46 protein-coding genes and 2 pseudogenes (1 of these 48 only partly in view) are annotated in these 57671 nt (G+C 36.4%); 26 read left to right on the top strand and 22 right to left on the bottom strand.

Annotation, left to right across the window (positions count from 1 at the left end; all coding sequences use genetic code 11):
• The first annotated feature begins 414 nt into the window (after positions 1–414).
• Positions 415–843 (top strand): hypothetical protein, encoded by a 429-nt coding sequence (locus JM83_RS11480; RefSeq protein WP_144962213.1) that lies wholly within the window; start codon positions 415–417, stop codon positions 841–843.
• A gap of 135 nt (positions 844–978) precedes the next feature.
• On the opposite strand, the gene JM83_RS11475 is transcribed toward JM83_RS11480, so the two are convergent.
• Positions 979–2448: a potassium/proton antiporter gene (locus JM83_RS11475; protein ID WP_144962211.1), complete on the bottom strand. Its 1470-nt coding sequence runs from the start codon at positions 2446–2448 to the stop codon at positions 979–981.
• A 541-nt stretch (positions 2449–2989) separates the two neighbouring features.
• On the bottom strand, positions 2990–3940 hold the full coding sequence (locus JM83_RS11470) for a Fic family protein (RefSeq protein WP_144962209.1): 951 nt from the start codon (positions 3938–3940) through the stop codon (positions 2990–2992).
• 530 nt (positions 3941–4470) lie between these two features.
• On the opposite strand from JM83_RS11470, the gene JM83_RS11465 reads away from it, so the two are divergent.
• Positions 4471–10812: a LamG-like jellyroll fold domain-containing protein gene (locus JM83_RS11465; protein WP_144962207.1), complete on the top strand. Its 6342-nt coding sequence runs from the start codon at positions 4471–4473 to the stop codon at positions 10810–10812.
• Between the two features lie 22 nt (positions 10813–10834).
• Here JM83_RS11465 and rsmG read toward each other — a convergent pair whose 3' ends face one another.
• Entirely contained in the window at positions 10835–11464 is a 630-nt protein-coding gene (gene rsmG / locus JM83_RS11460; protein WP_144962204.1) for a 16S rRNA (guanine(527)-N(7))-methyltransferase RsmG, read from the bottom strand.
• 107 nt (positions 11465–11571) lie between these two features.
• Here rsmG and JM83_RS11455 point away from each other — a divergent pair, with 107 nt between their 5' ends.
• Both JM83_RS11455 and JM83_RS11450 read left to right on the top strand, forming a co-directional pair.
• Complete coding sequence (locus JM83_RS11455) at positions 11572–12675, top strand: fatty acid desaturase family protein (protein WP_144962202.1); 1104 nt, start codon at positions 11572–11574, stop codon at positions 12673–12675.
• Positions 12676–12695: 20 nt separating this feature from the next.
• Positions 12696–13883, top strand: a complete 1188-nt coding sequence (locus JM83_RS11450) for a pyridoxal phosphate-dependent aminotransferase (protein ID WP_144962200.1) — start codon at positions 12696–12698, stop codon at positions 13881–13883.
• A 238-nt stretch (positions 13884–14121) separates the two neighbouring features.
• Here JM83_RS11450 and JM83_RS11445 read toward each other — a convergent pair whose 3' ends face one another.
• Entirely contained in the window at positions 14122–15618 is a 1497-nt protein-coding gene (locus tag JM83_RS11445; protein ID WP_144962198.1) for a TrkH family potassium uptake protein, read from the bottom strand.
• Positions 15618–16967: a Trk system potassium transporter TrkA gene (trkA, locus tag JM83_RS11440; protein WP_144962196.1), complete on the bottom strand. Its 1350-nt coding sequence runs from the start codon at positions 16965–16967 to the stop codon at positions 15618–15620. The genes JM83_RS11445 and trkA overlap by 1 nt, the downstream gene beginning before the upstream one ends.
• Before the next feature lie 134 nt (positions 16968–17101).
• Here trkA and ubiE point away from each other — a divergent pair, with 134 nt between their 5' ends.
• Both ubiE and JM83_RS11430 read left to right on the top strand, forming a co-directional pair.
• A complete protein-coding gene (gene ubiE / locus JM83_RS11435; RefSeq protein WP_144962194.1) occupies positions 17102–17830 on the top strand; it encodes a bifunctional demethylmenaquinone methyltransferase/2-methoxy-6-polyprenyl-1,4-benzoquinol methylase UbiE in 729 nt (242 codons plus the stop codon).
• 4 nt (positions 17831–17834) lie between these two features.
• Positions 17835–18542, top strand: a complete 708-nt coding sequence (locus tag JM83_RS11430) for a porin family protein (protein ID WP_144962192.1) — start codon at positions 17835–17837, stop codon at positions 18540–18542.
• Here JM83_RS11430 and JM83_RS11425 read toward each other — a convergent pair.
• Positions 18536–19270: a TrmH family RNA methyltransferase gene (locus tag JM83_RS11425; RefSeq protein WP_144962191.1), complete on the bottom strand. Its 735-nt coding sequence runs from the start codon at positions 19268–19270 to the stop codon at positions 18536–18538. The two genes, JM83_RS11430 and JM83_RS11425, sit on opposite strands and share 7 nt — an antisense overlap.
• 37 nt (positions 19271–19307) lie before the next feature.
• Here JM83_RS11425 and JM83_RS11420 point away from each other — a divergent pair, with 37 nt between their 5' ends.
• The 9 genes from JM83_RS11420 (at position 19308) to JM83_RS11380 (ending at position 30224) form a co-directional block, all read left to right on the top strand.
• Complete coding sequence (locus JM83_RS11420) at positions 19308–21872, top strand: POTRA domain-containing protein (protein ID WP_144962189.1); 2565 nt, start codon at positions 19308–19310, stop codon at positions 21870–21872.
• A gap of 48 nt (positions 21873–21920) precedes the next feature.
• Positions 21921–22988: a class II fructose-bisphosphate aldolase gene (gene fbaA, locus JM83_RS11415; protein ID WP_144962187.1), complete on the top strand. Its 1068-nt coding sequence runs from the start codon at positions 21921–21923 to the stop codon at positions 22986–22988.
• A 55-nt stretch (positions 22989–23043) separates the two neighbouring features.
• Entirely contained in the window at positions 23044–23901 is an 858-nt protein-coding gene (gene accD / locus JM83_RS11410; protein ID WP_144962186.1) for an acetyl-CoA carboxylase, carboxyltransferase subunit beta, read from the top strand.
• 136 nt (positions 23902–24037) lie between these two features.
• Positions 24038–24307 carry a 30S ribosomal protein S15 gene (rpsO, locus tag JM83_RS11405; protein WP_144962184.1) on the top strand — a complete coding sequence of 90 codons (270 nt, stop codon included), beginning with the start codon at positions 24038–24040 and terminating at the stop codon, positions 24305–24307.
• Positions 24308–24528: 221 nt separating this feature from the next.
• Positions 24529–26781 (top strand): polyribonucleotide nucleotidyltransferase, encoded by a 2253-nt coding sequence (locus JM83_RS11400; RefSeq protein ID WP_144962182.1) that lies wholly within the window; start codon positions 24529–24531, stop codon positions 26779–26781.
• A gap of 294 nt (positions 26782–27075) precedes the next feature.
• Positions 27076–27939 (top strand): RNA polymerase sigma factor RpoD/SigA, encoded by an 864-nt coding sequence (locus JM83_RS11395; protein ID WP_010230640.1) that lies wholly within the window; start codon positions 27076–27078, stop codon positions 27937–27939.
• A 210-nt stretch (positions 27940–28149) separates the two neighbouring features.
• Complete coding sequence (locus JM83_RS11390; protein ID WP_144962180.1) at positions 28150–28566, top strand: BLUF domain-containing protein; 417 nt, start codon at positions 28150–28152, stop codon at positions 28564–28566.
• A 37-nt stretch (positions 28567–28603) separates the two neighbouring features.
• Positions 28604–29266, top strand: coding sequence for a ribulose-phosphate 3-epimerase (rpe, locus tag JM83_RS11385; RefSeq protein WP_144962178.1), 663 nt, complete (start codon positions 28604–28606; stop codon positions 29264–29266).
• A complete protein-coding gene (locus JM83_RS11380; protein WP_144962176.1) occupies positions 29253–30224 on the top strand; it encodes a YpdA family putative bacillithiol disulfide reductase in 972 nt (323 codons plus the stop codon). The genes rpe and JM83_RS11380 overlap by 14 nt, the downstream gene beginning before the upstream one ends.
• Before the next feature lie 144 nt (positions 30225–30368).
• Here JM83_RS11380 and JM83_RS11375 read toward each other — a convergent pair whose 3' ends face one another.
• Together JM83_RS11375 and tnpA (JM83_RS11370) are read right to left on the bottom strand one after the other, a co-directional pair.
• Positions 30369–30737 carry a hypothetical protein gene (locus tag JM83_RS11375; protein ID WP_144962174.1) on the bottom strand — a complete coding sequence of 123 codons (369 nt, stop codon included), beginning with the start codon at positions 30735–30737 and terminating at the stop codon, positions 30369–30371.
• A 207-nt stretch (positions 30738–30944) separates the two neighbouring features.
• Positions 30945–31379, bottom strand: a pseudogene (tnpA, locus tag JM83_RS11370) (IS200/IS605 family transposase).
• A gap of 722 nt (positions 31380–32101) precedes the next feature.
• On the opposite strand from tnpA (JM83_RS11370), the gene JM83_RS11365 reads away from it, so the two are divergent.
• Positions 32102–33100 (top strand): IS4 family transposase, encoded by a 999-nt coding sequence (locus JM83_RS11365; protein WP_261376448.1) that lies wholly within the window; start codon positions 32102–32104, stop codon positions 33098–33100.
• A gap of 153 nt (positions 33101–33253) precedes the next feature.
• Here JM83_RS11365 and JM83_RS11360 read toward each other — a convergent pair whose 3' ends face one another.
• The 4 genes from JM83_RS11360 to JM83_RS11345 all read right to left on the bottom strand — a co-directional run bounded on the left by JM83_RS11360 (position 33254) and on the right by JM83_RS11345 (position 37199).
• On the bottom strand, positions 33254–33940 hold the full coding sequence (locus JM83_RS11360) for a hypothetical protein (RefSeq protein ID WP_144962172.1): 687 nt from the start codon (positions 33938–33940) through the stop codon (positions 33254–33256).
• Positions 33941–33964: 24 nt separating this feature from the next.
• Positions 33965–34348: a hypothetical protein gene (locus tag JM83_RS11355; protein ID WP_144962170.1), complete on the bottom strand. Its 384-nt coding sequence runs from the start codon at positions 34346–34348 to the stop codon at positions 33965–33967.
• A complete protein-coding gene (locus tag JM83_RS11350) occupies positions 34326–35513 on the bottom strand; it encodes a carboxypeptidase-like regulatory domain-containing protein (protein WP_144962168.1) in 1188 nt (395 codons plus the stop codon). Before JM83_RS11350 ends, JM83_RS11355 begins: the two co-directional genes overlap by 23 nt.
• An 84-nt stretch (positions 35514–35597) precedes the next feature.
• The gene (locus JM83_RS11345; protein WP_144962166.1) at positions 35598–37199 is read right to left on the bottom strand and encodes an ISL3 family transposase; all 1602 of its coding nucleotides are present in this window, start codon (positions 37197–37199) and stop codon (positions 35598–35600) included.
• 74 nt (positions 37200–37273) lie between these two features.
• Between JM83_RS11345 and JM83_RS11340 the strand changes: the two genes are divergently transcribed.
• The 3 genes from JM83_RS11340 (at position 37274) to JM83_RS11330 (ending at position 39722) form a co-directional block, all read left to right on the top strand.
• Positions 37274–37741 carry a helix-turn-helix domain-containing protein gene (locus tag JM83_RS11340; RefSeq protein WP_144958285.1) on the top strand — a complete coding sequence of 156 codons (468 nt, stop codon included), beginning with the start codon at positions 37274–37276 and terminating at the stop codon, positions 37739–37741.
• A gap of 218 nt (positions 37742–37959) precedes the next feature.
• Positions 37960–38400 (top strand): MarR family winged helix-turn-helix transcriptional regulator, encoded by a 441-nt coding sequence (locus JM83_RS11335; protein WP_144962164.1) that lies wholly within the window; start codon positions 37960–37962, stop codon positions 38398–38400.
• Positions 38397–39722 carry a serine hydrolase domain-containing protein gene (locus JM83_RS11330; RefSeq protein ID WP_144962162.1) on the top strand — a complete coding sequence of 442 codons (1326 nt, stop codon included), beginning with the start codon at positions 38397–38399 and terminating at the stop codon, positions 39720–39722. Before JM83_RS11335 ends, JM83_RS11330 begins: the two co-directional genes overlap by 4 nt.
• A 487-nt stretch (positions 39723–40209) precedes the next feature.
• Here the strand turns inward: JM83_RS11330 and tnpA (JM83_RS11325) are convergent, their stop codons facing one another.
• A complete protein-coding gene (gene tnpA / locus JM83_RS11325; RefSeq protein WP_144962160.1) occupies positions 40210–40644 on the bottom strand; it encodes an IS200/IS605 family transposase in 435 nt (144 codons plus the stop codon).
• A gap of 164 nt (positions 40645–40808) precedes the next feature.
• Here tnpA (JM83_RS11325) and JM83_RS11320 point away from each other — a divergent pair, with 164 nt between their 5' ends.
• Positions 40809–41912: a PAS domain-containing sensor histidine kinase gene (locus tag JM83_RS11320; RefSeq protein ID WP_144962158.1), complete on the top strand. Its 1104-nt coding sequence runs from the start codon at positions 40809–40811 to the stop codon at positions 41910–41912.
• 149 nt (positions 41913–42061) lie between these two features.
• Here JM83_RS11320 and JM83_RS19470 read toward each other — a convergent pair whose 3' ends face one another.
• Positions 42062–42187, bottom strand: coding sequence for a hypothetical protein (locus JM83_RS19470; protein WP_261376447.1), 126 nt, complete (start codon positions 42185–42187; stop codon positions 42062–42064).
• A gap of 135 nt (positions 42188–42322) precedes the next feature.
• Between JM83_RS19470 and JM83_RS11315 the strand changes: the two genes are divergently transcribed.
• Positions 42323–43234, top strand: coding sequence for an IS982 family transposase (locus tag JM83_RS11315; RefSeq protein WP_144962157.1), 912 nt, complete (start codon positions 42323–42325; stop codon positions 43232–43234).
• A 79-nt stretch (positions 43235–43313) separates the two neighbouring features.
• Here JM83_RS11315 and JM83_RS11310 read toward each other — a convergent pair whose 3' ends face one another.
• The 6 genes from JM83_RS11310 to JM83_RS11285 form a co-directional block, all read right to left on the bottom strand.
• On the bottom strand, positions 43314–44018 hold the full coding sequence (locus JM83_RS11310; RefSeq protein WP_144962156.1) for a hypothetical protein: 705 nt from the start codon (positions 44016–44018) through the stop codon (positions 43314–43316).
• A 30-nt stretch (positions 44019–44048) separates the two neighbouring features.
• Positions 44049–44525, bottom strand: a complete 477-nt coding sequence (locus JM83_RS11305; RefSeq protein ID WP_261376446.1) for a YihY/virulence factor BrkB family protein — start codon at positions 44523–44525, stop codon at positions 44049–44051.
• A 557-nt stretch (positions 44526–45082) separates the two neighbouring features.
• Positions 45083–46786 carry a NupC/NupG family nucleoside CNT transporter gene (locus JM83_RS11300; RefSeq protein ID WP_144962155.1) on the bottom strand — a complete coding sequence of 568 codons (1704 nt, stop codon included), beginning with the start codon at positions 46784–46786 and terminating at the stop codon, positions 45083–45085.
• A 10-nt stretch (positions 46787–46796) separates the two neighbouring features.
• Positions 46797–47411, bottom strand: coding sequence for a bifunctional nuclease family protein (locus tag JM83_RS11295; RefSeq protein ID WP_144962154.1), 615 nt, complete (start codon positions 47409–47411; stop codon positions 46797–46799).
• An 84-nt stretch (positions 47412–47495) separates the two neighbouring features.
• On the bottom strand, positions 47496–48464 hold the full coding sequence (locus tag JM83_RS11290) for an electron transfer flavoprotein subunit alpha/FixB family protein (RefSeq protein ID WP_144962153.1): 969 nt from the start codon (positions 48462–48464) through the stop codon (positions 47496–47498).
• A gap of 76 nt (positions 48465–48540) precedes the next feature.
• Positions 48541–49287 carry an electron transfer flavoprotein subunit beta/FixA family protein gene (locus JM83_RS11285; protein WP_144962152.1) on the bottom strand — a complete coding sequence of 249 codons (747 nt, stop codon included), beginning with the start codon at positions 49285–49287 and terminating at the stop codon, positions 48541–48543.
• Between the two features lie 172 nt (positions 49288–49459).
• Between JM83_RS11285 and JM83_RS11280 the strand changes: the two genes are divergently transcribed.
• The 4 genes from JM83_RS11280 (at position 49460) to JM83_RS11265 (ending at position 56114) form a co-directional block, all read left to right on the top strand.
• Positions 49460–50437, top strand: a complete 978-nt coding sequence (locus tag JM83_RS11280) for a pyruvate dehydrogenase complex E1 component subunit beta (RefSeq protein WP_144962151.1) — start codon at positions 49460–49462, stop codon at positions 50435–50437.
• Between the two features lie 60 nt (positions 50438–50497).
• The gene (locus JM83_RS11275; RefSeq protein ID WP_144962150.1) at positions 50498–52987 is read left to right on the top strand and encodes a DUF5686 and carboxypeptidase-like regulatory domain-containing protein; all 2490 of its coding nucleotides are present in this window, start codon (positions 50498–50500) and stop codon (positions 52985–52987) included.
• Between the two features lie 66 nt (positions 52988–53053).
• Entirely contained in the window at positions 53054–53566 is a 513-nt protein-coding gene (locus JM83_RS11270; RefSeq protein ID WP_144962149.1) for an inorganic diphosphatase, read from the top strand.
• Positions 53567–53720: 154 nt separating this feature from the next.
• Positions 53721–56114: a sodium-translocating pyrophosphatase gene (locus tag JM83_RS11265; protein WP_144962148.1), complete on the top strand. Its 2394-nt coding sequence runs from the start codon at positions 53721–53723 to the stop codon at positions 56112–56114.
• A 162-nt stretch (positions 56115–56276) separates the two neighbouring features.
• On the opposite strand, the gene JM83_RS11260 is transcribed toward JM83_RS11265, so the two are convergent.
• Positions 56277–56837, bottom strand: a complete 561-nt coding sequence (locus JM83_RS11260) for an IS630 family transposase (RefSeq protein ID WP_144962147.1) — start codon at positions 56835–56837, stop codon at positions 56277–56279.
• 13 nt (positions 56838–56850) lie between these two features.
• Entirely contained in the window at positions 56851–57249 is a 399-nt protein-coding gene (locus JM83_RS11255; protein WP_186434943.1) for a winged helix-turn-helix domain-containing protein, read from the bottom strand.
• 236 nt (positions 57250–57485) lie between these two features.
• On the opposite strand from JM83_RS11255, the pseudogene JM83_RS11250 reads away from it, so the two are divergent.
• A pseudogene (locus tag JM83_RS11250) lies at positions 57486–57671 on the top strand (transposase); its annotated part runs 177 nt beyond the window's last position; the annotation flags it as partial.

Genomic DNA, 57671 nt, shown 5'->3' with positions numbered 1-57671 from the left:
CTATCAGGAAACTTTTTTCGAATATCCGTAAAGTATCCTAACTGAAAAAGGACGCCATTCTGACCTGACCACTCGAAAGTTTCAGAATCTCATTTCAATGTAAATCAATACAATATGGAGACCCTGAAATAAATTACCATTGACGTATTTTTATTTATTTGTGAATCCATGACCCTGAAACCAGTCCAGGGTGACGATGCGGAATTGTCGTCATGCTGAACTTGTTTCAGCATCCCATCAGCTTATATAAAAAACACGTCAATTCCCTACGCTAGATAATTTTTTATCATAGGTCTCAGGGTGATGAAAGAACTATTAGGTCAAAAAACGGATCTACATAAACATTTTTATAATAAATTTAGAAGCAGCCAAAAGTTAAATTTCGTATCCATCTTATAAAGCAAAAATATTAAGATGAAAAAATTAATGATAATTATTTGCTCAATTTTTCTATTTCTTGGTTGTTCCAAAAATGAAATTGGAAATGAAATTTCTTTTGAAATAATAGAAGAAAGTACATTAAGTTATTCGGACGAAAATAAAATCCCTAAGCAGTTTAAAGTTTTTGAAAATGAAAATGAATGGAATGGTTTTATCCTTGAAATTGAGAGAGTAAATCCGATGCAAGCAGAAAATTTAAGAAATCCAACTTTCGATTTTTCTAATAATAACTTAATAATTGTTATCGGTGAATTTTATAATTATTGCTGTAGCAAGATAACAATAAATCGAATTTATAAAAGTGATGGAAAAATCATAGTGAATTTTAAAGAAAGTGGGGCCGGGCCTGCAACCGCATTAAGTCAAGCCTACTTACTCCTCAAAATTCCAAAAGGCGAATAAAAAATTTCTTAAAACCAACTATCCTCGAGACAGGGCCATAGAAATATTTTGCAAGTTTTATTGTGGCCTCTGGGCTAAAAACCGTCCGGAAAGCTGGGGGGATTGTATTTTACCTCAACCGGAACTTTGAATCTCCTATACTTTATTCGTTTTAAGTGTTTTGTAAACTTCATCAAAAATTTTAGGCCTATCAGCAAGCACAATAAGCGTATCTTGTGATTTAATTTTTGTTAAACCGTTTGGGACTATATAGCTATCATCTCTTTTAATCATTGCTATTATAGCATTTTTCGGAAAGCCCAATTCCACAATTTTCTTATCTACAGCAAAGCAGTCTGGAGTTATTAAGAGTTCTTTCATTTCAGCTTTTGGGTTTTCCGCCAATAACAAATCAGTTGCGGTCAATTTCTTTTTTTCTTCTGGTAATCCTACATTCAACCATTTTGCAACAACAGAAAGAGTAGTGCCCTGAATTAATATGGAGGTGACGGAAATAAAAAACACAATGTTAAAGATCATGTTTGCCTTGTCAATTCCGGCCAATAGCGGATAAGTAGCAAACACAATAGGGACAGCACCTCGCAACCCAACCCAAGAAATATAAAACCTTCTTCTCAACTTCATTTTGAAAAACATGAGGCTAATAAACACGCCTATAGGCCGGGCAACCACTATTAAGAATAATGAAATAAGCAGCCCAATTCCTATATATGGAATAATTTGAGAAGGAAAAACAAGTAATCCTAAAGTGAGGAACAGAACAATTTGCATTAACCAAGCCAAACCATCAAACATCTTTAAAATGGTTTTTTTATGTATCAGGTCTTGGTTGCCCAAGTAAACCGCACAAATGTAAATTGCAAGAAACCCGTTACCTCCTACAAAATCTGTAGCAGAAAATGTTATGAACATCAGGGAGATAACCAAAACGGGGTAAAGACCTTCAAAGTCAAGTTTGATTTTGTTTATGATATATTTACTAAGCATACCGAAGGCAATACCTGCAACTCCACCCACAATCATTTGTTGTAAAAACAAGGGGATTATGGAGATAAAACCTTGGTCTTGATGGATCACCAAGGTTAAAAATGCAAGCGTGAGCACATATGCCATGGGATCATTACTTCCGCTTTCCAACTCTAAAGTGGGTCTCAGGTTGGTTTTTAGTGCAAGGCTTTTTGAGCGCAGAATTGAAAATACTGCTGCTGCATCTGTGGATGACACTATAGAACCCAATAACAGGCTTTCATAAATAGTAAAGTCGGTAACAAGCCATACAAATGTGCCAAGAGAAATTGCTGTCAATAAAACGCCTAATGTGGATAATGCTATTCCTTCCCAAAGAATGGGTTTAACAGTTGTCCAGTTGGTATCAAGTCCGCCAGAAAATAAGATAAAATTAAGGGATACTATACCAATAAATTGAGCAAGTTTTGGATCATCAAAAAGGATACCTCCAATGCCATCAGAGCCCGCCAACATTCCTATTGCCAAAAAGAGCAATAAGGTTGGCACGCCAAATTTATAGGAAGTCTTACCGGCAAAAATACTTATAAGAAGTAATAAAGAGCCAACCAGTAAAATATTTTCAATCGTTAAGTTCATTCTTTTTTATGCTCATATATCAACCCGCAAAGATATTATTTCTCGTCTATAAAGTGGGTGAAATGCTGGTGTTGTTTTTCACTTTGAAAATCCACATTCCAACAGCTTATCCCATGTTATTTTAATGTTGATCAGCATTGCAGCCCAACAAAAATTAAATTTTAAAACGGCTCCAATAATAATTTAACTAAAATAAGTTGCAAAGGACTTTCTGAAACTTGATAAGAAACCTTTAAGGTATTCGGAATGAGCTATTTTGCAAGTAATTTTAATGTTTAAAGTGCTTCCTCATTGGTGGTTCTAGCAATGTGCTCTCTGATTTCATTTTCGGTAAGTGCAGGCCCAAATACTATGGTTTAATGAAGCAAAAGAATTTCGGCATCTATTTGTTTGGTCCAATCACAAGCCTACTTTATCGGTCTTGGCAAGTAGCGTGGAATGGGGACGCATTCTTGTCGGCTTAGTTGTTTGTTAATTGGTTTCTAAAATAATACTTTTCACTCGATTGCCCGCTATTTGCGCTTACCGATGTTGTGCCCAGTTAAATTATATATTTAGTTTTATTCTTATCTCCTATTTTTTTAAATAATTTAAGTTCTACTCCTTTTTTAAGATCTCGACTTGCTGTTGCAACAGAGATACCTTTGAAAATTTCCATATAATCCTTTCTAGAAAATTCTCTTTTATTGAATGACACAAAATACTCAAGGCGGTCTTTTTGAGTTAATGTGCGGCTATTGAAGTTTAATAATTCCTCTAAAGACTTATTGATTACTCCAAACATATATTTAATGAATTCCGTTGATTTTCCTGACTTGTCACTATCTGATAGCGCTTTATAGTATTTTTCCTGGTTCTTGCTTATCAATGTTTCAAAGGGTAAATATTCAAATACAGGATATTTTTCCATTAGAATTAAAGTTTGCCATAATCTGCCCATTCTTCCATTTCCATCTAAAAATGGATGAATAAATTCCATTTCATAGTGAAAGACACAGCTTTTAATTAACTCTATTTCTTTCGATGATTTTAAATAGTTAAATAGATCTTTCATCAAAAAGGGAACATTTTCATGAGGAGGAGCATAATGTTCCACTTGTGTACCTTTCATAATACCTACACCTTGTTTTCTATATTTTCCGGCATCTTCAATTAGAGTTTCCATTAAATGTTTATGGCATTCTAAGAATGAATGTTCATTAAATGGTTTATAATTTTCTAAATGTTCATAAATCTTGATTGCATTCAAAACTTCCTTAACGTCTTTCTTTGGACCAATTATTCTTTTGTTTTCAAGCAACGCAGTAATCTGTTCTTCCGTCAATGTGTTGCCCTCTATTTTTAAAGAGGAATGAATTGTCTTTATTCTATTTTCCTTTCTTAGTTTGGGAGAAGGTTTGTTAAGATAATTTGCATTGATAGCTCCAACTTTCTCAGAAATTGAAGTTATCAGTCTTAAAATCTCTGGAGTAATATCGTAAGGCGGTTTCATTTGATAGTATCATTTGATAGTATCAAAGATAAGTTCATTTAATTAAAATTCGAAGGAAAGATCATGATTTTTAATTGGGTACAACAGGTTACACGAATACTCCTAAAAATCAATAAGTATAATAAATCTTTGGGTCATTTCTCTGTTTTTTTATTGTGTTATTTGGCTTGTTAAGACAACCATCTACTTTATCAACTCCTTTTAGATTGTCCGAAAAAATGAGTGAAATGTCATTTACCTCAATTACCGAGAACCGCTTGGCATTAAATAAGCGTCATTTCTTTCATATCTTTTTTTAGATATCCATAAGGAAATGAGAACCAGAAAAAAGCTTTTTTGGAGTTTACTTTATTGAACCCAAAATATCTTTATAAAAAATTAACAAGAAATATCTTACATATTTTTAAAATTGCTTAGTTATAAGTGCCTAAAATGCACTAAATGTGCATTTTATCGAAAATTTATGCCATTTATCAAAACTGTTTATAAACATTCTACGTACATTTGTTAACTGTTATAAACAAAATTATATGGGAAAAATTACTCTCTGGGGTAGAACCTTCTTTCTATTTGTTTTTCTTTTTGGTTCTACTTTCACTCATTTAACGGCAAAGAACAAGACAGCGGTACTTTCTATTACCGGTGTGGAAAATCATGTTTCCTGTTTTAATGGGAATAATGGTTCAATTGATATCACTATTTCTGGCGCAGTTGGAACCTATACCGTAAGCTGGAGTGGAAGTGCATCAACTTCTGAGGATCTTTCAGGGCTTTCGGCTGGAACCTATATAATTACAGTAACCGATTCTGAAAATAATAAGGATTCTCGATCTTTTGTGATTTCACAACCAACTGAACTTACCATGGAGCCCGCGGATTTTACTCCTGTAAGCTGTCTTGGGGCAAGTGACGGAACAATCACTGCCGGTACCGTTACAGGGGGCAACACCAATTATCAGTACTCTATTGATGGAACTACGTTTCAGGCTTCGAACACGTTTTCTGGATTGATAGCTAAAAATTATACCATCACGGTAAAAGATTCCAAAAACTGTATTGCTACCCGAACGATCGAAGTAACACAACCATTTGAACTTACCATGCAGCCCGCAACCTTTACCCCCGTAAGCTGTTTTGGGGCAAGTGACGGAACAATCACTGCCGGTACCGTTACAGGGGGCAACACCAATTATCAGTACTCTATTGATGGAACTACGTTTCAGGCTTCGACCACCTTTTCTGGGTTGGCAGCTAAAGATTACACCATCACGGTAAAAGATTCCAAAAACTGTATTGCTACCCGAACGATCGAAGTAACACAACCAACTGAACTTACCATGCAGCCCGCGGATTTTGCCCCAGTAAGCTGTTTTGGGGCAAGTGATGGAACAATCACTGCCGGCACCGTTGCAGGGGGCAACACCAATTATCAGTACTCTATTGATGGGACTACGTTTCAGGCTTCGAACACCTTTTCTGGGTTGGCAGCTAAAGATTACACCCTCACGGTAAAAGATTCCAAAAACTGTATTGCTACCCAACCAGTAGAAATTACACAGCCAGAATTACTGAATGCGGAAGTATCTTTTACAAATATCACCTGCAATGACCAAAACGATGGAACAATTTCAGTGACCAATTTTACTGGGGGTTACGGAACCTATGAATTTAGCAAGGACAATGGAAATTCTTGGCAGGCATCTTCAGAATTTACTAATCTTTCTGAAGGTTTTTTCAATGTTTTAATGCGCGATAAAGAAAATCCTGCTTGCGTTTTAAACCTTATGACAAATCTTGAAATCACGCGACCTTCTCCTCTCAATGCCGATATTTCAACTGTAAATATTTCCTGCTTTGGCTTGACAGATGGAAGCATTATCATTTCTGACCCATCGGGTGGTTATGGAAACTTTGAATTTAGTCTTGATTCCAACAATTGGCAACAAGCAAGTAATTTCGATAATCTAAGTCCTGGAATTTTTACCGTATATATCAGGGATGCCGGTAACACTTCATGTGTAGTCACTTTATCTTCTACCGTAGAAATTACGCAACCCGAATTACTGGTATTGCCCACCGTTTCAAAAACCGATGTTTTATGTAATGGACAAGCTACAGGGGAAGTAACTGCCACAGCAAGTGGTGGAACTGCCCCCTATACCTATTCTTGGGGATCGCTTGGTGAGGGAGCTACTAAAACCAATTTGCCCGCTGGCACCTATTCAGTAACAGTAACCGACACGAACGGATGTGAAACCGCACCCCAGCAAGTTGTAATCACTGAACCCGATACTTTTATTGATATTATAAATGTTCAAACAACATCGGGTTGTTACCAGCAAAACAATGGAACCGCAACTGTAGAAGCAACTGGTGGAACAGGAGCTTACAACTATTTATGGAGCAACGGGCAAACAGCCCAACAAGCCACAGGATTGGCTCCAGGAGATCATACGGTAACCATCACCGATGAAAATGGTTGCAGCAAAGTCAGGACAATCACGGTATCTACACCAACTCAATTACAAATTACAGGGTTCCTTACCACTGAAACCACCTCTTTTGGTTCGGCGACCGGAACTGCTACCGTGCAGGTAGGTGGAGGAAGCGGGGGATACACTTTTCTATGGTCCAATGGACAAACGGGACAAAGTGCCAATTCACTTCTCGCGGGGAAATATACAGTTACAGTTACTGACACCAATGCTTGTACCGTAACAGACGAAGTAATTGTAGTTGACAGTATTGAAGCTGAGATTGTGCCTACTTCAGTGTGTGAAGCATCTGGTGATATTATCAGGACTTCATATTTTAAAGTGGATGAAACCACGCTTCGAGGCGGGACGGCACCCTATACCTTTGAATGGATATTTGAAGGGGATGGCTCTATGGCAGCAGCCACGGGTATTGGTCCGCATAGACTTACTTATGAAACTATTGGTGACAAACAAACCACGATGATTGTTAGGGACAGTAATGGGCTGGAGTTTCAGCAGACCATTATTCAATACGTAGGCGGATGTTTTTCAGATGATTGTGGTTCAAGTGACTTGGGAATTGATGATTATTATATAGGGGACGCTAACGGAAACCCCATAACATCTTCCAATTGTAGTAACGCAGATTTTAAATTCATCTATATCTATATCCCTACAAATCCTGACAGATATTCACTAAATGTAGAATTGATCTATTCCATAGAAAATATTGAAACTGGGGAGGTCAAGAATTTTAAAGAAGTAGGTTGTTTTTACGAAAAACAGGCAATTCCAGACCGTGCCGAAACATTTCAGATCGAATATACCTGTGGTAATATTGTAAAAATAGAAGGTATTTATCTTACCTTCAGTAACCGAAAGAGGGATAATTGTGGTGAAGGTAATAAACCAAAATGCTATTCCACAAATAACAATGCCACTGTAGATTCTCCTTTATATGCGGTAGCTTTCCCCAATGAACTCCTTTGTAATGGCGCGTCCAACGGGCGTATTAGCGTACGGGCTTCTGGCGGGACTTCACCTTATCAGTACAAATTGATAAATGCCATAGATGGAGCAGTTGTTAGAACCAACCAATCAAGTGAAATTTTTGAAAATCTAGAAGCAGGCATTTATGACGTTATTGTGAGTGATAGTGACAATCCAATAAATACGTTTACGGTAGAAGATGTGGAAATTACCGAACCTACCAATCCACTGACTCTTGAGCCTTCTTCCATTACAAATGCAACTTGTTTTGGCGGGGAAGATGGTAGCGCAACTGTACTGGCTTCAGGCGGAACGCCAAATACCACGGGTGACCCCTATATCTATGTTTGGTCCAATGGCCAAACCTCTCCAACAGCAACCAACCTTGCCGCCAAGGAATATACTGTAAAAGTAATAGACGCTAATGGATGTGAAATCCAGATACCGGTTACAATAGGTCAACCTGAAGAATTGTTGGCAGTAGCCGGTCCGGACCAGGTTTTGGAATGTGGGATAACCTCTATCAACCTAGAGGCTCAATTTAATTATGCATTTGCGGAAGGGGAGGAAGAACTTTTTGGACAATGGACAATAGAAAACGGTCCAGCAGGGGGAAGTTTTGAGGATGATAAAGACCCTACTACTTTGTTTACTGGAAGCCAGGGTACTTATACTTTAAGATGGAGTGTGCCCTGCGGAGCAAGCGATGATGTAAAAATATCCTTTAGCAATTGTAGTACCATCGATTTTGATGGTACTGATGACCATATTGTTTTTGGAGATAATTTTAATTTATCCGGAGACTTTACAATGGAAGCCTGGATCAAACAGGATCCAAGTACAACCGCTGGAATAAAAACCATCGTATCTAAAAGGGATGCCAGTAATTTAGCAGCAGGATTTGACCTTATAATTGATAATAACATTCCAAAATTCAGATGGAACACTTCAAGCTTGGCCTCGAAATATCCAATTGGAACAGACAGGTGGTATCACATTTCTGTGATAAAGGGCGGAACCAACCCCGGATTATATGTAGATGGAATTTTAGTGAGTGAGGGATCTCCCGGCGCCCCCACCAGTTTATCTCAGCCTTTCTTAATTGGAGCCATGTACGATGCAAATGCTCCCTTAGCTCCACAAAATTATTTTCACGGATGGATAGAGGAAGTGAGAATATGGAATACTGCAATTACCACAGAGCAATTGCAATTTATGATGAACCAGAAATTGCAGGAAAATGGAGGAAAAGTGCGTGGTTTTGAAATTCCGTTGAACGTACCTGGTGATTTGACCTGGAGTTCGCTTGAAGGCTACTATCAATTGGAAATATCTGAAAATGGATTAACTCCTGGAAAAATTACAGGAAGCCCGTCTGGAAAATTGATAAATATTACAACTACGCAGCAGCGTACAGCTCCATTACCTTATATTTCCACAAAGGTAGGACAATGGTATGCAGATGCTACCTGGTTAAGGCCACAGGTCTGGGACCCGCCCAACAGTTTGGGAATTGATAGTGAAACTACTATTGACTGGAATATTGCAAGTATCTCGCACAATATAAGTTCAGGAGGAAAAAATATAAAACTTCTTGGATTACTTTCCAATGATGAAAAACTTACCATTGCAAATTCCAATGAGGCCCTTAATGAAAATAATTCAGGACAGTCCCTAACTATTACACATTATCTAAAATTAAATGGAATAATTGATCTTGTGGGAGAATCACAATTGATCCAAACCGATAGTTCAACCCCTGGCCAATCAATAATTAGTACCATTGATGAATCAAGCACAGGTTTTCTGGAAAGGGATCAACAAGGCACCGCCAGTAGTTATAATTACAATTACTGGAGTTCACCGGTAGTTCCCCAAGGAAATTCTTTAAATTCAACATATACCGTTGCCAGTGTTTTGCTTGATGGAACAAATTCCGGATCCCCAAGAAATATCGATTTTGGTCAGGGTGTAACCTATGCAGATGGACCTGCAGCCAGTCCCAGAAAAATAAGTAATTACTGGCTTTTTAAATTTAGAGGGAAAGCTAATGAATATGATGAATATGAACACATAGGAAGCACGGGTACATTAAATGTGGGGGAAGCATATACTATGAAAGGAACTTCTGGAACGGCAGAAATTTCATACCGTCAAAATTATGTTTTTAAAGGAAAACCAAACAATGGAAATATTACTTTGACGATTGGTAAAGATCAGAACTACATGTTAGGGAATCCCTATCCTTCTGCACTAGATGCAAAAAAATTCATATTGGATAATTTAAAAGATAGTGGAGGAACAAATCCTACTGGAAATATTTTTAATGGTGCACTTTATTTTTGGGATCACTTTTCTGGAAAAACCCATATTCTTAGTGAATATATAGGTGGATATGCCACCCGTAATCTTATAGATGGGGTTCCTGCCATATCTTTCGACGATAGGATTAATGCTAATAACGAATCTGGAACAAAAATTCCCGGCCAGTATATTCCTGTAGGTCAAGGCTTCTTTATTAATACCGTTTTAGATGAGGATGTTTCTGGGGGTTATACCGTGGATGGCGGAAATGTGCTTTTTAAAAATAGGCAACGGGTTTTTGAGACTGAAACAACAAATTCCTCTCAATTTTTGAAGCCAGAAAATATTGACAAAAAAGGAAAAGACGAAATTTCCGATTCTAAAATAAGATTGGATTTTAGCTCTCCTATGGGTTATCACCGCCAAATCTTGGTGGGAACCAGTAGTTTTGCAACCAATGGCTTCGACTTGGGTTATGATGCGGCTTTAAATGATTACAATCTCGAAGATTTTTTCTGGTTAATAAATAACAGGGAATATGTAATTCAAGGTGTGTCCAATTTTGATGTAGACCAGGTACTGCCAATAGGGATCTACATTTCTCAAAAAGGAGAATTTAAAATTGAAATAAATAAATTGGAAAATATACCTGGAGAAACCAACATTTATGTAAAAGATATAAAAGAAAATAAATACCATGATCTTAGGGATTCTGAATTTAAAATGGAAATAGAACCTGGAGCTTATTATGAGCGATTCGAAATCGTATTCTTTAAGCCCGAAGATGCTGATGCGGAACCTGAAGAGGAAACACCTACTGATGAAGAAATTGTGGTAGTAACCCCAGAGCCATTGTTAGATGTGCAGATGGATATGGATTATTTAAGCAATAACAAAGAATTGTCAATTTTTAACCCAACTCTATTGCCTATACAACGGGTGGAAATTTATAATTTGCTTGGGCAAAAGGTTCAAGAATACATAGAAATTTCAAATTTAAAAGAAATTCGATTGCCAGTGTACGAAAACGCTACAGGAATCTATATAGTAAAACTTTTTACCATGAATTCCCAGTTTTCCAAAAATATAGTGATCAAATAAAAATAGGGATAGATTTAAAAGTCTATCCCTTATATTTTAATGGAAGATGAACCAGCTTTTTAGTTTCAAAAAAGTCTTCTTCAAAATAATCTGTCAAATTATAAATGCGTGCAGTCGTGTAGATCTTTAATTCTTCAGCTAAGTCTCCACCTTTCAAATATAAAATTCCGTTTTTTAATTCATGATAACTGTTCTTGGCGGTTTTACCTTTTACCCAAGCAACAAAAGAGGGCATAACAGCTACTGCCCTACTCACAATAAAATCGAACTCTCCCTTGACTTCTTCAACCCTGGAATTCGTTGTTTTTACATTCTTCAACTGTAAGCCTTCCACCACTTCATCCACCACCTTTATTTTCTTTCCAATAGAATCTACCAAATGAAATTGAGATTCAGGAAAAAGAATCGCTAAAGGAATCCCGGGAAATCCCCCTCCTGTTCCCACATCCAAAATATTTGCCCCGGAATTAAATTTTTGAACTTTGGCAATTCCCAAAGAATGCAGCACATGCCGAAGGTACAATTCTTCTATATCCTTTCTTGAAACAACATTGATCTTAAGGTTCCAATCCTTGTACAAGGCTTGCATCGCTTGAAATTGATCTAATTGATGAAGAGTTAAATCCGGAAAATATTTTTGTATTAAATCCAAGGTTTTATATTAGGCTGCAAAAGTAATTAAAATTATCACGTTAATTTTCCCTAATTACCGCGTGCTAATTGCAGAATGTTTTACCTTTGGAATCAGAGTTATAAAAAATGGCATTAAATCAAGATCAGATTAGATTTTCTCGAATAGATTCAGGAAAATTCTTTAAAACCCTAAATAAACGTGTAAACGCCTATTTTAAGGACAATAACATCTCCAAAACCGGAAATTGGAAACTGCATTTAAAAACAATTGTAATGTTTTCCTTGTTCCTTGCGCCTTACTTTTTAATTCTAAGTTTGGATATTTCGCAATGGTGGATGCTTGCCCTAACAATTGTAATGGGCGCGGGAATGGCAGGTGTAGGTATGAATGTTATGCATGACGGGAACCATGGATCCTATTCTTCCAAGAAATGGATCAATAATTTTATGGGGGGAACAATTTATGTTCTAGCTGGAAACGTATACAATTGGCAGGTACAACATAATGTACTGCATCATACGTATACCAATATTCATGGCCACGATGAAGATCTTGATGCAGGAAGAATTATACGTTTTTCGGAACATTCGCAATGGCATAAATTCCATAAGTTCCAGCATTATTATTCAGTATTCCTTTATGGCCTATTAACATTTAACTGGGCCCTAACCACAGATTTTAAACAAACCAAAAATTACTTGTCCAGAAAACTTTCTTATGGAAAACTGCCTTCTCCAACAAAGCAATGGAGCATAATTGCAATCACAAAATTAATATACCTTTCTATTTGGATTATAATTCCTATGCTTTTTGTTTCTGTTGCTTGGTGGAAGATCTTGATCGGTTTTTTTGTGATGCACTATACAGCGGGGCTTATCTTAAGTATCGTATTTCAACTTGCACATGTTGTAAATGAAACGGAAATGCCTTTACCGGATAAGGCGGGCACCATGAAAAATACTTGGGCAATCCATCAATTATTCACCACTGTGAATTTTGCTACCAAGAACAAAATGGTTAACTGGTTTACCGGTGGCCTTAACCATCAGGTAGAGCATCATATCTTTCCAAATATAAGCCATATTCATTATTCTAAAATTGCTGAAATTGTAAAGCAAACAGCACGGGAATGTAACTTGCCCTACAATGAATTCCAGACTACACGAGGAGCAATTGCTGCCCACTTTAAATACTTGAAAGAAATGGGCACCAAACCTATTTCAGCCTAAAAAATCTAATTTTCTATTTTATGCAAAAACATTTATCAGACCGTATTAATAATTTAGCAACCTCTCAAACCTTGGCAATGGCTGCCAAAACAAGAGAGCTAAAAGAGGAAGGAAAAGATATAATTGGATTAAGTCTTGGGGAACCAGATTTTAATACGCCGGATTTTATTAAAGATGCCGCTATCCAAGCTATCAACGACAATTATAATTCCTATACACCTGTAGATGGATATGTAGAGTTGAAAGATGCTATTATCACTAAATTCAAGAGGGATAATGGATTGACTTATAATAGATCCCAAATTGTGGTTTCCACTGGAGCCAAGCAATCCTTGGCAAACGCAGCAATGGTTTTGTTAAATCCGGGAGACGAAGTGATATTACCTTGCCCTTACTGGGTAAGTTATGCCGAAATAGTGAAATTAGCAGAGGGTATTCCAGTAGAAGTTCCTACTACAGTAGATAGCAATTTCAAGATTACACCTCAACAGTTAAAGGATGCTATTACTCCAAAAACCAAAATGATTTGGTACAGTTCTCCTTGTAATCCAAGCGGGATGTTATATAGCAAAGCAGAACTAAGGGCTTTAGCCGATGTTTTAGTTGATTTTCCAGATATCATTGTTGTAAGCGATGAAATTTACGAACATATAAATTTTGTTGGTGAACATGCATCGATGGCACAGTTTGATGACATGTATGATCGTGTGGTCACTGTAAATGGTGTTTCTAAAGCTTTTGCCATGACCGGCTGGAGAATAGGTTATATAGGTGCTCCAGAGTGGATTGCGAGGGCTTGTAATAAAATGCAAGGTCAAATTACCAGTGGGGCAAACTGTATCGCCCAACGTGCGGTCATTACAGCATTGGAAGCCCCGGTAAGCAAAATTAAATTTATGATCGATACTTTTAAGGAGCGTCGTAAATTGATAATTTCCTTGCTGGATGCAATTGAAGGTTTTAAAACGACAGAACCAGAAGGAGCTTTTTATGTATTCCCAGATATATCCTTTTTCTTCGGAAAAAAACTAAAAGGGCATCAAATAGATAACGCAACAGATTTTTCAATGTTTTTATTGGAAGAAGCTTTGGTCGCCACAGTAACAGGTGATGCTTTTGGAAGTCCCAATTGCATCAGGTTCTCATATGCTGCAAGCGAAGATCAGATTAAAGAAGCATTAAAGAGAATAAAATTGGCTGTTTCTTAAAAAACATAGAGTATCAGAATAAAAAAAGCTCTCTAGAAATAGAGAGCTTTTTTTTTAAATTTTATGTATATCCGTTTTTTATCTTAGAGTTGTCTCGCCACCCTGAATTCATTTCAGGATCCCCATTTATTGTAGTGGTTTTTATTGATAGGAGATCCTGAAACTCCCGAACGGTCGGGACAGAATGACATCTGCTATCATTTTATGATGTTTTGCGGATATGCAAATAATTTTAATTTTATCTATTTCTCCAGAAAAAAGGAGTTAATAAAATTAAAACGGTAAATAATTCCAGTCTTCCAATAAGCATTAAAAAGGCCGACCACCACTTCCCTGCAGCAGGTAAAATATCATAATTATTAACGGGGCCAAGTCCTCCCAAAGCAGGACCAATATTTCCCAAGGAAGATGCTGCACCTCCAATTGCAGTCATAAAATCCAGACCCATAAAGGCAAATACCAGGGCACCAAATATAAAGGATATCATGTATAAAATAAAAAAACCGAGGATATTGAATACAATTGCCTGTTTTATGGACCTCTTGTTATAACGAATTGGCAATATAGCATTTGGGTGGAGGCTTCGTTTGAATTCTGTAACCCCATTTCTTATCATTATCAAATGGCGCATAACTTTTACCCCACCCGCAGTAGACCCCGCCGACCCACCTAAAAACATTAACCCAAAGAACATTACAGTTAAAAATGGAGTCCATAGTGTATAATCTGCGCTAATAAATCCAGTGGTGGTAACAACAGTAAGTACCTGAAACAAGGAATGCCTAAATGCACTCTCCGCTTCGCCCCACACCATTGGGTGTGTTATAGAAGATATGGAAACATCTGCCTGAAAATAAATAATCAGAGCTGCAACGAGAGTAAATGACATGATAAATATACAATACCATTTAAACTCATCGTCATGCAATACTTTTTGAAATTTTCCCTTGAAACTGAAATAGCTCAAAACGAAATTGGTTCCCGCCAAAAACATAAAAACTATAATAATATACTGAATAATTGGCTGATGATTCCAATAGGCAAGACTGGCATTTTTAGTGGAAAAACCACCAGTGGAAAGGGTGCTCAAAGAATGGTTAACAGCATCAAAGAGAGTCATTCCAGCTACTTTAAGCAATATTGTTTCTGCCAATGTATAAAGAAAGTATATCAACCATAATCTCTTTGCAGTATCTGTAATCCTTGGTTTTAATTTATCGGCACTAGGGCCGGGAGCTTCCGCAGAAAAAAGTTGCATTCCTCCTATTCCCAATAGCGGTAGAATAGCAATTGCCAAAACAATGATTCCCATTCCCCCTATCCAATGAGTAAGACTTCGCCAAAATAAAATTCCTTTTGGGATGGATTCTATATCATTGATAATAGTGGCACCTGTAGTGGTATACCCAGACATTGTTTCGAAGAAGGCATTGGTGAAATCTGGAATCGCTTCAGAAAAAATATATGGCAATGTTCCACTTAAGGCCATAAAAATCCAACCAAAAGTTACTACAACATAACCTTCCCTCTTTTTAATCTCTTTTCTATGCCCACGTGTAAAAAACATGAGAACCGTTCCAACGAACATGGTAAGCAATGAAGCCGAAGAAATTTGTAATGTTATTCCATCTTCATAATACCAACTAACAATTACGGCCAATAGCATAAACCCACCATTGCACAAAAGGAGTAACCCCATAATGTGCGAGATGATCTTAAAGTTCATTTTAGGCATTATAGAAAGAGTTTTTCGACTTTACTTATGGACCTAGGTAAACAGCAAACTACTATTCTATCGCCAGCCCGAATCATAAAATCTCCCAAAGCAATTATTCCTTCTCCATCACGAATAATTCCTCCAATAATTGCTGACCTAGGGAAATCCAGATCTTTTATTTTTGTGTCACACACCTCAGAAGTTGGTTTCACAATAAATTCCAATAATTCCGCATTCATATTATTGAGCTTGGTCATGGCTACGACTTCTCCTTTTCTTATAAACCTAAAAATATTGTTTGCCGCTAAAAGTTTTTTATTGATAAGCGTATCTATTCCTATAGAATGGCTTAATTGAAAATAGTCCATGTTTTCCACCAAAGCGATCGTCTTTTTCACACTTTTCGATTTGGCCACCAGGCAAGACATGATGTTGGTTTCAGAATTACCAGTTACTGCTATAAAGGCATCCATATCGTGGATATTCTCCTCCTCTAAAAGTTCTACATTCCTACCATCACTATTTATAACCAAGGTGCTTGGGAGCTCATCTGCAAGATCGAATGCTTTTTCGCGATCATTTTCGATTAATTTCACCTTGAAATTGTTTTTGCAAAGATCAGAAGCTGTTTTCTTTCCAATTTTACTGCCACCTAGGATCATTACATTTTTAATGGTTTGCTTCACCTTCCCTGTAAGCTTATAAAGCTCGTCTACTCCACTGTGCACCGTAATAAAATAAACTTGGTCCCCTTCCTTAAACTGGGTATCTCCCCTAGGTATAAGCGTATATTGAGTGCCAAACCTCTGAATTGCAATTGGAACAAAGTGAAGTTCAGGAAAAATTTTAGCCGCCTCTTTTACTGTTTTACCAACAAAAGTAGCTGTGCGCGAAAGGTTAAGGCCAATCATTGTTAAAGCGCCATCTTCAAACTCGTAACTGTCATCGAAAGCAGATTGGTTTAACAATAGGGCAATCTCACGTGCTGCAAGTGCCTCAGGTGAAATGAGCTCATCTATCCCAAATTTATCAAATCCTATTTCATCTTTATAATCCAGAAATTCAGTATTGGAAATACGAGCGATAGTTCTTTTTGCTCCAAGTTGTTTTGCCAAGACACAAACCGTAATATTGGTAGCTTCACTGGAAGTTACACCTATTACGAGATCTACATTTTTCACATGCGCTTCTTTAAGAATATGAATGGAGGTAGCATCCCCTTTTAAGGTGCGTATATCCAAATGAGTATCTGCATATACCAAGTTGTTCCTATTGTTATCTATAAGGGTGATGTCTTGAGATTCGTAGGATAGGAGTTTTGCCAGATGAAAGCCGACTTCTCCTGCACCGGCAATAATAATCTTCATGCTTATATTCCAGTTATATGAAAAATCAAAGATAAGTTATTTTATACAACTGCTTTAAGGTCGAATCTTAATAAATATACAATCTTATCAACTCTTTTATAGGATATCCCCTATCTTTGCGCCAAATTTTTTTCATGGATAAAAAAGTAACACCCTACAAAGATTCCAATCTAAACAAGAAAGAGCAAGTTGCTCAAATGTTTGATAAAATATCTGGAAACTACGATGGGCTTAATCGTGTAATATCTTTCGGGATTGACCTTAAGTGGAGAAAAAAAGTTGTTTCCTTGGTTTCTGAAAAAAATCCGAAAAACATTCTGGACATTGCAACAGGAACAGGGGATCTAGCAATAAATCTAGTTGAATCAGGAGCCAAAGAAATTATTGGGCTGGATATTTCTGAAGGAATGTTGGAGGTAGGAAGAAAAAAGATTGGAGCGAAACATCTCTCTGATAAAATTAAAATGGTGAAAGCAGATTCTGAAGCTCTTCCTTTCGAAAACGAAACCTTCGATGCTATTACGGTAGCATTTGGGGTTCGGAATTTTGAAAATTTAGAAAAAGGCCTATCAGAAATTTATCGCGTTTTAAAAACCAACGGAATTTTTGTAATATTGGAAACTTCAGTTCCAACCAAATTTCCCTACAAACAAGGGTATAAATTTTATTCCACTACCCTTTTACCGGTTATTGGAAAATTATTTTCAAAAGACAAAGCAGCATATTCCTATTTAAGCGAAAGTGCGGCAGTTTTTCCTTATGGAGCCAAGTTCAACAATATTTTAAGTAAAACCGGGTTTATAGATATAGAAGATAAGCCTCAAACATTTGGTGTCGCAACCATATACACAGCTTCTAAATAACTATATGAAAAAGATTGTTGCCATTTTAGGGCTTTGTTTGGTCTGTTCTCAAGCGAATGCTCAATTATTTTCAGGAGAAAGTATTTTAAATCAAGAAAACATCGATAATAAACGATGGTCTTGGGGATATTATTTAGGCTTTAATACCTACGATTTTGATTTTGATTATAAAGAATACAACCCGAGTCCTGTGCTAGGAAAAGATTTTAGTATTGAAAAATCCGTTGGGTTTAATGTAGGCTTAGTTGGTAGTTTTAAATTGCACAATAATTTCGACCTGCGGCTAGAACCAGGAGTTAGCTTTAATACTCGAAATTTCCAAGCACTTAAAGCGGATCAAAATACTTTTCGGGAAATCAATTCAACCTATGTTCATATTCCATTATTGGTTAAATTTTCAGCTGATAGACTCAACAATTTTAGGCCTTTTGTATTGGCCGGAGCCTCGACCTCCATTAATTTATCCAGCAATGAAAACAATCCCGATGATAATAGCGTTGGGCAGTTTAGGATGAAAACCAATACATTTTATTATGAAATTGGTGTAGGAATAGATTTTTACCTTTATTACTTTAAATTTTCACCTTCCTTAAGAGGGATCTTTGGTATTAACGATGAACTGGTTAGGGACGAAGATCCAAATAGTCTATACACCGGAAATGTAGAACAAATGAGAACTAGAGGGATCTTTCTAAATTTTACTTTTCAATAATTCTCTTTTCGCCTTATTTCACTTAATAGAACAGCCGTGGCGGTTGCCACATTTAAGCTCTCTGTATTTTTCACATTGCTGAATTGAGGAATATTGATCTTCTTTTCTATTAACTTTTCAATATTATTGGAAATACCGTGGGCCTCATTTCCCAATACAACAATAGCGGCTTTTGGCATATTTGTTACAAATATATTTTCACCTTCCATAAAAGTTCCCACTTTAAAATGTGAATTATTTTCTTCAAGAAATAATGCCAAATCCAAATAATGAACATCCACTCGGGCAATACTCCCCATGGTTGCCTGCACTACTTTAGAATTGTAACAGTCTACAGTATCCAAGGAACACACCAAGGTCTCCACTCCAAACCAATCACAAAGCCGAATTATAGTTCCCAAATTACCAGGATCCCTTACCCCGTCCAAGGCCATAACCAATCCTTTTAATTTTATTTCATTTTCAACTGGTATTCTAAAAACAGCCAGACCAATTTGTGGGGTTACTAAACTGCTTATTTTTTTTAGTTCAACTTCGGAAATTAGGTGCTTTTTTTCCCTAGGAGCATTAAATATATCTTGTGTGGTGTAGAGAAAATGCAATTCGAAATTAGATTCCAAAAGTTCCTCAATTCCCTTTTTTCCTTCAACAACGAAAAGACCCAGTTTGGTTCGATGTTTTTTTTGCTCAAGACTTGTTATTAACTTAATTTGGCTTTTGCTAACCATGCAATTAATGTATTTTTGAATCCCTAATTCAGCTTTATTGAAACGCTATCCCGCAAAAATATCATTATTATTTTTAACCCTGGCATTTATCATTTCCTGTGATGCAGTAAAGAGAGTTCAAAATGACGAATTACTACTTACGGAAAATACCATATTTCTGAATGGTGAAAAAATAAAGGAATCCCGAATTTATAATCAATTATATCAAGAACCTAATGCAAAATTGCTGGGCACCCCGTTAAGGCTTCACTTTTATAATCTCGCAAAGCAAGACCCAGATTCTGCTTTTCAATACTGGCTTCATAAAAAACCACGCAGGATTAAGCGATTAGAGAATATTTATTCTCAAAAACAAGCAAACAGAATCGAAGAGGCGTACATAAATTTAAACAAATGGGTCAAAAAAACGGGGGAAGCACCGGTAATTATAAATGAAGAATTAACGAAAAAATCCAAAAACCGACTACAGGCTTGGTATTTCAATAATGGATGGTTTGATGCCGAAATAGATTACGAGATAAAGCCCCAAGAGAACAAAAGAGGGGAAATAGATTATTATGTAAGCTCTAATAAACCATATATCGTAGATTCCATCAATCAAAGAATTGGTTCGGTAGTAATAGATTCAATATACAATGCTTATTCAGCCAGTTCTTTGATCACCTCGGGGGTTCAATATAAAACATTGGATTTTAATGCTGAAAGGGATCGATTGTCCAGACTGTTCAGAAATAATGGGGTGTATTATTTCGATCAAGAATATATAAGTTTTGAAGCCGATACCGTCGAAACAAATAAAAAGGTAAATGCCACGGTAATAATCAATAACAGGCAAGTTTCCCAAGGAGATACCACAACTCGGGTTCCTTTTAAAATACACACTATTAGCAAAGTAAATGTATTTACAGATTACACTTTTAACAATCGTTACAAACCTGTAACCGATAGCGCATCCTATAAAGGATATAATATTTATAGTTTTGAGGAACTTGAACATAGACCTCGAGCTATTACAGATGCCATTTTTATAAAACCGGGAGAAATCTTTAAGGATACCGATAGAACCCGAACCTATAATAGGATGAGTTCTCTACGAGTTTTTAAATACCCCAATATCGAATACACGCTCGATCCTGCAGATAGCACCAGCACCGATTTGATCGCGAATATTTTTCTGAGTCCGCAGCCAAAATATTCCTTGGGTTTCGATTTTGATATTTCTCAAAGTAATATCCAAGATTTTGGAGTGGGTTTTGGAGGCTCCCTATTAATTCGAAATGTCTTTAAAGGTGCCGAAAATTTTGAAATTTCAGCAAGGGGAAGCGTTGGATCTTCTTCGGATGCTGCAAGAGGGAGCTCTAAGGACCAATTTTTCAATATTTCTGAAATCGGGGCGGATATCAAATTAACCTTTCCTCGAATTTTCATGCCTTTTAATACTGAAAAGTTCATTCCGAAGTACATGTCCCCATTTACATCATTGAGTTTAGGAATTAGCACACAGAACAATATAGGCTTGGACAAACAAAATCTAAACGGCATCCTAAATTACCGATGGGCTCCCTCAAAAAAACTTTCACATAAACTAGACCTTTTAAACATTCAATATGTACGGAATTTAAATACCGACAATTACTTTAATGTATATCGGAACTCCTATAACAATCTAAATGAAATTGTTCAATCTGGGGATGTAGTAACAAATCCAAGTTATATAAATAGCGAAGGAAAATTAATTATCCCTACAGGAGCAGAAGGTTTTATTAGGGATGTCACCATCAATGATCCCAATACTTCTGGAATTTCCGAGGATCAGCGTCAGGTAATAGACAACATTCGGGAAAGAAAAGACAGGTTAACAGAAAACAACTTGATCTTTGCTTCAAATTTCACCTATTTAAGCAACAACAAAGAAAACCTATATGATGATGATTTTTCCCGATTTCGATTTAAAATTGAAACCGCGGGGAATTTTCTTGCCGCATTCTCCAGCCTAACCGGTGCGCAAAAAGATGATCAGGGTAGATATGATGTACTTGGGGTAAATTATTCACAATATGTTAAAACGGAAATTGATTATATAAAATACTGGAACTGGGGAAATAAAAATATTTTTGCCATAAGGGCATTTTCAGGAATAGCAATTCCTTATGGAAATGCAAACAGCATTCCTTTTATTAGAAGTTTTTTTGCAGGTGGCCCAAATGATAACAGGGCCTGGCAAGCTTATGACCTTGGCCCGGGCAGTTCTGGTGGTAGAAACGAATTTAATGAGGCCAATATGAAATTGGCATTTAATGCCGAATACAGATACAATCTTTTTGGTGCCTTGAATAGTGCGTTTTTTATAGACATTGGTAACATTTGGAATGTGTTGGATATTGTGGAAGATCCTGCCGCTACTTTTACTTCACTATCAGATATAAAAGACATCGCTATAGGTTCGGGAGCAGGATTGCGATACGATTTCAACTTTTTCGTCTTGCGATTCGATGTTGGCCTTAAAACTTACGATCCGTCAAGATCCCTAGGTGCTAGATGGTTCAAGGATTACAATTTAGCACATGCGGTTTATAACGTAGGCATCAATTATCCCTTCTAACCAAACTTATTTTCTTATTTTTGTGAATTGTAATTTAAATCAACCAACATGAGTCATAATATAAAAGCAGGAGTTGCAACAGGCAAAGAAGTTCAAGAAATTTTTAAATATGCTAAAAATAAAGGTTTCGCACTTCCGGCCGTTAACGTAATTGGGTCTAGTACCGTAAATGCGGTTTTGGAAACTGCGGCAGAATTAAATTCCCCAGTTATTATTCAGTTCTCAAATGGAGGCGCACAGTTTAATGCTGGAAAAGGACTTTCTAACAAAAATCAGCAGGCTGCCATAGCTGGTGGGGTTGCTGGAGCTTTGCACATTCACGAACTTGCAAAAGTTTATGGCGCTGCCGTGATCTTGCACACAGATCATTGTGCTAAAAAATTGCTTCCTTGGATAGATGGTCTTTTAGATGCCGGGGAGAAATTTTACAAAGAACACGGGAAGCCATTATATAGCTCCCATATGATAGATCTTTCTGAAGAATCATTAGAAGAGAATATCGAGATATGTAAAACGTATCTTGAGCGAATGAGCAAAATGGGAATGACTTTGGAAATCGAACTGGGAATAACTGGCGGTGAAGAAGATGGGGTAGATAATACCGACGTAGATGACTCTAAATTATACACGCAACCAGAAGAAGTAGCATATGCTTTTGAAGAGTTGAGCAAAGTAAGCGACCAATTTACAATTGCCGCGGCTTTTGGAAATGTACATGGAGTTTACAAACCAGGAAACGTAAAACTTACACCAAAGATCCTTAAGAATTCTCAAGAATATTTAAGCAAAAAGCATGGATTGGGAGACAATCATATCGATTTCGTTTTTCACGGAGGAAGTGGTTCCAGTATTGAAGAAATTAGGGAAGCGATTGGATATGGCGTTATTAAAATGAATATCGATACCGACCTTCAATATGCTTATGCCGAAGGAATTCGTGATTATATGGGGGAGAAAAAAGAGTATTTAAAATCCCAAATTGGAAATCCTGACGGTGCAGAAGTTCCCAATAAGAAATATTACGATCCTAGGGTATGGGTACGCTCAGGGGAGATTACATTTAAGAATAGGCTTACCAAGGCATTCGAAGACCTTAATAACATAAATACACTTTAATATAACAGAAACTGAAATAATTAATTATTTCAGTTTTTTAATTATAATATAAATTATGGCTTGGTTTAAAAGAACACAAAAAGGGATTCAAACTGCCACTGAAGACAAGAAGGATGTACCAAAAGGATTATGGTACAAGTCTCCCACCGGGAAGATCATAGATGCAGAACAATTAGAGAAAAATTTTTATGTAAGCCCAGAAGATGGGTATCATGTAAGAATTGGGAGCAAAGAATATTTTAAAATTCTTTTTGATTATAATAAGTTCCAAGAACTGGACAAGAATATAGATTCTAAAGATTCGCTTGGTTTTGTTGATACTAAAAAATATACCGACAGGTTAAAAGCTGCACAAGAAAAAACAGGATTAAAAGATGCTGTAAGAACGGCAGTTGGAATGTCTAAAGGAAAAGAACTGGTAATTGCCTGTATGGACTTTAGTTTTATAGGAGGGTCCATGGGTTCTGTTGTAGGCGAGAAAATTGCCAGGGCTGCAGATCATGCATTAAAAAACAATCTTCCGTTTATGATCATCTCTAAATCTGGAGGTGCCAGAATGATGGAGGCCGCTTTATCCTTGATGCAAATGGCAAAAACATCTGCGAAACTGGCTCAGTTGGCCGATGCCAATATTCCTTATATCTCATTATGTACAGATCCTACTACGGGAGGAACCACTGCATCTTTCGCAATGTTGGGAGATATTAACATTTCTGAACCTGGGGCTCTTATTGGTTTCGCTGGACCAAGGGTTGTAAAAGACACAACGGGGCAAGATCTACCCAAGGATTTTCAGACCGCAGAATTCTTAAAAGATCATGGATTTTTGGACTTTATAACTCCAAGATCTGAGTTAAAAGATAAGGTGAATTTGTATTTGGACTTAATTTTAAATCAGCCGGTTAGGGATTAATACTTGATTATTTCGCAATTTTGTTTAACTGAACAATAAAAGAATCAACATATAAGTATTTTAAGAATAATATAGTATATTTGCGCCTTGACAGAAATACTGTCTATACATAAAAATCATTAAAATTAATATTGGAATGTATTTAACTAAGGAAGAAAAGCAAGAGCTTTTTAAAAAACACGGAAAAAGTGCAACTAACACTGGATCCGCAGAAGGTCAAATCGCATTGTTCACACAACGTATTTCACACCTTTCTGGACATTTAAAAACAAATCGTAAAGATTACAACACTGAGCGATCTCTTGTAAGATTGGTAGGAAAAAGAAGAAATCTGCTTGATTATTTAATGAAGAAAGATATCTTAAGATACCGTGCTATCGTAAAAGAATTAGGATTAAGAAAATAATTTTCAAGGGAGCTTTATGCTCCCTTTTTTATTCATATTAATACAACTTCTCACTGTCTTTAGAATTATTAAAATTTTACTCTTAGCAAAATCGAAGAGTAGTTTTTCATTGGTCACACAACAACCACACAACAACACAACTTGTTCGTCCAGAAAGACGAAGACCATTGTATAACATACAATTTGCATGAATGTAAATTGGAATTGAAAAAAAAAACAATATGATACCAAAAGTTTTTAAAGAGGTTATCGATCTTGGGGACGGTAGGGAAATTTCTATCGAAACCGGAAAATTAGCAAAACAGGCACACGGATCCGTAGTGGTTCAGTCTGGAAAATGCATGATGCTTTGTACCGTCGTTTCCAACTACGAACAAAAGGATCTGGATTTCTTGCCATTAACGGTAGATTACCGTGAAAAATTTGCAGCAGCAGGACGTTACCCAGGTGGCTTCTTTAAAAGGGAAGCACGTCCTAGTGACGGTGAAGTTTTAACAATGCGTTTAGTGGATCGTGTTTTACGCCCATTATTCCCTAAAGATTACCACTCTGAAACTCAGGTGATGATCCAGTTGATGTCCCATGATGAGGATGTGATGCCAGATGCCATGGCAGGTCTTGCCGCCTCTGCGGCAATCCAATTATCTGATTTCCCATTTGAATGTGCTATCTCCGAAGCCAGGGTAGGACGTATTAATGGTGAATTCATTATTAACCCAACAAGAACACAATTAGAAGAATCAGACATCGATATGATGATTGGTGCCTCTGCAGATTCTGTGATGATGGTTGAAGGTGAAATGGATGAGATTTCGGAAGAAGAAATGGCAGATGCCATCAAGTTTGCACACGAGCATATTAAAATACAATGTGCTGCTCAATTAAGATTAGCTGATGCTGTTGGAAGAAAAGAAGTACGTGAGTACCCGGCAGAAAGAGAAGATGAAGATCTTAAGAAGAAGGTTCATGATATGGCTTATGATAAAGTATATGCTATTGCAAAAGCTGGTTCTGCCAAGCACGAACGTAGTGCTGCTTTCAGCCAAATTAAAGAAGATATCAAAGCAACTTTCTCTGAAGAAGAGATGGAAGATTATGGTGGTTTGGTTTCTAAATATTACCGTAGCGCAGAAAAAGCTGCGATTAGGGATTTAACGTTAAATGAAGGACTTCGTCTTGATGGCCGTCAAACTGTGGACATCCGTCCTATCTGGTGTGAGATTGATTATTTACCTTCTGTACACGGATCTGCAATCTTCACACGTGGAGAAACCCAGGCATTGGCAACAGTAACTTTAGGAACTTCCAGAGATTCAAATAAAATAGACATGCCATCTCATGAAGGAGAAGAGAATTTCTACCTTCACTACAACTTCCCTCCTTTTTGTACAGGTGAAGCAAGACCTATTCGTGGAACATCCCGTAGAGAAGTTGGTCACGGTAACTTGGCCCAACGTGGATTAAAAGGAATGGTACCAGATGATTGTCCTTACACGGTACGTGTGGTTTCTGAAGTTTTGGAATCCAACGGTTCTTCTTCTATGGCAACTGTTTGTGCTGGAACAATGGCAATGATGGATGCAGGGATCCAGATGAAAAAGCCGGTTTCTGGGATTGCAATGGGATTAATTTCTGATGCTGAATCTGGAAAATATGCAGTATTATCTGATATTCTTGGGGATGAAGATCACTTGGGTGATATGGATTTTAAAGTAACTGGAACGGCAGATGGTATTACCGCTTGCCAGATGGATATTAAAGTGAAAGGTTTACGTTACGAGATTCTTGTGAGTGCATTAAAGCAAGCAAGAGATGGTCGTTTACACATTCTTGAGAAAATTACTGACACGATCGCTACACCTAGAGAGGATGTGAAGGAATATGCTCCAAAAATGGTTTCCGTTCGTATTAAAAATGAATTTATTGGTGCGTTAATTGGACCAGGAGGAAAAGTAATTCAAGAACTTCAAAAAGAAACTGGAACTACTATCGTTATTAACGAAGATCCAGTAACCGAAGAAGGAATTGTTGAAATCTTGGGAACAGGACAAGAAGGAATTGATGCTGTATTAGCGAAGATTGATTCTATCACGTTTAAGCCAGAAGTAGGATCTGTATATAAAGTAAAAGTAATCAAAATGTTGGATTTTGGTGCTGTTGTAGAATATTTGGATGCACCAGGAAACGAAGTATTATTACACGTATCTGAGCTAGCTTGGGAACGTACCGAAAACGTAAGCGATGTGGTAAACATGGGCGATGTATTTGATGTAAAATACTTTGGCCTAGACAAACGTACACGCAAAGACAAAGTTTCTCGTAAGGCCTTGATGGACAAGCCAGAAGGTTATGTTGCACCCAAGCCAAGGGAAAATAGCGATAGAGGTCGTGATAACCGAGGATCTAGGGACAATCGTGGTTCTCGTGACAACAGAGGTCGCGATGATAGAAAACCTAGAGAAAACAGGGACTAATCTACAATAATTTATAGTTTTAAAGAGGTCGATCTAAAAATCGGCCTCTTTTTTTTGTGCTGATTTTAAAATGATTTGCTTGCGTTAGGGATTGCAGCAAAAAGCCCGCAGCGATCCCGAGGCTTCGGGAGAGCGAGGACTTGGCGCAAAAAGCCCGACCGCGAAATCCATTTTTATGGATTGAGGGGAAACGCCCAAAAAACAATTGGCAAGTCTTTTGTAACATTTTTAGGAATCCTTACGTATAACCTAATACAAGAGCTATTCATAATTAAAAATCCAGGGAGACGATAGATGAGACAACTTAAAATTACGAAGCAGGTAACTAATAGAGAAACCGCTTCGCTAGATAAGTATTTGCAAGAAATTGGTAAAGTAGACCTAATTACTGCTGAAGAAGAGGTGGAATTGGCACAAAAAATTAAAGCAGGCGATGACCGTGCGCTAGAGAAATTAACAAAGGCGAATTTACGTTTTGTTGTTTCGGTAGCAAAACAATATCAAAATCAGGGATTAACACTTCCAGATCTTATAAATGAAGGAAATTTAGGATTGATTAAAGCTGCGAAACGTTTTGATGAAACCCGTGGTTTTAAATTTATCTCCTATGCTGTATGGTGGATTAGGCAATCTATCTTGCAAGCATTGGCAGAGCAATCCCGTATTGTGCGTTTACCCTTGAACAAGATTGGCTCTATTAACAAGATCAATAAAACATTTGCATTTCTCGAACAATCTCATGAGCGCCCACCAAGTGCCGAGGAAATTGCAAAGGAATTGGATATGACCATTAATGACGTAAAGGAATCCATGAAGAATTCTGGTCGCCATGTATCTATGGATGCACCATTGGTGGAAGGAGAAGATTCTAACCTGTATGATGTATTGCGTTCTGGGGAATCCCCAAATCCAGACAGGGAATTATTACATGAATCCCTTAGAACGGAGATAGAACGTGCCTTGGAAACCCTTACTCCGCGTGAAGCAGATGTGATTCGTTTGTATTTTGGACTAGGAGATCAGCACCCAATGACCTTGGAAGAAATAGGGGAAACTTTTGATCTTACACGTGAGCGGGTTAGACAAATAAAAGAAAAAGCGATTAGAAGATTGAAACATACTTCTAGAAGCAAGATCTTGAAAACATACTTGGGATAATATTCCCTTAAAGATGACAACAGTACATCCCGGTACTTTATCGGGATAACTGTTCGTTTTTTGATTGATGAATGACCCCGGAGTGATGACCGGGGTCTTTTCATTTTATGATTTCTAGTAATACTGTATAACTTATACACTAGATTTCCAATTAGGTGGTATTTAAATCCTTTTTATTAATTTACTTTCCTTGACCTAAAAACCCAAATTATGCAATATGCCATTAGCTATGTTAGTAGCGTTAATCCAAGTCTTACAGAAGAAAAGATACAGCAGGTTTTAAATTATAGCAGAAACCGCAATAATGAAAACGGTATTACAGGAATCTTGTTATATTCAGATGGCAACTTTTTCCAGGTTCTCGAAGGCAAAAAGGAATTATTAGAATCACTTTTTTCTAGGGTGAAAACCGATAAAAGACATCAAAATGTCATGGTGATCTTTGAAAAAGAGGTCTCTCTCCCAAAGTTCGATATGTATCAATCAAACTTCATTTCTCTAAATTCTCGATTTCCCTCTGAAAACATAGCATTATATTTCTCCCATATTGATAAACTGAATCCTAAAATTCAAAGTTCTGTACGTTATATTTTAAATAAATTCGCAGAAGGTATCAAATCGATATAATCTTGTTATTTTTGTAGAATAACACCTACAAATACTTATGAAAAATATACATATTGCTCCATCTGTTTTAGCAGCCGATTTTGCCAATTTACAACGGGATGTAGAAATGATAAACACCAGTGAAGCAGATTGGTTTCACATAGATATCATGGATGGAGTGTTTGTTCCAAATATTTCTTTTGGAATGCCCGTTTTGCGTGACATTGCAAAACATGCAAAAAAAACGATCGATGTTCATTTAATGATCGTAGATCCAGATAGATATATTAAAGAATTCGCTTCTCTGGGAGCCAATATCTTAACCGTACATTACGAAGCCTGCAATCATTTACACAGAACCCTTCAAGCTATAAAGGCCGAAGGAATGAAGGCAGGAGTAGCATTAAATCCGCATACCAATGTGGCGCTATTGGAAGATGCTATAAATGATATTGACTTAGTATGTGTTATGAGCGTGAATCCAGGATTTGGGGGACAGAGTTTTATTGAGAACACCTATTCCAAGGTAAAAAAGCTGAAGGAACTAATTAAAAAACACGGTGCAGATACATTAATAGAGATAGACGGGGGGGTTACCAATAAAAATGCGGAAGCATTGGTAAATGCAGGAGCAGATGTTTTAGTAGCGGGAAGCTATGTTTTCAAGGCTTCCAATCAGATAGAAACCATTAAAGGACTTAAGGAAATTGCAAATTCATAAAGAATTAGACATCGTTATAATTGGAGGAGGTCCAATTGGGATCGCCTGCGCGCTGGAAGCAAAGAAACATAGGCTAAGCTATGTTATTTTAGAGAAAGGATGTTTGGTGAATTCTCTTTACCACTACCCTACCAATATGACATTTTTCTCCACTTCAGAAAAATTGGAATTGGACAATATCCCTTTTATAAGCAACAATCCAAAGCCACACAAAGCTGAGGCTTTGGAATATTATAGACGCATTGCCACTTCCAATGGATTAAACATTAATCTATTTGAAAAAGTAAATTCTGTAGAAACTATAGAGAACAAACGTCATAAGATAATTACCACCAAAGCTGAGTATACCGCAAGAAACGTAATTGTAGCCACCGGATTTTATGACATTCCTAATTATTTAAACATACCAGGAGAAGACCTACCAAAAGTCACACATTATTATAACGATCCGCATTTTTACGCCACACAAAAAACAGTTGTAGTTGGAGCAAGTAATTCGGCAGTAGATGCCGCTTTGGAAATTTATCGTAAAGGTGGGGATGTTACCATGGTAATCCGCGATGAAGCAATAGGAGAACGCGTAAAATATTGGGTTCGCCCCGATATTATAAATAGAATTGAAGAGGGCAGTGTTAAGGCGTATTTCTCTTCGGAATTATTGGAAGTTACTGAAAAGGATGTTCTTGTTAATACTCAGAACGGACACGAAAGAATAGAAAACGATTTTGTGGTCTTACTTACCGGCTATCGTCCAAATTTTGATTTTTTGAAGAGTATGGGCATCTGTCTTTCTCAAGATGGCAAAAGGATTCCCACTTATAATCCTAAAACCATGGAAACCAATGTTCCCGGGATATATCTAGCTGGCGTTATTTGTGGAGGGATGGAAACCTATAAATGGTTTATAGAGAATTCCAGGATCCATGCAAAGATGATCGTGGAAGATATTATTAGTTAATCGCGAAACTAGAGCCTGACTAAAGTGCCCGAACTTCGTCAAGTTGAACTTGTTTCAGCTTCTAACACCTTAATTATCGGAAATTAGGGATCCTGAAATAAATTCAGGATGACGTTACTTTGCTTTAGTGTTTATAATGCTGAATTACATTACCACAACCTCTGCATTTCTATGACTATATTTTTTTCTATTGATTAATCTTCCATAAAAAACCAAATCGTTCATTTTATTTTTAAAGGAGTTGTCCAGCCACTTATTTTTAGATTCTGAAACCGGGTACGACAGCACATTTATCACGGGATAATGAGATGTTTTCCCTTCGGTATCTTCTACGCCAATTTCAATCAGTTTTTTAGAAGTATCAAAAGACACGTATTTAGCTGAAAAATTATATTTAATAAGATCTATAAAATCTTCAGATAGCTTTTCACATTCCACGCATTCTTTTAATTGGATGGTGGCTAAATCTTTAATAGAATTTTCGATTTCCGATTTATTAAAATAAGTTGTCATAAGCATTACTTTAGATTAGAATTTATAAAATTAAATCAATCCCTTAGTTGCCGGTATTTTTTATAGAACCTTTAACCTCAAGTTACAAATTTTTCTTAAAAAGCAATGGCTTTGGATTTCTCCAAAGCCATTGCCTAACACTGATTGGTTATTTAACTAGTATCGGCTAAAACCGATGGGTTTGATTTCGCCTGAAGGCGACTAGAGCTACTCAACGATTGTGAAATCCCCACCCTCTTTCTCATCGTTATCTTGATTTGTGATATACTCCATTATAACTTCATCAGTTATATTTCCAGACGCGGCTACAAAATACCCTCTTGCCCAAAGATGCCTGCGCTAAAACAAACGGGAGATTTGCTTGTTCTCCTGCATCAACTTATAAGAACTTTTACCCTTGAGATATTGTACCAGTTTGGATATCGCCAAATGTGGGGGAACGGAAACAAAAAGATGTACATGGTCATTGGAAACATGTCCTTTCAAAATCTCAACATCATTGCTCTTGCATATCTCCCGCAAAAGCTCTCGAACACGCTTTCCAACCTCACCTCCTAAAACTTTTTTCCTATACTGGGTTATCCAAACTATGTGGTACTTACAATCATAAGTGGTATGCGAGGTTTTCCGATGGTTTTGCATACGGCAAATATATAAAACTAAAGTCTTCGCCTAAAGGCGAGGGATTTTCCCCCAGAATGGTACATTAAATTGAATCATTCCTAACCCGTTGTATATTCTACCTATACTGACACTGTCTTTAATTTTTTATAATAAAAGATCGATTTCAGAAAAATTTGACTTGACTTTGCATAGTTTTTTTTATTATAAAGAGTATAACCCAAATATTTAAGTGTGTTACCCAATGTTTTATCGCTTAAAGAATTACTATCTAGAAGATTAAGATTTAGTAATCTTTCAGAAGTTGTATATTCACCTTGGATTAATTTCGCCGAAGCCATAGCCACACGAGCCTGACCTTCTAATTGAATATTTTTTATTGAACTACAAATATCGTAGGCTTTATTTGCAAAAAAAAGGCTGAATCTGCATCTTTTGTCAAGTTTTCATTAAAAGGTTCAATAAAGAGTCTATCTTCTTTTCCTGCTGTGCAAAGCTGTTAAAATTAAAGCAACTCATGGCTACTATATAAGCAATTAGAATATTTTTTTTCATGATATTTAGGATGCTGTTCTTAATGTACAAAATACCAGTGATGCGTTGATTTTTTTAAAAAACTCACAATTAACTGATAATAAAATACTTATATACGTTTTTTGATTTTTTGATTTGAATTGATCTGTAGCTTTGCCCTTTTTTAAGGCAAGCTAATGAATACAGGGAACTATATTTTTGCTTAACTATTGCAGTTTATCAACCGCTACGAGTTTGAAAAGTGCGTTTCTAAATACAATGGAGACCACGGAACAAGAGAGTTCAATTGTTGGAACCCATTTATTCAATTATTTTTTGGTCAGCTAACTTCCCGAAACTCGTTACGTGATATTTGTACTTGCCTGAAAGCCCATCAAAACAAGCTGTACCATCTCGGGATCAAAGAACGAGTTAATCAATCCAGTATATCACGGGCCAATGAACGCAGGGATTGGAGGATATTTGCAGACTTCGGTCAGTATTTGATAGACCAAGTCAGGCCAATGTACGCTGATTTCCCAATTCCCAATATCGATCTTAAAAATGAGGTATTTGCATTGGATTCAACAACAATCTCGTTGAGCTTGAAACTTTTTAGTTGGGCTCCAGGAAAATATTCTCGTGGTGCTATAAAAACGCACACATTATTGGACCTTAGAGCTAGTATTCCCTCTTTTGCAATGATTACCGATGGTAAATATCACGACAGCAACCTATTGGATGTATTGGTTCCTGTAACTGGAGCAATTTACCTGATGGATAAAGCATATATAGATTTCGCTGCGTTGTATCACATGCAGGAAATGGGTGCCTTTTTCGTTTCCAAAGCAAAGACTACGATGGATTATACTTTTATTGAAAATAATTACAACATCGATCTGAGATTTGGACTGAAAAGCGATAAGACGATCCTTTTAGCTGGGAATAAATCAAGTAAACTTTATCCCGACCCGCTACGACTGGTTGAATATTACGATGATCAAAACGATATCCTGCTTACTTTTCTGTCTAATAACCATGAAGTACCAGCTCTAGAAATAGCCAAACTTTACCGTAACAGATGGCAAATAGAGACTTTCTTCAAATGGATAAAACAGAACTTAACCATAAAAAAAAATTATGGGGACAGTCCGAAAACGCAGTCAATATCCACATCTGGGTTGCCATATGCACCTATCTTATTGTGGCGCGTGCGAAACATGAAATGAAAAGCAACCTCTCAATTTATCAAATCGTGCAAATATTAGGAACCTCAGTATTCGATAAAACTCCTTTAAACGAAATCTTAACCGAATATCAAACAAATCAAAATGACAAAGAACAACTGGACTTATTTAACAACTCAAATTAAGGCATGAGTACTATTTTGAAATATTAAATTGCCCATTTTTCACATCCTCCGTGTAGTCTATTATGTCATCCATAATCCGAAAGCCCGCATAAAAAAGATTATGTGACTCTAAGAGAGCCTTGTACATAGTTTTCTCTTTTTTATTTGACAAATAAAAAAGGCAATCAATAGCAATTTTACCAAAAGCACTTTTGTAGTCAGCTAAAACCACAAACTCACTAAAATTCTGAATACTTTTTAGATTTTTATCAAGTCTATATGCTTTAGCATATTCAAATTTTCTAACATTCCACGTTTTCCAAAAATCTGAGTTTGCAGAAAATAAAGAACTCAAAATTTTGATAGTCTCCTCTTGACAGATATTAGCTATAAAAAACTTTTGAAATTTGTATTTACTATCTTTATTGTCAAAAATATCATCAATTAAAATTATTGCCTTGTAGTATAGAATACCTGATATTGACAATAAGTTTAAAGTTTCTTTGTTTTTAACCTGAAAATAATCATTAAATAAATATGGGTAGTATAAATAATAACTTGGATTAGAAGATATAAATTTTTCATTTACAATTTCTTCAATAACTTTTATAGGATAAGATTTTGATTTTAAATAAGAAGATATGGCAAGTTTAATACATTTTATTAATTCGTCTTTCCCTTTTGTTATTTCACAGTAGTTTGGATTAGTTTTTATCATCAAAGTATTAGTTATATAGGTGTGTTATTGCCTATTTAATAAGTCAGGTGGCTTGGGTAAATATTTTTTTAAATCATTTTGATAAACAACATACCAATCTTTAAAAAACGATTTACCTAAGTACTTTGGTGTAAAAAAAGCTTTACCATTTATAATCTCATCAGTACCATAAATAACAAGGTTATACGATTTCAGTTGCTCTTTCATATTTCGTGTATATTCAAATGGATTAAAATCAACAGTTTTAGATAGTTTAAAATTAAAAATGAAATTTGTTAAAGTAGAGTCGCCAATAAATTGCACTAAAGTAGTGTCAATCATTATACTTGGTTTACCTTTTTGAGCAAAAACAAAACTATTAATGATAACTAAAAAAAATAAAAGGCTAATTGTTCTTCTTTTTTTCATAGATATCGTTTAAAATTCTTTTTTCATCATTTGATAAAGAAAGTTTGAAATTATTTCCCCAATCATCTAAATTATCAAACCTTCTAACTGCTTTACTGAAATCTTTAGAAAGATTATAGTTAGTCTTAAAAGGATTCACATTATTTGTTTTAATATGATTTATTACAAGTTTAGCATTTAAAGTATATGTATGGCTTAAATCTTTAAAGCTACCAGTTTTATTGCTCTTTGCTTCAATTGAGGATAAAGCCCATTTGTTGTCATCTGTTAACTTGTATCTAATTATATTATTAAGGTTTTTTAATATGAAAAAAGGCTTACGATTATTGATTTTAGCATTTTTTAGTTCTAGCTTCATAATAGTATTTAACTTTGCTTCATCAACACTGTAATTAATCTCAACAAAGGCTAACGATTTCGTATCAATGTATAATTCCCCTTTTCTTATAAATTTTAGGTCATCTTTATTTTTAGGAAAAAACCGTATTTTATAAATTTCAAGCCCTTGGTACTTAATTTGACCTTCGTATATATATGAATAATTATTGACATTGTTAGGATTTAAAAAATAAGATTGCTGTTTAACAAAATCACCTTTTTCAATTACAGTAAAAACGCCTCCAATGGTATTAAATTCAATTTTAGAATAATTTTTTGTACGTCTTGCATTGGTGATTTTTGTAGAATATACTGAATTTTTATTTTCAATATAACTAATAAAATCAACTTCAACCATTTCAATACCTTTTGAATCTTCTTTCAAAGACTGCCTGTAAAAACCAAATGAATTATGAGGGGCATTAAGATAATTTTTATCAATATTATAAATAGCTTTTAAAATTGTATCTCTTACTTTAAACTTTTTCAAAACAACTTCGTCTAAGATTATTGGAGATTCTTGTAAATAAATTGTATCATTCTTTTTGATATCTGAAAAGATTATCCATTTTGGTTTAAATGACAAATGAGATAGAAATATACTATCTATGTTTTTTTCTTTAGGAATCTCAAAGTAACCATCTTCATTAGTAATTAAACCATTATTATTATATAAAATATGTACAGATTCAATAGGTTTTTTGTTATTTAAATCAAGTACATAGTTTTGTGAAACAACATTTTTTGTTAAAAATAAAAATGAAATAAAAAGTATGTAATTTTTCATGTATTGTTTTAATAAAAGATTAAAGACAAAGAATATGCCATAAAGTAACATATTCTGGCTATTTCGGAGTAATGGGGTTCTTCGTCACTTTTGGTGAACCATACTTTCATGTAATACCATTTTCTTTAGAAGCGGAAAGTTGGCTCTGCCATACATCATTCGTTTGATATTTTTCAATTTATTGACCTGTCCTTCCACCTGCCCATTACTTATGACTGATATTACCACTTGATTTATGGCACTATAATCGTGTTTGACCCCTCGGGCAAAACTCCGTAATTCTGATTCAGGTTGCAGTGCGCGGGTTAACCAACTTTCTAATGGTCCTTCCTCTTTATTTTTGAAGAGGCTTTTAAATTGCACGGCCATTTCTACGGCGGCTTTAATTTCCGGCGCTTTGTTATACAGGAATTTCAGAAAAGCCTGATCCGTCTTTTTTAATCGGTCTTCTGGCTGTAATACCATAAAGGAAATCTTCGAGGTTGACCAGGTTTTTATTGGTGATAATTTTGGCAAAAAAATATTGTCAGAGTCAGGCTTAATAAACTGATTCATATTACTGCAAAATTGGGTATACTTCCCATTAAACCCTTTATCGCGGATATTTTTGTATAAGGTTGGATAGTCCTGTTTCCCGTAAAATTTCGAAAGGTATTCCCTGAACTCATGAAAATTAGTCATAGTTACTTGTAGTACAGGCGCTTGTCGTTTCGGGAATTCGTCATGCTGAATGTACTTCCCGATGGTTCGGGGGCCGGCTTGAAGCATTTTGGCAATTGTTTTTATCCTATATCCTTGCTGATGAAGTTCCTTTGCCTTTTCAAATTTCATTTGTCGCTGTGAGTTTGATGTACATTTAGGTGTTGGCAGTGAACGAGCCTTTTCTTCTTCCAATAGAGGTTCTCTATTGCCCGGACGGCTAAAAGCTATAAAGGCCGCTTTCAAAGTTGTACTGTGCTTGTGAAGTACCCTTTTAAAAGCATCCCTAAGGTTTACATGGAGGTGATATCTGTCAGCTACCTCGATGGCCTCTTTGGTACCTTCTTTAGTTCCCTTCGAATAGGCACTGGCGCGATCCCGTGATACTGTATGAATTTCTGGATGCTTTAGAAGCCACTGCTTCAACGTATCTGCTTCTCTATCCGGTAATAAGTCGACAACCTTCTTACGTTCAAGATCTACAATGATGGTCCCATAGTTCCTTCCTTTCTTAAATGCCCAATCATCCACTCCTATGACTCCAGAAGTAGTAGTTGTCCCTTCTATTTCCAACTGTTGAATTAGGCGCAAGATGGTCGAGGAACTCACCGGGTTACCTGCAATACGACTAATCAATGCCCCTTTGTTTCCACCTACTTCCAGGCCTATGCTACGCAGCACATCAATGGAACGGCATAAGCGCCTTGCATAAGGCAGAATATCCTGGCTAAAGCGTTCTGTAAATATTTTTCGCGGACAGCTTTTATTACGGCAGAAAAACTTTCTTGCCCTGAGCTGTAATTGTACCAATTTTCCTGATATTGGAAGATCTGCTAAACTTCGAACATAATGACTATGAATACGATTGCCATATTTGTTACATAAAGGGCAGCTACTGCGCTTTTGTTTTGGAAGAATAGAGAAAATGATTTTTGTATCAGTATGGAATACAGCAATTTGATTAATTTTTAATTTGCAGGAAAGCATAGTACATAGTTTAAAAACACCCTATTAAATTATACAATTAATGTGTATATTTATATTCTTTTAGAAGAAAAATAATGGCAAAAAACACGTTAGACCCGAAAGAATTAAACCCTCAAGAGATCAAAAATATTCTCAAAAGCAGACAAGAATATAGAGTAGCTCTAAGGTTGCAAATGGTTTACCTGATCCACCAGGGAAAATCCAGCAGAGAGGTGGCCGATATCTATCAGGTAAGCTTTAAACAGGTGCTAAACTGGGTACATAGATTTAAACATCAGGGAATAGAAGGGCTCAAAGACAAAGTGGGGCGTGGTAGAAAAGCTAGCTTAAACAAAAAAGAATTAGATCATATTCGGCAGACTATTTTGAATACCGCTCCATCTGAATATGGGTACACATCCAAGCGATGGACAGGGCCTTTACTTTTAAAATGGATCAATAAAGAATATAAAACCGAATTTACAGCCACAACTATATATAAATTACTTGAAAAGATTGGGCTGGAGTCCCAAAACGGAAAAGGGTATGTCCCACTCGATTAGATCGTGTAAATAATTAATGATTTTTTCACCAAAAGTGACGAAGAACCCAATTTGATCCGAGATATCCCCAAAGAATAAAAAGAGACCAAAAAAAATATAAGTACAGAAAATTGATAAATTGAGCGACTGTTTTTCTGACTTAAAACTTCAAAAGAAATTACATATAAAAATTTATTCATATATTTGATATATCAATAATATTTACATCAATTAGTTATATGAAAAACTTTCAAAATCCAGAAAACACTATTTTCTACCAAATAGAAAAAACCATTAAGCAATATCGAACAATGGCGCAAAACAATTTAAATGAACTCGGCTACTCTATAACTATCAACCAAATTCTACTATTGATTCAAATAGACCAAAGACCTAATACAAGCCAAGTGAAATTAGCAGAACTCTTATTTAAGGATGTTGCTTCTATAACTCGTATGACAGAACTCTTGGTAAAAAGAGAATTCTTACTTCGTGAAGAAAATAAAGAAGACCGAAGAAAAAAAAATTTGAAATTAACTAATAAGGGTAAACAAATTTTGGAATTAGCCCTTCCAATAATAAAGAAAAATAGAGAAACAGCTTCGGAAAACTTAAACGAACAAGAAAAAGAAGACCTTTTAAATACACTAAATAAAATAATTTTAAATACATCAAAATGAAAAACATAATCATTGCATTTCTATGTGTTGGGATTTTATATTCCTGTAAAACAACAGTCAATACAAATTCCAAATATTCAGAAAAAGTAAAAGAAGTAAAAGTGCTTTTAGATAGCACCGAGTTGGGAAAAAATTTTAATGGAACAATTTTAATTGCAGACGGTAAAAACATATTAATCCAAAAAGCCTACGGATTTAATGAATCAAACAAAGAAACTAATGCGCTAAACACAAAATATGATTTGGCTTCAATGGGGAAAATGTTCACGGCAGTTTCAATAATGCAATTAAATGAAAAAGATAAAATTACACTTGACAAAACAATTGGAGAGCTATTACCTGATTACCCAAATGACGAAGCTAAAAGTATTACCATTCAACAATTGTTGACCCATACATCAGGTTTAGGAGATTTTTTCAGTCCTGAATTCGATGAAAACAAAGATTCTATTAAAAATTTAGCAGACTTTTTACCTTTTTTTATAAATGACCCATTAGAATTTAAACCCGGAGAAAGAATGAGATACAGCAATGCAGGTTATATTGTTTTAGGTCTAATCATAGAAAAAATTACAGGTAAAAACTATAGTGCCTATTTGACCAAAAACGTATTCACACCAGCAAATATGCCATCTACAGGACCTTTGTTAAGTTCGGCAGGTGGTGGCAATTCAACCGTCGAAGATTTACAAAAATTCGCACTTGCCTTTCAAAATTCTGAACTTGTAAATAAAGAGTCATTTTCATCAATGATTACGAACAATTTTAACAATAATTACGGATATGGAATGAGTTTGAGAGATTTAAATGGAACCAAAATATATGGACACAATGGCGGAGCACCTGGAATTTCGGGAGAATTAGATATGGTAGTTGGAGAACCTCTAATCATTATTACAATGTCTAACAGAAGTCCTAATGATGGTTGGGCTCAAGTGAGAACGCATATTAGAAAAGTGTTTTTTGGTAACACACCAGAAATAGAACAGTTTTTAAATACAGAACAAGTTATAAAAACCTACAATGAACAAGGTTTTGAGAAGGCGAGTAAAAAACTTACTGAACTTGGTAATAACATTATTGATAGAAATACTTTCGAGTATGCGGAAAAGTATGCAACACAAGGTCAGACTGATAAAGCAATTGACCTTTTAAAACTTATGGTTCAAGCATACCCTGACCAATGGTATCCTTATAGTTTTTTAGCGGACTTTCAGGTACAGGCAGGACAGAATGAGGAAGCAATTAAAAATTACAAAAAAAGTTTAGAACTAAACCCTGAAAATGAGCAAGCACTTGAACAACTAAAAAAATTGGAATAGCGAAAAGGAAAAATTAAAAATGTAAGAATATTTATCTAGAAAAACCGACTCCTCTTTGGAGCTGAAAATTGTAATTAAAGAGAATGATTATTTTTAAAGTAGTTCTGAAAAATACCTTCTAAACGACTGTGAAATTTTATGTAAATCTCCAATTAAAATAAAAATTGAGCTAGTTGGTTTAGGTTGTCAAAACAATATTGCTGGAGTTTTTCCAGTTTACAACATGGGTTCCTATGAAAAGCAATAATCTTCTCTCTCTCTCAAATTTAATATTTAAATTTCTCTTATTTCATTCTTATAAAATTTTAACGTGTTGAATTTTTGATGAAGCTTTGCTTCAGTAGAAATTCAACACAAAAACAACCTGCTCAGCATCCTATTTGTGGTCACCTCTGGAATGCCACCAGCATCACTATGATCGTGGTCAATGAACCACTATGGACTACAAGTCCATAGTTTCGGCTCGTGACTAAAGTCACACATGCGGCTATTTCTCAATTATAAAATTGGTGCCATCCCCATCGTTGGGTTTTCGATGGTGCTCCAAATATTCATTGACCATCTCATCTGTAATATTCCCAGTGCTCCAGCACCCATAGCCTATCCCCCAAAAATGCCTGCCCCAATATCGTTTTTTTAACTCTGGGAATTCCTGCTGTAGCTTTCGTGAACTGCGTCCTTTCATTCGCTTTACAAGAGTGCTCATCGATAGTGATGGGCGATATTCTACATGCATGTGAACGTGGTCTTGTGAAACTACCCCTTTCAATATCAATACATCTTCCGATTCACATATCTCTAGCAACAACGTCCTGCACCGTATTTGAATATCCCCTAGAACATCGTAGCGGTACTTGGTACTCCAAACTATATAGGCAGTTAATCTTGAAACGCTATGGCCATTTGTTCTCTGATCTGGCATAAACCCAAAGATAGGTCTTTTTAGAAGCTAAAGCGAAATGTACTAAAGTGCATAGTTTTAACTACTTTTTGAGACCAATAAATAGGTTGCTCCTCAATGTATTGCCCAAATCAATAATTAAATTAACTTGCTATGTATTAAGTTAAATTATAATTTTCCTACTTATGCCAAGTGCTAGCAACCCGATCAATTCAAATCTAGAAACTGAAATACACTTTAACCTTGAGCAGTTTTTTAATTTAACGCCAAATGTTGTTTGTATTGCAGATTACAATGGAATTTTAAAGAAAGTGAATCCAGCTTTTTCCAATTTGCTTGGATATAGTATGGATGAACTAATCAATAGTCCTGTCAGCAATTTTATTTATAGCGAAGATAAATTAAACACAAGCCGCTTCAGGGATAACCTTAAAGAGAAAAATCCTGTATTAAGTTTTGAGAACAGGTATCTCACAAAAAATGGTGAAATTATATGGCTCTCGTGGACTTCGGTCTCTGAACCTGAAAGCCAGTTAATATATGCCATAGCAAAGGATATCACTCATGTTAAAAAACTGGAAGAGGAGCGAAATTTATTGCTGATAGATCTTGCCAAATTAAATGCCGATCTTAAAAAATTCACTTATTCCACCTCTCATGATCTAAGATCCCCAGTCAACAACCTTCTGTCTATTTTCAACTTGCTGGACCTTTCTAAGATCGATGATGAACAAACCCTGGAATATATAGAATTGCTAAATTCTTCTACTATACAGATGAAGAATACGCTAAATAAATATGTAGATGCCGTTAGTCAGGAGAAAAAAATAAATATCCAGTTGGAAGATTTGAATTTAGAAAACACCCTTAATGTGGTTGTTAATTCGATAAATACCTTGATCCAAAAATCGAATACTAAAATCAATGTAGATTTCTCTGAAGCTCCAGAGGTGAGTTTTAGCTCTTTTTACTTACAGAGTATTCTGCTCAACCTTATATCTAATTCAATTAAATATTCCAATCCTAGAGTATGCCCAGAGATTTCTGTAAAGACAATAAAGGTGAGTAATGGGGTTCAATTGCGGTTTTCAGATAACGGAATTGGTTTTGATATGGAAAAAGTGGGAGGGTCTATCTTTGAACTGCACCAAAGTTTTCATGACAATAGCGATAGCAAAGGAATAGGACTTTATCTGGTTAAAAGCCATCTGGAAAGTTTAGGCGGTAAAATAGCAGTAACCAGTAAAGTGAATATTGGAACTACGTTTATGCTAACTTTTAAAAACTAAATAGAACAGTCCTAAAGTTTATAACCAATACTGTAATAACTCCCCTTCATAATTTAGTAAAAATCCCAAATTGAATTGAACCAATAAAGCCCGCCGAGCAAACTTGAAGAGGAATTCTTGATTTAAAACATTCAAGAGTTAAATCAGCACTATTCCATTATGTGCAACTCAGTGAAATCTTTGTCCACAATTAAGGTGTTGTCCCCATTTACCTTTACCGCCTCAAATGCTATTTCCTCATTATCTATCTGAATTTTGGAGATCTGGAACGGCATTCCAATCAATTTTAATTTAAAACCTGAGTTCGATGTAAGAAGATCATTTATTACTGTGTTTTTTGGGCAATAGAAAAGCGGAAATCTAGTATATTCAAGTATCTAAAAACCAAATATTCAACTAAAATTCCCGCCATGATTTCTAATGATAAAGTTACTGGAATTTTCTTTGACATCGATGAGTTCTGTAAGGTTTGTGAACCTGCTTTTACACAAAAACTTCTGGAGGACGGCAAAAAACGCAGAAAAAGGACCTTCACGATGTCGATGGGCGAGATCCTCACCATTACGGTCATCTTTCAACTCAGTGGACACAGGACCTTCAAACACTTTTATCTTTTTTACGTTCAAAAGCATGTGAAAGCCGAATTTCCTGATACTGTTTCCTATAATCGTTTTACTGAATTGATGCAGGCCAATATGCTACCACTTGTTCTATTTATGAAGACCTGTTGCCTGGGAGAGTGCACGGGGATCTCCTTTATCGATTCCACCCCCGTTAGGGTCTGCAAGAACAAGCGCATTGGTTCCAACAAAGTCTTTGAGGGGATAGCAACCACCGCAAAGTCCACAGTTGGCTGGTTCCACGGTTTCAAGCTCCATATCATTGTGAACGATAAGGGGGAAATCCTGAATTTCGTTATCACCCAGGGAAATGTGGACGACAGGGAACCTCTTAAAGAAGGGAACATATTGAAGGAGGTATTTGGAAGCCTATATGCAGATAAAGGATATATATCAAAGAATCTTGCAGCGATGCTGTTTGATGACGGGCTGCACCTGGTCACCGGGATACGCAATAATATGAAAAACGTACTGATGACAATGAGGGACAAGATATTGCTGGGAAAACGTTCGGTAATAGGGACGATAAACGATCAGCTCAAGAATATTTGCCATGCCGAGCATTCAAGGCACAGAAGCTTTGGGAATTTTATAACCAATCTGGTGGCCAGCCTGATCGCCTACTCCTTCCAAGAGAAAAAACCAGGAATAAAGTTTGAAGAACAACCTCATGTGGGTAGTCAACTTGCATTATTCTGCTAAGTCCTTAGGTCGAACTCAGGTTTAAAGGTTTTATATCCTGTGATAAATGTTCCGGATTTATGCTCCTGACTTCCGCATTTTAACACCCAAAATCAAAAAGTGAGTTTAAGTATTTCTGTTCCCCTGTTAATAGCAGTGTTTTTTTCTTGATATTTTCGCTCTGGGGTGATTTTACTTCCACTTCCATGACATTCTCAGCAATTTCAATTGCTTCGTTCGCACTTATTTTGCCTTTTTTGGCCTTGAGCTGCCGCTCCAGTTCTTTGAATACTTTATAGGCAACAAATGATATACATATATGTGCTTCTATGCGTCTTTGCAATCTATGGTAAATGCACCGGATCTTTAAATCTGTGTTGGCAATCCTAAAGGCATATTCCATTTGCCAAAGGTGTTGGTGATTTTCAATGATTTGATCTTTGGATAGGCCGGTATTGGCCAAGTACCCTTTAAGCCCGTCCCACTTGGCATCCTGTTTGAGCTTCTCATGATCAATAGCCACACTTATCCCTCCTTCTAGTTTCAGGAATTTGTGATAGCCTCTATTATTGATATGGGATTTGGTTGGCTTCCCTCTACGGATATTTTTTTCCAGTCTTCTAAGGCCTTTTTCGCGATTGTAGCGGTCTTTTTTGGCCCGTTCAGAGTAGGCAACAATGAGCTTTAGATCCCCTTTCTTGATGACAGTGCTCTTTCCATGGTTTAAATCAAGGGGCCCTATTTTGTCCTTGACAGCCTGAATATAGGTTTTAGAATTCTTTGAGTTTAATTTACGGACAAACATAAATCAAAGGTAATAATCAAATTAACCCCCTCAACCAGTATCAGTAGGCAACAAAACAATTGATTCCAATGCTTTATGTTTTTTAAGAAAATTGAGTGCGGAAGTCAGGAGAGCACTTGTACCTTGATTGGCACTCCAAATACTCACCAGCACACTTATCGCCAGTCCCCAACCGAATTCTTTTTTAGACTTCTCAATAATGGGTTCTAAAAAATCCTTTATCATTTCAAAGGACTGCTCTGGTAAAATGAGACTCAACTTTGAAATCTGCTCTCGAATTTGATCCGGCTCTAGAACTAAACTATACACTGAGATTGCCGCAATTATAGTGGGAAAAATGGACAAAAAGAAATAGAAAGCAACTCCTGCAGCAACGATCTGAACATTATCGGCTTTCATTTCATGGAAACTACGCTTGATAATATCTATCCATCCTGTCAAAGGAATCTCGTATGGCCATTTAGCATCTTCACCCTGATATTTTCTTATTTTTTGTGATTGATCCATTCTAATAAGATATCTAATTCAGTATTAAAAGATTACTTAAACTAGCGCTGCCCAGTCTATTAATAGGATTTACCTTATAAAAATCGATAAGCAAAGCTTACGGCAATCTCTATTTATTGTGAGATTTTATACCAGTATATTTTCTCGATACTAGAACCAAGACTTTTTTCTACTGGAAGAATAAATTTATAGAGATTAGTAGTTATGTCCATATCAAAATTATAATTTGTAATAGGAATGTCAGGTTGAGCGGAGTCGAAACCGCCTTTTTGAGCTAAAAAGTTCTCGACTGCGCTACCATTGACGTGTTTTTATTTATTTGTGAATCCAAGACCCTGAAACCAGTTCAGGGTGACGATACGGAATTGTCGTCATGCTGAACTTGTTTCAGCATCCCATCAGCTTATATAAAAAACACGTCAATTTCCTACGCTGGATAATTTTTTTATCACGGATCTCGAACAGACAAAACGAGATGTATTAACTGTTTAAAAATCAACAATAAAATTCGTATGTAGTCTTCTGCTGACCTCTATGAGTTTATTTAATTATGCTGCCTACCCTATGATCATCCCAGCGATAGTAGCAGATAAAAGCGAAGCGATAGTTCCTCCCAAAAGAGCTTTCATTCCAAATTCTGAAAGCACTTTTCGCTGCCCTGGCGCTAGAGAACCAATCCCCCCTATTTGGATTCCAATGGATGCAAAATTGGCAAATCCACAAAGCATATACGTAGCCATGATCACCGATTTTTCGTAATTAAGACTAAGTGCATTCATTGGGTTCTTAAGATCTGCTAATTGAATATAGCCTACAAATTCACTGGCCACGAGCTTAATTCCAAGCAATTGCCCCATAAGCATCATATCTTCCTTTGCGACCCCAATAAGCCACATTAAAGGTGCAAATACAGTCCCAAGAATAGATTCTAACGAGAACTTATCATAAGGAGTATGGTCTGCCATTAAAGTGTTAAGTGAAGTAATACCGCCAAGCCATCCAAGCAAGTAATTGATCATTGCGATAAATGCGATAAATACCAACAACATCGCTGCAACATTGGCCGCCAATTTTAAACCTTCTGTGGTGCCATTAGCAATGGCATCCAATATATTTGATCCAATTTTTTCTGAAGAAACCTCAACATTCGTATTAATGGCTTCCACTTGTGGATATAATATTTTAGAAATTACAATGGCTCCCGGCGCTGCCATTACAGAGGCTGCGAGTAAATGCTTAGCAAATTGAAGCCTGAGTTCTGGATCGTCACCTCCAAGAAAGCCTATGTACGCAGCAAGCACACCCCCGGCAACCGTAGCCATTCCCCCTATCATGACCAGCAGCATTTCAGAACGGTTCATGCGTTCCAAATAGGCTTTTATCATCAAAGGGGCTTCTGTTTGTCCCAAAAAAATATTTCCGGCAACACTTAAACTTTCAGCTCCAGAAATTCCCATGATCCTCGTTAAAACCTTAGCCATTCCTTTTACCACAATTTGAATAATCCCAAGGTAAAACAATACAGAAGTTAATGCCGAAAAAAAGATAATAGTAGGCAATACCTGAAATAAAAATATGAATCCAAAACTGTCTACATCCATCATTCCACCAAGTAAAAACTCACTTCCTGCTCTTGTAAAGTCCAGAATCAGCACGAAAATTCCCCCAACAAATTCGAATATATTTTTTACAAATGTGATTTTTAGAACCCCAATAGCCAATAATAACTGGGCAGCTAATCCTATTGCCACTGTTTTCCAGTTAATGGCTCTTCGACTGCTACTGAACAAGAAAGCAATTAGCAATAAGGAAACCATCCCTAAAACACCTCTAGCGACACTATTAAAAGAGATTCCCGCACTAGGAATCATCTGTTTATCTGTATTTACAGGGATTACCTCTTCTATCAACAAAGGGGTTTCACTAAATGTATAGGTATTTGAATTATCTGATAACTGTAGGGATTCTTGAGTTAATTCTGCTATTCTGAATTTTTTTATGGAATCTCCTGTAGGTTGATTGTAAAAAAACACCAAAAGATTGTTCTGATATAGATAATCTCCCTGAGCTTTTACCCCTTCTTCAGAATTAATGGTAAAACGACCATCTTCCAAGGTCATTTTATCTTCTGTATTGAATCCAGACAGGGCTTGAGTTGTATCTTTTGCCGACTGAAAAGTCCAAGATTTAGAAATTGTTTGGGAATGGGCGGTAATAATTCCGAATAAAACAAAGAACAGGCAACACCAGTATTTCTTCATAAATAACTACTTATTTTCTTTTGGAAATCTCGTCCCTAATTCTTGCTGCCTTTTCATAATCTTCATTTTTAACTGCTTGAGTGAGCAGATCTTCAAGTTCTACCAAAGACACTTTCTTATAATCTGTCCCCTCGGGTTCAATATTTTCTGCAAGTATATCATCTACCTGCGCTTGCTCCTTTGCGGTAGATGGAGTTAAGGATCCGGATTCTCCTTTCAAAAATATTCCTGCTTTATCCAGGATGTTCTTGTATGTAAAAATAGGTGCGTTAAAGCGCAGAGCCAAGGCAATAGCATCGCTCGTACGGGCATCTATCACTTCTTCCACTTTCTCCCTTTCGCAAATTAAGCTCGAATAAAACACCCCATCCACCAATTTGTGAATGATCACTTGTTTAATAGTGATGGCATATCTGTCGCAAAAATTCTTGAATAGATCGTGAGTAAGAGGGCGCGGAGGTTTAATTTCCTTTTCTAGCGCAATGGCTATAGACTGTGCCTCAAAGGCTCCAATAACGATTGGGAGTTTTCTGTCCCCGCCCACTTCACTTAAAATAAGTGCGTAGGCGCCGTTTTGGGTTTGACTATAAGATATTCCTTTTATATTAAGGCGTATTAGGCTCATATACCAATAATTAAAAAGGGCTTTCTAAATAAGGACACAATACCAGATTTAGAAAGCCCTTTCAATGCTCGCAAGTTAAATAAATTATGCGTTTTTAGCTTTAAATTCTTTTAGTTTTTCATTTAACTTCGGTACAATTTCAAAGGCATCACCAACAACTCCGTAATCTGCTGCCTTAAAAAATGGCGCTTCTGGATCATTATTGATAACAACTTTTACTTTAGAAGCGTTAATCCCTGCCAAATGTTGGATGGCACCGGAAATTCCAATTGCTATATATAAGTTTGATGCAACAGGCTTCCCTGTTTGCCCAACATGCTCACTATGAGGCCTCCAGCCCATATCGCTCACCGGCTTTGAACATGCTGTTGCTGCTCCTAAAGTTTCCGCCAAATCTTCTATCATTCCCCAGTTCTCCGGACCTTTAAGTCCGCGCCCACCAGAAACAACGATCTCGGCATCTGCAATAGTTACTTTATCTTTTGCTTTATCTACATTGGTAACATTTACCGAAAAATCCTCCTCAGATAGGTTGGGAGAAAAATCTTCAGCCGTTGCTGCCCCTTGCGCTTCTTTTAAACCGAAGGCATTTTTAGAAACTCCAACTACCTTAATATCTGTAGTTATATTTGTAAAGCTGAAAGCTTTATTTGTAAAGGCTGTTCTTTTAACAACAAATGAACTAGCACTTTCTGGAAGAGAAACTACGTTAGAAGCGTATCCGGCATTTAAATGCACTGCCAATAGCGGCGCCAAATATTTACTATTTGCGCTCTGACTAACAACTACAACCTTTGAAACTTCTTTATCTACTGCCTGCTTCAATGCATCGGCATAAGCTTCAGCATTAAAATCTTGTAATTTTGAATTATTGATCTTCAAAACCTTATCTACTCCGTAAGTGCCAAGTTCTGAAACATCTTCAGCATTAAATACGACTCCTGTTACCGTAGTACCAAGCATTTGGGCAACTCCTTTTGCATAAGAAGCTACTTCCAATGATGCTTTTTTAAACTTTCCCTCTTCTGATTCTATATAAACTAAAACTGACATGTTTTTTATTTTTATTTGATGTGGATATTAAATTCTATGCGCCATTTTGGCTTTTTTTGAAGCCTCCCATAAGTAATTAAATCACTTTAGCTTCTGTATGAAGTAATTGGATCAATTCATCCAAATTATCCGGATCTATCAATTTCACAGCACCTTTAGGAGCCGGTTTTTCGAATTTCTCAATTTTAGTTTGGACTGTGACATCCACAGGTTCGACCACATTCAATGGTTTTTTTCTAGCCATCATAATTCCCCTCATATTGGGAATCCTAAGGTCACTTTCCTCAACCAAACCTTTTTGTGCACCAATAATCAATGGTAATTTAGCGGTAACAGTTTCTTTCCCACCGTCTATTTCCCTAACTACTTTTGCTTGGGTTCCTTCAACTTCAAGTCCAATACAAGTGTTCACAAAGTTGGCTTTTAATAAAGCGGCCAACATTCCTGGAACCATTCCCCCGTTGTAATCTATAGACTCCCGTCCTGCAATAATAAGATCATATCCACCTTCTTTGGCAACATTTGCAAGTTGTTTGGCAACTTGAAAACCATCTGTTGCGGGCGTGTTTACCCTAATTGCATTATCTGCGCCAATAGCTAATGCCTTTCTTAAAGTAGGTTCAGTTTCTGCGCCTCCAACATTTATTACATCTACAGAAGCTCCTTGTTTCTCTTTGAACCACATAGCACGGGTAAGACCAAATTCGTCATTCGGATTAATTACAAACTGGACTCCATTGGTGTCAAACTTAGTATTGTTATCTGTAAAGTTAATCTTCGAAGTAGTGTCCGGGACGTGACTTATACACACTAATATTTTCATCTATATTTTCTTTTTAAATAATTTGTTTTCTTGAAAACGAAGATAGGTAAATTTTTACAGAATTTACTATGCATGCATAGTAAATATTTTAGCTCTTACATGCATCATAAACTTTTTTGAATTACTATTTTTGCTTTTTAAACCGATACATTTAACAGTATAGACATATAGAATGAAAACAATTCAATTCAGAGAAGCAATTCAGCAGGCCATGAGCGAGGAGATGCGCAAAGATGATACTATTTACCTAATGGGTGAAGAAGTAGCAGAATATAATGGTGCTTACAAAGCGTCTAAAGGCATGTTGGATGAATTTGGTCCAGAGCGGGTGATAGACACTCCTATTTCTGAACTTGGTTTCTCCGGAATTGGAATTGGAAGCGCCATGAACGGAAACAGGCCTATTATAGAGTTTATGACCTTCAACTTCGCCCTTGTTGGAATAGATCAAATTATCAACAACGCAGCAAAAATGCGTCAGATGAGCGGTGGACAATTCAACATTCCAATCGTATTTAGAGGACCAACAGGTTCTGCAGGGCAATTGGCAGCCACCCACTCTCAAGCATTTGAAAGCTGGTTTGCAAACTGTCCAGGATTGAAAGTAATTGTACCTTCCAACCCTTACGATGCAAAAGGATTGTTAAAAGCTGCAATCCGCGATGACGATCCCGTTATTTTCATGGAAAGCGAGCAGATGTACGGAGATAAAGGGGAAGTGCCGGAAGAAGAATATATAATTCCAATTGGAGTTGCAGATATTAAAAGAGAAGGAACAGATGTTACGATTGTATCTTTTGGAAAAATCATCAAGGAAGCTTACAAAGCGGCAGATGAACTGGAAAAAGATGGAATTTCCTGTGAAATCATTGACCTGCGTACGGTAAGACCTTTAGATTATGAGGCAATATATAAATCGGTTAAAAAAACAAATAGATTGGTGATATTGGAAGAAGCATGGCCATTTGGAAATGTTGCTACAGAGATCACCTATCAGGTTCAGGAAAATGCATTCGATTATTTGGATGCCCCAATTATTAAGATCAACACAGCAGATACCCCTGCTCCTTATTCCCCGGAATTACTAAAAAACTGGTTACCGAATAGTGAAGATGTTGTTAAAGCTGTTAAAAAGGTGCTTTACAAGTAATCTTATAGATATACCTTTGCAGCTCTATCATAATCGATGGAGCTTTTTTTTTACCCAAATATGAAATACACCTTTTTATTCGCCTTTCTCTTTTTTGGCATTTTTCAAGGATGGTCCCAAACCAGAATTAGTGGAGTACTTGTAGACGAAACAGGAACTCCCGTTCCTTTTGCGAATGTTATTTTTTTAAGCTCTTCTGAAGGAACTACAACCACCGAAAATGGTGTTTTCTATCTAAAATCTGATCAAGATCAACCCAATGTGGAATTTTCCTATGTAGGGTATGAGACTTTGGTGTTACCCCTTGAAAACGGAGATAATTTGGATCTTAAGATTATTTTAAAAGAAATGACCGAATCTTTGGGCGAGGTGATAATCTATCAAGGGAAAACTTCTAAAAAAAACAATCCCGCTTTGGATATCCTAAGAAAGATCTGGGAAAACAAAAGACAAAATGGCGTAAAGAAATTTGATCAATACGAATACAGAAAATATGAAAAGCTTGAATTCGATCTTAATAAAATAGACAGCGCTTTAATTAAAAGTCGCTTATTTAATGGGATGGAATTTATTTTTAAAGATTTGGACACGAACAGGGTTACTGGAAAAACCTACTTGCCAATTTTTCTCAATGAGGCCGTTTCCAAAGTATATGGAGATAAAAATTCCGGAAAGGTCAAAGAAGAACTTTTAGGGAATAAAAATTCTGGTTTCAGCAACAATCAACTTCTAATTTCCACTGTAAAAGATATTTATTCAGAAATAGATATCTATGAGAATTATCTCAAGTTTTTTGACAAAAGTTTTATAAGTCCGCTTTCTACCACTGGAATCAATAATTATAATTATGTTCTAACAGATAGCTCTTTTGTGGGTGACAAATGGTGCTATCGAATAAGGTATTATCCAAGACGAAAAAATGAATTGACCTTTAAAGGGGACTTTTGGGTAAACGATACTACCTGGGCGGTTAAGAAGATCAATTTAGAAATGGCAGAAGACGCCAATGTAAACTGGGTGAAAGGGGTTTATATAGAGCAGGAATTCGATGTTTTGAACGATTCTATTTTCCTAATCACCAGAGATTTTTTTCAGGTAGATTTTTCGCTTCGGGATAAAGAATCTGCAAGAGGGATCTATGGAAAAAGAACGGTGCTGTATGACGAATACAATTTCAACAATAAAAAACTATTGAAATTTTACGATACCCGAGTGATCGATTTCAAAAAAGAAGTTTATAATCGGGATGATGAATTTTGGAAAGAAAACAGACTCGAAGAATTAAATGGGGATGAGCGCGGTGTCTACAAAATGCTGGACACCCTGCAAAATGTAAAGGCCTTTAAACGCTTGTACAATTTAACCACCACCTTATCTTCTGGCTACATAGAATTCGATGGTTTTGACTATGGCCCCATTTATACCACTTTTGGGTTTAATGATGTAGAGGGATTTAGATTAAGAGGGGGCGGAAGAAGTTATTTCGATGAGAATGATCCATGGCGGATTGAAGGATATGGTGCTTACGGATTCAAGGACAAGCAATTTAAATATGGGATTGCAGGAAAAATATTGCTGGACAAAAAAATGAGGATAATCGCCACAGCTGGTAACAGGCGCGATATAGAGCAATTGGGAACAAGCCTCACCAACACTACCGATGTGCTTGGCAGAAGTTTGGCTTCTTCCTCATTGATCAATGTAGGAAATAATGATAAGTTGAGTTCTATTAACCTTTCGGTGGTAAGTCTAGAAATAGAGCCCCTTAAAAACTTCACTTTTCGACTTGCAGGATCTTACAGAATTTTGAAACCTGCTTCCCCAACTTTTAGTTTGGATTTTTATACAGATGAAACACTAACTCAAATAGATTCGAAAATAAACCAAACCGAAATCTCTACCATTTTCTCATATACACCGGGAAGAGAAACCACTGGGTTTGGGGTGGATAGGAATGTTATTAATGGCGGGGATTTTCCAACCCTCTTTTTAAACTATAGTTTGGGGGTTAAGGATATTTTTGAAAGTGATTTTAATTACAGGAAAATTCAATTCTTTTACAATCAGCCTTTATTGGTTGGAGGTTTCGGAAAAGCCAATGTAAGTCTTGAAGCAGGAAAAACATTTGGGGATGTCCCACTTGGATTGTTGAGCGTAGTGCCTGGAAATCAGACTTATTTTGCACTTTACAACACATTCCCACTGCTTAACTTCTACGAATTTGTAACCGATACGTATGCTGCTGCACATTTTGAGCACAACTTCAACGGAAGGTTATTTTCCAGGATCCCGGGCTTAAGAGATCTTAATTTGAGAGAGATTATTGGGATTAGAGGGGTTTATGGAGAAATTTCAGAAGAAAACAAAAACATAGCTGCCTCTGGATTGCCACTTATTGCACCAGATTCTAAACCTTATTGGGAATATAGTGTAGGTGTTGGAAACATCTTTAAGTTCCTTCGCTTAGATGCACATTTTAGGGGAAATTACTTCGATAATGAAGATGCCAGATCGTTTGGAGTCACCGCTTCCTTTGGTTTTCATTTTTAATGCGTTTTGTAAGAGGATTAATCACTATATTTGCCGCCTGAAAAGTTTGAACAAAAAAGAAAGAAAATGTCAGAGACTTTTGATGTATTGATAGAGATCCCAAAAGGGAGTAGGAACAAATATGAGTACGATTTTGAATTGAAGAAAGTTCGGTACGACCGAATGATCTTTTCTTCTATGATGTACCCTGCAGATTACGGGTTTATCCCCAACACCCTTGCGCTGGATAGTGATCCATTAGATGTATTGGTTTTGGTAGCAGAACCAACCTTTCCAGGAATTGTAATGGAAGTTAAGCCAATTGGGGTTTTCCACATGGCAGACGAAAAAGGACCAGATGAGAAAATCATTTGTGTGCCGGTTTCAGATCCTATCTGGAATAGATTGAATGATCTTGATGATGTGAACGGTCACTTGCTTAAAGAAATCGAGCATTTCTTTAAAGTATACAAAGATCTTGAGAAAAAGAAGGTTGATGTTGGTGGTTGGGGAAATGCCGATGAAGCTAAAGAGATCATTAGGCAATGTATAGAAAGATATAAAAATTACGAAGGGGACAAAGAGAGGTTCGGGATATAAGCGAATATTTTTTTATAAATATTGAAATTAAAAACCTCGGGGGATTAAACCCTCAGTGAGGGATTAAAAGCAATAACCTTAAAAAGCTATTGCTTTTTTATTTACCATTGATTTTGCTACATTAGCGCACATTAACCAATATTTAACTATCTCTATGGAATCAATGATTATCTATGCCCCAATTGTTCTAGCAATTATTGGCCTAATTTATATGTGGATGAAAAGATCCTGGGTTTTAAAACAGGATGCCGGTGACGGAAAAATGAAAGAAATTTCAGATCATATATACGAAGGTGCCCTTGCTTTTTTAAATGCCGAATATAAATTACTAACCGTTTTTGTGATTATAGTAAGTATTGCACTTGCAGTAGTATCTTTTGTAGTACCAACCACTCACTGGTTAATTGTGGTGGCTTTTATTTTTGGAGCATTTTTCTCTGCCCTGGCAGGAAATATGGGAATGAAAATAGCAACAAAGACCAATGTTAGAACTACACAAGCTGCCAAAACAAGTTTGCCAAATGCCTTGGGGATTTCTTTTGGTGGTGGTACAGTAATGGGTCTTGGAGTAGCAGGACTTGCGGTTTTAGGCCTAACTTCCTTCTTTATATTATTCTTCAATTACTTTATGGGAGGTGTTTGGACCTCCACATCAGATATGACAATTGTATTGGAAACCCTTGCAGGATTCTCTCTTGGAGCTGAATCTATCGCTTTGTTTGCGCGTGTGGGAGGTGGAATTTACACCAAAGCTGCGGATGTTGGAGCCGATCTGGTTGGAAAAGTAGAAGCAGGTATTCCAGAAGACGATCCTAGAAACCCAGCAACTATTGCAGATAACGTGGGAGACAACGTAGGGGATGTTGCAGGAATGGGAGCCGATCTTTTTGGCTCTTATGTAGCAACCGTTTTAGCAGCAATGGTCCTTGGGAATTATGTGATAAAGGATATGGGCGGAAACATTAGTGATCTTTTTGGCGGTATTGGCCCGGTATTATTACCAATGGCTATTGCCGGTGCAGGAATCATTATTTCTATGATTGGGACCATGCTGGTTAAAATAAGCAGCAATGACGCCAAGGAATCGGAAGTAATGCGAGCCTTGAACATTGGGAACTGGGTCTCTATAGCGCTTGTTGCCCTATCATGTTTTGCCCTTGTAAAATGGATGCTCCCGGAAACCATGCAGATGGAATTCTTTGGAGAAGGTTTAAAAGAAATTTCTTCGATGCGTGTATTCGGCGCAACTATTATCGGGCTTATAGTTGGGGGAGCTATTTCTTCAGTAACCGAATATTATACAGGATTAGGCAAAAAGCCAATTCTTAAGATCGTACAACAATCCAGCACTGGAGCAGGAACCAATATAATAGCAGGATTGGCAACAGGGATGATCTCTACTTTTCCTTCAATTTTATTGTTTGCAAGTGCAATTTGGGCTTCTTATGCGTTCGCAGGATTTTACGGAGTTGCATTAGCAGCTTCAGCAATGATGGCTACAACCGCTATGCAATTGGCTATTGATGCCTTCGGACCAATTTCCGATAACGCAGGTGGTATTGCTGAAATGAGTGAACAAGAACCAATTGTGAGAGAACGTACAGATATCTTGGATTCTGTAGGAAATACAACTGCAGCAACCGGGAAAGGTTTTGCAATTGCATCTGCTGCATTAACCTCTTTGGCCTTATTTGCAGCCTATGTAACTTTTACAGGGATAGAAGGGATCAACATTTTTAAAGCCCCAGTACTTGCAATGTTATTTGTAGGGGGAATGATTCCGGTAGTATTTTCAGCATTGGCGATGAATGCCGTTGGAAAAGCAGCTATGGAAATGGTACAGGAAGTACGCAGACAGTTTAGGGAAATTCCAGGAATTATGGAAGGTACAGGAAAACCACAATACGATAAATGCGTGGCGATCTCTACCGAAGCATCTTTAAGAGAAATGATGCTGCCCGGCTTGCTTACAATAGGGTTCCCTTTGGCAATAGCATTTATCCCGATGATCTTCGGAATGGATAATTTGGCAATTGCTGAAATGTTGGGAGGGTATATGGCCGGAGTTACCGTAAGTGGGGTACTTTGGGCTATTTTCCAGAACAATGCAGGGGGAGCTTGGGACAATGCTAAAAAATCTTTTGAAGCAGGAGTTCTAATTGATGGGGAAATGACCTATAAGGGTTCTGAAGCTCATAAAGCTGCCGTAACCGGTGATACTGTCGGGGATCCATTTAAAGATACTTCAGGACCATCTATGAATATCTTGATAAAGCTTACTTGCTTGATTGGTTTGGTAATAGCACCTATATTAGGCGGGCACACTATTGGAGATACGCAAAATGAAGTTGAAAACGCTTCCATTATGAATGTGGAAGGTATTGAGAATTCTAAAACTAAAGAAGTAGAAGTTAGGATGACCACTGAAGGCGATGAAACTGTTGCAAAGGTAAGAACTACTACTATTGAAAATGGGAAGAGCGATGTAAAAGTAAAAACATTTAAAGGAACTAAAGAAGAAGTGGAATCACAGGTTCAAAGTATGTAAAAACAGTTTCTTTTAATTGATATAGAAACCCCCAATTTGGGGGTTTTTGCTTTTATTAATACTACATAATTTAAAAAATTAATCAAAAACATTAATTATATAAGAATGCCTTTTGAAAGAATTAAGGAAAAATTGAATATTCTGGCAGATGCTAAGACCAATTTAACTATTAAAAGTCGTAACAAATGCATTTACATAATGGTGATTGCCAGTAATTGATTTTATTGTTTGCTTGCCCATATCTTTTACGATTTGATGTAGCCATTGTTTAAGTTCCTGCATTGATTTAAACCTTTGATTTTTAAACCTATTTTTAATATACTGCCATACTTGTTCACACGGATTGAGTTCTGGAGTGTAAGGCGGAATTCTCAACAAATATATATTCTCGGGCACATTAATATTTTTTGTCGAATGAAAACCAGCATTATCAATTATCACAATTTTAAATTCTTGAGGTTTGTATTTAGAGAAGTTCTCTAGATAAGCTTCGAAAACAGTAGTATCTACTCCATTAATTTCCCAGACAAAACTATTTCCGTTTATTGGGGAATAACTACCATATAGATAAGTTGTTTTAAATATGTGTTGATATTTGACAATAGGTTTGATCCCGCAGGCTGTTAAGTGTTTGCCGGTATGGGTCATCATACCAAATCGAGCTTCATCTTGAAAGTACAAATTTACTTGCTTATACTTGTTTTTATTTAGACTTGTTCTAATGTTGTCTAGGTCATTAGGGAGTTTTTAAAAAAGCTTTTCCAGCTTCTTCATCTTTTTTATAATGAGATTTACGGGGGCTTTTAAGCTTGGTCTTAAAATGCTTTATCAAATATTTGCGCAACCAATGGTATTGTATATCTATGTCAAATTCATTATTTACCCACGCTTGCGCATCCCAATATCCTAAAAATCCCTGGTCGCTAGAATTCAAACGTTTTTCAAGTTCCTTATGTATTTCAGGAGTGATTATTTTTGACTTTTTGTTCTTGGGCAAATCAGTCAATAAAAACGATATTCCATTTTCAAGATACTGTTTTGTCCAGCGTTGTTGGGTTCGTGGATCAATACCTAAATAATCGCAAAGCTCGTGGCGTGTTTTAAATTTGTTCTCTTTTAGATAGATTAAAAACATAACACGCTTTTCATGCTTTATATTAGTTTGACTTTTGCGGAGTGCCCTAAGCTCTTCAACGCTTTGGGTTATTGTAAATTCCTGTGGTTTTGCCATTAGTAAATATACAAAAAAAATAGCGACATTGTATAAGTAAATTGGTATAAGACCGTTGCAAGGGATAAATTGTTCAAAATCGGAGTACAAAAATAATTTGATCAATTGATATTTAATTTGTTAAGGCTTGTTTTTAATGTATGAAATTACAGAAACAACCCACATTGGCAGACACAGTTTGCGATTTGCGAGCAAGAAAGATAAAAACAACATTTTTTAATCAAATAAATGCGGTGATCGATTGGGAGAAAATCGAAAAACTGATAGATGCCGATTATTCCAAAGGAAAAAGTGCCGTGGGCAAACCTTCCTATAACGGCCTGTTG

Source organism: Gillisia sp. Hel_I_86, assembly GCF_007827275.1.
Classification (GTDB): Bacteria; Bacteroidota; Bacteroidia; order Flavobacteriales; family Flavobacteriaceae; genus Gillisia.
This window is presented reverse-complemented; position numbering and strand designations above follow the sequence as displayed.

Bases quoted from the DNA above. Each gene is read 5' to 3' on its own strand.
- JM83_RS11480 (WP_144962213.1), top strand. From the start codon at position 415: ATGAAAAAATTAATGATAATTATTTGCTCAATTTTTCTATTTCTTGGT.
- JM83_RS11475 (WP_144962211.1), bottom strand. From the start codon at position 2,448: ATGAACTTAACGATTGAAAATATTTTACTGGTTGGCTCTTTATTACTT.
- JM83_RS11470 (WP_144962209.1), bottom strand. From the start codon at position 3,940: ATGAAACCGCCTTACGATATTACTCCAGAGATTTTAAGACTGATAACT.
- JM83_RS11465 (WP_144962207.1), top strand. From the start codon at position 4,471: ATGGGAAAAATTACTCTCTGGGGTAGAACCTTCTTTCTATTTGTTTTT.
- JM83_RS11455 (WP_144962202.1), top strand. From the start codon at position 11,572: ATGGCATTAAATCAAGATCAGATTAGATTTTCTCGAATAGATTCAGGA.
- JM83_RS11450 (WP_144962200.1), top strand. From the start codon at position 12,696: ATGCAAAAACATTTATCAGACCGTATTAATAATTTAGCAACCTCTCAA.
- JM83_RS11445 (WP_144962198.1), bottom strand. From the start codon at position 15,618: ATGCCTAAAATGAACTTTAAGATCATCTCGCACATTATGGGGTTACTC.
- trkA (WP_144962196.1), bottom strand. From the start codon at position 16,967: ATGAAGATTATTATTGCCGGTGCAGGAGAAGTCGGCTTTCATCTGGCA.
- ubiE (WP_144962194.1), top strand. From the start codon at position 17,102: ATGGATAAAAAAGTAACACCCTACAAAGATTCCAATCTAAACAAGAAA.
- JM83_RS11430 (WP_144962192.1), top strand. From the start codon at position 17,835: ATGAAAAAGATTGTTGCCATTTTAGGGCTTTGTTTGGTCTGTTCTCAA.
- JM83_RS11425 (WP_144962191.1), bottom strand. From the start codon at position 19,270: ATGGTTAGCAAAAGCCAAATTAAGTTAATAACAAGTCTTGAGCAAAAA.
- fbaA (WP_144962187.1), top strand. From the start codon at position 21,921: ATGAGTCATAATATAAAAGCAGGAGTTGCAACAGGCAAAGAAGTTCAA.
- accD (WP_144962186.1), top strand. From the start codon at position 23,044: ATGGCTTGGTTTAAAAGAACACAAAAAGGGATTCAAACTGCCACTGAA.
- rpsO (WP_144962184.1), top strand. From the start codon at position 24,038: ATGTATTTAACTAAGGAAGAAAAGCAAGAGCTTTTTAAAAAACACGGA.
- JM83_RS11400 (WP_144962182.1), top strand. From the start codon at position 24,529: ATGATACCAAAAGTTTTTAAAGAGGTTATCGATCTTGGGGACGGTAGG.
- JM83_RS11395 (WP_010230640.1), top strand. From the start codon at position 27,076: ATGAGACAACTTAAAATTACGAAGCAGGTAACTAATAGAGAAACCGCT.
- JM83_RS11390 (WP_144962180.1), top strand. From the start codon at position 28,150: ATGCAATATGCCATTAGCTATGTTAGTAGCGTTAATCCAAGTCTTACA.
- rpe (WP_144962178.1), top strand. From the start codon at position 28,604: ATGAAAAATATACATATTGCTCCATCTGTTTTAGCAGCCGATTTTGCC.
- JM83_RS11375 (WP_144962174.1), bottom strand. From the start codon at position 30,737: ATGACAACTTATTTTAATAAATCGGAAATCGAAAATTCTATTAAAGAT.
- JM83_RS11360 (WP_144962172.1), bottom strand. From the start codon at position 33,940: ATGATAAAAACTAATCCAAACTACTGTGAAATAACAAAAGGGAAAGAC.
- JM83_RS11355 (WP_144962170.1), bottom strand. From the start codon at position 34,348: ATGAAAAAAAGAAGAACAATTAGCCTTTTATTTTTTTTAGTTATCATT.
- JM83_RS11350 (WP_144962168.1), bottom strand. From the start codon at position 35,513: ATGAAAAATTACATACTTTTTATTTCATTTTTATTTTTAACAAAAAAT.
- JM83_RS11345 (WP_144962166.1), bottom strand. From the start codon at position 37,199: ATGCTTTCCTGCAAATTAAAAATTAATCAAATTGCTGTATTCCATACT.
- JM83_RS11340 (WP_144958285.1), top strand. From the start codon at position 37,274: ATGGCAAAAAACACGTTAGACCCGAAAGAATTAAACCCTCAAGAGATC.
- JM83_RS11335 (WP_144962164.1), top strand. From the start codon at position 37,960: ATGAAAAACTTTCAAAATCCAGAAAACACTATTTTCTACCAAATAGAA.
- JM83_RS11330 (WP_144962162.1), top strand. From the start codon at position 38,397: ATGAAAAACATAATCATTGCATTTCTATGTGTTGGGATTTTATATTCC.
- tnpA (WP_144962160.1), bottom strand. From the start codon at position 40,644: ATGCCAGATCAGAGAACAAATGGCCATAGCGTTTCAAGATTAACTGCC.
- JM83_RS11320 (WP_144962158.1), top strand. From the start codon at position 40,809: ATGCCAAGTGCTAGCAACCCGATCAATTCAAATCTAGAAACTGAAATA.
- JM83_RS19470 (WP_261376447.1), bottom strand. From the start codon at position 42,187: ATGCCGTTCCAGATCTCCAAAATTCAGATAGATAATGAGGAAATAGCA.
- JM83_RS11315 (WP_144962157.1), top strand. From the start codon at position 42,323: ATGATTTCTAATGATAAAGTTACTGGAATTTTCTTTGACATCGATGAG.
- JM83_RS11310 (WP_144962156.1), bottom strand. From the start codon at position 44,018: ATGTTTGTCCGTAAATTAAACTCAAAGAATTCTAAAACCTATATTCAG.
- JM83_RS11305 (WP_261376446.1), bottom strand. From the start codon at position 44,525: ATGGATCAATCACAAAAAATAAGAAAATATCAGGGTGAAGATGCTAAA.
- JM83_RS11300 (WP_144962155.1), bottom strand. From the start codon at position 46,786: ATGAAGAAATACTGGTGTTGCCTGTTCTTTGTTTTATTCGGAATTATT.
- JM83_RS11295 (WP_144962154.1), bottom strand. From the start codon at position 47,411: ATGAGCCTAATACGCCTTAATATAAAAGGAATATCTTATAGTCAAACC.
- JM83_RS11290 (WP_144962153.1), bottom strand. From the start codon at position 48,464: ATGTCAGTTTTAGTTTATATAGAATCAGAAGAGGGAAAGTTTAAAAAA.
- JM83_RS11285 (WP_144962152.1), bottom strand. From the start codon at position 49,287: ATGAAAATATTAGTGTGTATAAGTCACGTCCCGGACACTACTTCGAAG.
- JM83_RS11280 (WP_144962151.1), top strand. From the start codon at position 49,460: ATGAAAACAATTCAATTCAGAGAAGCAATTCAGCAGGCCATGAGCGAG.
- JM83_RS11275 (WP_144962150.1), top strand. From the start codon at position 50,498: ATGAAATACACCTTTTTATTCGCCTTTCTCTTTTTTGGCATTTTTCAA.
- JM83_RS11270 (WP_144962149.1), top strand. From the start codon at position 53,054: ATGTCAGAGACTTTTGATGTATTGATAGAGATCCCAAAAGGGAGTAGG.
- JM83_RS11265 (WP_144962148.1), top strand. From the start codon at position 53,721: ATGGAATCAATGATTATCTATGCCCCAATTGTTCTAGCAATTATTGGC.
- JM83_RS11255 (WP_186434943.1), bottom strand. From the start codon at position 57,249: ATGTTTTTAATCTATCTAAAAGAGAACAAATTTAAAACACGCCACGAG.